At 71.5% G+C, this 57,102-nt stretch carries 46 protein-coding genes and 2 pseudogenes (1 of these 48 only partly in view); 25 read left to right on the top strand and 23 right to left on the bottom strand.

Translation table 11 applies throughout. From position 1 onward, the window contains the following. Window positions 1–641, top strand: the 3' portion of a protein-coding gene (locus AB0D34_RS38570) for a TetR/AcrR family transcriptional regulator (protein ID WP_362670657.1). It extends 22 nt beyond the left edge of the window; 641 of the gene's 663 nt are visible here — the last part of the coding sequence; the start codon falls outside the window, past its left edge; its stop codon occupies window positions 639–641. Between the two features lie 73 nt (window positions 642–714). Here the strand turns inward: AB0D34_RS38570 and AB0D34_RS38565 are convergent, their stop codons facing one another. Next, window positions 715–1,947 carry a glycoside hydrolase family 18 protein gene (locus AB0D34_RS38565; protein ID WP_362670655.1) on the bottom strand — a complete coding sequence of 411 codons (1,233 nt, stop codon included), beginning with the start codon at window positions 1,945–1,947 and terminating at the stop codon, window positions 715–717. Window positions 1,948–2,291: 344 nt separating this feature from the next. On the opposite strand from AB0D34_RS38565, the gene AB0D34_RS38560 reads away from it, so the two are divergent. Next, window positions 2,292–3,464 (top strand): acyl-CoA dehydrogenase, encoded by a 1,173-nt coding sequence (locus AB0D34_RS38560; RefSeq protein ID WP_362670653.1) that lies wholly within the window; start codon window positions 2,292–2,294, stop codon window positions 3,462–3,464. Here AB0D34_RS38560 and AB0D34_RS38555 read toward each other — a convergent pair. Beyond that, entirely contained in the window at window positions 3,427–3,678 is a 252-nt protein-coding gene (locus tag AB0D34_RS38555) for a hypothetical protein (RefSeq protein ID WP_362670651.1), read from the bottom strand. The two genes, AB0D34_RS38560 and AB0D34_RS38555, sit on opposite strands and share 38 nt — an antisense overlap. 141 nt (window positions 3,679–3,819) lie before the next feature. On the opposite strand from AB0D34_RS38555, the pseudogene AB0D34_RS38550 reads away from it, so the two are divergent. Continuing rightward, window positions 3,820–4,794, top strand: a pseudogene (locus tag AB0D34_RS38550) (hypothetical protein); the annotation flags it as partial. Then, window positions 4,790–4,909 (top strand): annotated as a pseudogene (locus AB0D34_RS38545) (phosphotransferase family protein); the annotation flags it as partial. The pseudogenes AB0D34_RS38550 and AB0D34_RS38545, both read left to right, overlap by 5 nt. Before the next feature lie 10 nt (window positions 4,910–4,919). Here AB0D34_RS38545 and AB0D34_RS38540 read toward each other — a convergent pair. Then, on the bottom strand, window positions 4,920–5,351 hold the full coding sequence (locus tag AB0D34_RS38540; RefSeq protein ID WP_362670649.1) for a hypothetical protein: 432 nt from the start codon (window positions 5,349–5,351) through the stop codon (window positions 4,920–4,922). A gap of 276 nt (window positions 5,352–5,627) precedes the next feature. Between AB0D34_RS38540 and AB0D34_RS38535 the strand changes: the two genes are divergently transcribed. The 4 genes from AB0D34_RS38535 (at window position 5,628) to fxsA (ending at window position 9,776) form a co-directional block, all read left to right on the top strand. Continuing rightward, window positions 5,628–6,068 carry an Lrp/AsnC family transcriptional regulator gene (locus tag AB0D34_RS38535; protein WP_189419067.1) on the top strand — a complete coding sequence of 147 codons (441 nt, stop codon included), beginning with the start codon at window positions 5,628–5,630 and terminating at the stop codon, window positions 6,066–6,068. Between the two features lie 146 nt (window positions 6,069–6,214). After that, window positions 6,215–7,801 carry an amidohydrolase gene (locus AB0D34_RS38530; protein WP_362670647.1) on the top strand — a complete coding sequence of 529 codons (1,587 nt, stop codon included), beginning with the start codon at window positions 6,215–6,217 and terminating at the stop codon, window positions 7,799–7,801. A 547-nt stretch (window positions 7,802–8,348) separates the two neighbouring features. After that, complete coding sequence (locus tag AB0D34_RS38525) at window positions 8,349–9,143, top strand: polyprenol monophosphomannose synthase (protein ID WP_362670646.1); 795 nt, start codon at window positions 8,349–8,351, stop codon at window positions 9,141–9,143. A 72-nt stretch (window positions 9,144–9,215) separates the two neighbouring features. Continuing rightward, complete coding sequence (fxsA, locus tag AB0D34_RS38520; protein ID WP_362670644.1) at window positions 9,216–9,776, top strand: FxsA family membrane protein; 561 nt, start codon at window positions 9,216–9,218, stop codon at window positions 9,774–9,776. A 126-nt stretch (window positions 9,777–9,902) separates the two neighbouring features. On the opposite strand, the gene AB0D34_RS38515 is transcribed toward fxsA, so the two are convergent. The 4 genes from AB0D34_RS38515 to AB0D34_RS38500 form a co-directional block, all read right to left on the bottom strand. Beyond that, window positions 9,903–10,277, bottom strand: coding sequence for an RNA polymerase-binding protein RbpA (locus AB0D34_RS38515; protein WP_003977404.1), 375 nt, complete (start codon window positions 10,275–10,277; stop codon window positions 9,903–9,905). 269 nt (window positions 10,278–10,546) lie between these two features. Beyond that, window positions 10,547–11,902 carry an MFS transporter gene (locus AB0D34_RS38510; RefSeq protein ID WP_362670642.1) on the bottom strand — a complete coding sequence of 452 codons (1,356 nt, stop codon included), beginning with the start codon at window positions 11,900–11,902 and terminating at the stop codon, window positions 10,547–10,549. Between the two features lie 65 nt (window positions 11,903–11,967). Continuing rightward, window positions 11,968–12,735 carry a glycerophosphodiester phosphodiesterase gene (locus AB0D34_RS38505; RefSeq protein ID WP_362670639.1) on the bottom strand — a complete coding sequence of 256 codons (768 nt, stop codon included), beginning with the start codon at window positions 12,733–12,735 and terminating at the stop codon, window positions 11,968–11,970. Further along, complete coding sequence (locus tag AB0D34_RS38500; RefSeq protein WP_362670637.1) at window positions 12,732–13,421, bottom strand: hypothetical protein; 690 nt, start codon at window positions 13,419–13,421, stop codon at window positions 12,732–12,734. The genes AB0D34_RS38505 and AB0D34_RS38500 overlap by 4 nt, the downstream gene beginning before the upstream one ends. Before the next feature lie 64 nt (window positions 13,422–13,485). Between AB0D34_RS38500 and AB0D34_RS38495 the strand changes: the two genes are divergently transcribed. After that, window positions 13,486–14,985: a PLP-dependent aminotransferase family protein gene (locus AB0D34_RS38495; RefSeq protein ID WP_362670635.1), complete on the top strand. Its 1,500-nt coding sequence runs from the start codon at window positions 13,486–13,488 to the stop codon at window positions 14,983–14,985. Between the two features lie 98 nt (window positions 14,986–15,083). Here the strand turns inward: AB0D34_RS38495 and AB0D34_RS38490 are convergent, their stop codons facing one another. Then, window positions 15,084–16,640, bottom strand: coding sequence for a hypothetical protein (locus tag AB0D34_RS38490; RefSeq protein WP_362670633.1), 1,557 nt, complete (start codon window positions 16,638–16,640; stop codon window positions 15,084–15,086). Between the two features lie 40 nt (window positions 16,641–16,680). Continuing rightward, window positions 16,681–16,875: a hypothetical protein gene (locus AB0D34_RS38485; RefSeq protein ID WP_007380617.1), complete on the bottom strand. Its 195-nt coding sequence runs from the start codon at window positions 16,873–16,875 to the stop codon at window positions 16,681–16,683. Window positions 16,876–17,090: 215 nt separating this feature from the next. Here AB0D34_RS38485 and AB0D34_RS38480 point away from each other — a divergent pair, with 215 nt between their 5' ends. The 5 genes from AB0D34_RS38480 (at window position 17,091) to AB0D34_RS38460 (ending at window position 22,590) form a co-directional block, all read left to right on the top strand. Continuing rightward, window positions 17,091–17,483 carry an ankyrin repeat domain-containing protein gene (locus tag AB0D34_RS38480; RefSeq protein WP_362670630.1) on the top strand — a complete coding sequence of 131 codons (393 nt, stop codon included), beginning with the start codon at window positions 17,091–17,093 and terminating at the stop codon, window positions 17,481–17,483. Between the two features lie 300 nt (window positions 17,484–17,783). Beyond that, complete coding sequence (locus AB0D34_RS38475) at window positions 17,784–19,202, top strand: HEAT repeat domain-containing protein (RefSeq protein ID WP_362670627.1); 1,419 nt, start codon at window positions 17,784–17,786, stop codon at window positions 19,200–19,202. Window positions 19,203–19,390: 188 nt separating this feature from the next. Beyond that, a complete protein-coding gene (locus AB0D34_RS38470) occupies window positions 19,391–20,524 on the top strand; it encodes a glycosyltransferase family 1 protein (RefSeq protein ID WP_362670625.1) in 1,134 nt (377 codons plus the stop codon). Beyond that, the gene (locus AB0D34_RS38465) at window positions 20,521–21,693 is read left to right on the top strand and encodes a glycosyltransferase (protein WP_362670623.1); all 1,173 of its coding nucleotides are present in this window, start codon (window positions 20,521–20,523) and stop codon (window positions 21,691–21,693) included. Before AB0D34_RS38470 ends, AB0D34_RS38465 begins: the two co-directional genes overlap by 4 nt. A gap of 45 nt (window positions 21,694–21,738) precedes the next feature. After that, a complete protein-coding gene (locus tag AB0D34_RS38460; protein ID WP_362670620.1) occupies window positions 21,739–22,590 on the top strand; it encodes an SGNH/GDSL hydrolase family protein in 852 nt (283 codons plus the stop codon). A 6-nt stretch (window positions 22,591–22,596) separates the two neighbouring features. Here AB0D34_RS38460 and AB0D34_RS38455 read toward each other — a convergent pair whose 3' ends face one another. The 5 genes from AB0D34_RS38455 to AB0D34_RS38435 are packed head-to-tail and all read right to left on the bottom strand — an operon-like array spanning window position 22,597 to window position 26,998. Next, window positions 22,597–23,466 (bottom strand): biotin-dependent carboxyltransferase family protein, encoded by an 870-nt coding sequence (locus tag AB0D34_RS38455; RefSeq protein ID WP_362670618.1) that lies wholly within the window; start codon window positions 23,464–23,466, stop codon window positions 22,597–22,599. Next, window positions 23,463–24,074, bottom strand: coding sequence for a 5-oxoprolinase subunit PxpB (gene pxpB / locus AB0D34_RS38450; RefSeq protein ID WP_362670616.1), 612 nt, complete (start codon window positions 24,072–24,074; stop codon window positions 23,463–23,465). Before pxpB ends, AB0D34_RS38455 begins: the two co-directional genes overlap by 4 nt. Continuing rightward, window positions 24,071–24,829: a 5-oxoprolinase subunit PxpA gene (locus AB0D34_RS38445; protein ID WP_362670615.1), complete on the bottom strand. Its 759-nt coding sequence runs from the start codon at window positions 24,827–24,829 to the stop codon at window positions 24,071–24,073. Before AB0D34_RS38445 ends, pxpB begins: the two co-directional genes overlap by 4 nt. A gap of 28 nt (window positions 24,830–24,857) precedes the next feature. Next, window positions 24,858–25,673, bottom strand: a complete 816-nt coding sequence (locus tag AB0D34_RS38440) for a putative hydro-lyase (RefSeq protein ID WP_362670757.1) — start codon at window positions 25,671–25,673, stop codon at window positions 24,858–24,860. Window positions 25,674–25,702: 29 nt separating this feature from the next. Next, window positions 25,703–26,998 (bottom strand): MFS transporter, encoded by a 1,296-nt coding sequence (locus AB0D34_RS38435; protein WP_362670613.1) that lies wholly within the window; start codon window positions 26,996–26,998, stop codon window positions 25,703–25,705. A 130-nt stretch (window positions 26,999–27,128) separates the two neighbouring features. On the opposite strand from AB0D34_RS38435, the gene AB0D34_RS38430 reads away from it, so the two are divergent. The 4 genes from AB0D34_RS38430 (at window position 27,129) to AB0D34_RS38415 (ending at window position 35,160) form a co-directional block, all read left to right on the top strand. Beyond that, on the top strand, window positions 27,129–27,824 hold the full coding sequence (locus AB0D34_RS38430; RefSeq protein WP_362670610.1) for a GntR family transcriptional regulator: 696 nt from the start codon (window positions 27,129–27,131) through the stop codon (window positions 27,822–27,824). A 134-nt stretch (window positions 27,825–27,958) separates the two neighbouring features. After that, window positions 27,959–29,488, top strand: a complete 1,530-nt coding sequence (locus AB0D34_RS38425) for a hypothetical protein (protein ID WP_362670608.1) — start codon at window positions 27,959–27,961, stop codon at window positions 29,486–29,488. Window positions 29,489–29,549: 61 nt separating this feature from the next. Next, a complete protein-coding gene (locus tag AB0D34_RS38420) occupies window positions 29,550–30,428 on the top strand; it encodes a hypothetical protein (RefSeq protein WP_362670606.1) in 879 nt (292 codons plus the stop codon). 37 nt (window positions 30,429–30,465) lie between these two features. Then, on the top strand, window positions 30,466–35,160 hold the full coding sequence (locus AB0D34_RS38415; RefSeq protein ID WP_362670603.1) for a hypothetical protein: 4,695 nt from the start codon (window positions 30,466–30,468) through the stop codon (window positions 35,158–35,160). 125 nt (window positions 35,161–35,285) lie between these two features. Here the strand turns inward: AB0D34_RS38415 and AB0D34_RS38410 are convergent, their stop codons facing one another. Next, entirely contained in the window at window positions 35,286–35,825 is a 540-nt protein-coding gene (locus tag AB0D34_RS38410) for a hypothetical protein (protein ID WP_362670600.1), read from the bottom strand. Window positions 35,826–36,255: 430 nt separating this feature from the next. On the opposite strand from AB0D34_RS38410, the gene AB0D34_RS38405 reads away from it, so the two are divergent. The 4 genes from AB0D34_RS38405 to AB0D34_RS38390 all read left to right on the top strand — a co-directional run bounded on the left by AB0D34_RS38405 (window position 36,256) and on the right by AB0D34_RS38390 (window position 41,188). Beyond that, window positions 36,256–39,297, top strand: coding sequence for a nitrate- and nitrite sensing domain-containing protein (locus AB0D34_RS38405; protein ID WP_362670598.1), 3,042 nt, complete (start codon window positions 36,256–36,258; stop codon window positions 39,295–39,297). Next, window positions 39,294–39,716, top strand: a complete 423-nt coding sequence (locus AB0D34_RS38400; protein WP_030321671.1) for a roadblock/LC7 domain-containing protein — start codon at window positions 39,294–39,296, stop codon at window positions 39,714–39,716. The genes AB0D34_RS38405 and AB0D34_RS38400 overlap by 4 nt, the downstream gene beginning before the upstream one ends. Window positions 39,717–39,725: 9 nt before the next feature. After that, a complete protein-coding gene (locus AB0D34_RS38395) occupies window positions 39,726–40,121 on the top strand; it encodes a DUF742 domain-containing protein (RefSeq protein ID WP_362670595.1) in 396 nt (131 codons plus the stop codon). A 461-nt stretch (window positions 40,122–40,582) separates the two neighbouring features. Then, window positions 40,583–41,188, top strand: a complete 606-nt coding sequence (locus tag AB0D34_RS38390) for an ATP/GTP-binding protein (protein WP_362670755.1) — start codon at window positions 40,583–40,585, stop codon at window positions 41,186–41,188. 69 nt (window positions 41,189–41,257) lie between these two features. Here AB0D34_RS38390 and glpK read toward each other — a convergent pair whose 3' ends face one another. From glpK to AB0D34_RS38365, 5 genes are all read right to left on the bottom strand, one after another. Then, on the bottom strand, window positions 41,258–42,769 hold the full coding sequence (glpK, locus tag AB0D34_RS38385; protein WP_362670593.1) for a glycerol kinase GlpK: 1,512 nt from the start codon (window positions 42,767–42,769) through the stop codon (window positions 41,258–41,260). Between the two features lie 112 nt (window positions 42,770–42,881). Next, window positions 42,882–43,607 carry an MIP/aquaporin family protein gene (locus AB0D34_RS38380; protein ID WP_362670590.1) on the bottom strand — a complete coding sequence of 242 codons (726 nt, stop codon included), beginning with the start codon at window positions 43,605–43,607 and terminating at the stop codon, window positions 42,882–42,884. Between the two features lie 843 nt (window positions 43,608–44,450). Next, the gene (locus AB0D34_RS38375) at window positions 44,451–46,103 is read right to left on the bottom strand and encodes a GGDEF domain-containing protein (protein ID WP_362670587.1); all 1,653 of its coding nucleotides are present in this window, start codon (window positions 46,101–46,103) and stop codon (window positions 44,451–44,453) included. 105 nt (window positions 46,104–46,208) lie between these two features. After that, entirely contained in the window at window positions 46,209–47,399 is a 1,191-nt protein-coding gene (locus AB0D34_RS38370) for a lipid-transfer protein (protein ID WP_362670585.1), read from the bottom strand. Beyond that, complete coding sequence (locus AB0D34_RS38365) at window positions 47,396–47,821, bottom strand: zinc ribbon domain-containing protein (protein ID WP_362670752.1); 426 nt, start codon at window positions 47,819–47,821, stop codon at window positions 47,396–47,398. The genes AB0D34_RS38370 and AB0D34_RS38365 overlap by 4 nt, the downstream gene beginning before the upstream one ends. A gap of 135 nt (window positions 47,822–47,956) precedes the next feature. Between AB0D34_RS38365 and AB0D34_RS38360 the strand changes: the two genes are divergently transcribed. Then, the gene (locus AB0D34_RS38360) at window positions 47,957–48,493 is read left to right on the top strand and encodes an NUDIX domain-containing protein (RefSeq protein ID WP_362670582.1); all 537 of its coding nucleotides are present in this window, start codon (window positions 47,957–47,959) and stop codon (window positions 48,491–48,493) included. 3 nt (window positions 48,494–48,496) lie between these two features. Here the strand turns inward: AB0D34_RS38360 and AB0D34_RS38355 are convergent, their stop codons facing one another. Next, window positions 48,497–50,863 (bottom strand): TIM-barrel domain-containing protein, encoded by a 2,367-nt coding sequence (locus tag AB0D34_RS38355; RefSeq protein ID WP_362670580.1) that lies wholly within the window; start codon window positions 50,861–50,863, stop codon window positions 48,497–48,499. A gap of 212 nt (window positions 50,864–51,075) precedes the next feature. Between AB0D34_RS38355 and AB0D34_RS38350 the strand changes: the two genes are divergently transcribed. Beyond that, window positions 51,076–53,052: an acetoacetate--CoA ligase gene (locus tag AB0D34_RS38350; protein WP_362670578.1), complete on the top strand. Its 1,977-nt coding sequence runs from the start codon at window positions 51,076–51,078 to the stop codon at window positions 53,050–53,052. A 426-nt stretch (window positions 53,053–53,478) separates the two neighbouring features. Then, window positions 53,479–54,372 carry a hypothetical protein gene (locus AB0D34_RS38345; RefSeq protein WP_362670576.1) on the top strand — a complete coding sequence of 298 codons (894 nt, stop codon included), beginning with the start codon at window positions 53,479–53,481 and terminating at the stop codon, window positions 54,370–54,372. Window positions 54,373–54,442: 70 nt separating this feature from the next. Here AB0D34_RS38345 and ptsP read toward each other — a convergent pair whose 3' ends face one another. Together ptsP and AB0D34_RS38335 are read right to left on the bottom strand one after the other, a co-directional pair. Beyond that, window positions 54,443–56,113, bottom strand: a complete 1,671-nt coding sequence (gene ptsP / locus AB0D34_RS38340; RefSeq protein WP_362670574.1) for a phosphoenolpyruvate--protein phosphotransferase — start codon at window positions 56,111–56,113, stop codon at window positions 54,443–54,445. Between the two features lie 82 nt (window positions 56,114–56,195). Then, window positions 56,196–56,645, bottom strand: coding sequence for a PTS glucose transporter subunit IIA (locus tag AB0D34_RS38335; protein ID WP_362670571.1), 450 nt, complete (start codon window positions 56,643–56,645; stop codon window positions 56,196–56,198). Window positions 56,646–57,102: the final 457 nt, after the last annotated feature.

Below are 57,102 nucleotides of genomic sequence, written 5' to 3'. Positions count from 1 at the left end.
AAGCCGCCCGGCCGCGCGCTCGCGGCACCGAGCGCTCGGTCGCGCGCCGCGCCGAACTCATCTCCATCGGGCGGAAGTTGTTCGCGGACACGTCCTACGACGCGCTCTCCATGGACGACATCGCCCGCCAGGCGCATGTCGCCAAGGGGCTGATCTACTACTACTTCCAGTCCAAGCGGGGCTACTACCTGGCGATCATCCAGGACTCCGTCGCCGACCTGGTCACCTACGCGGCGAGCGGCCTCGAACTGGGGCAGGTGGACCGCGTCCACCGCACCCTCGACAGCTATCTGCGCTACGCCGAGCACAACCAGGCCGCCTACCGCACGGTCGTCAGCGGCGGCGTCGGTTTCGACGCCGAGGTGCACGCCATCCGGGACGGGGTGCGCGAGGCGATAGTCGCCACGATCTCCGAAGGCGCCTACGGCCGCACCGACATCTCCCCCGTGGCCCGCATGGGCCTGCTCGCCTGGGTGTGCAGCGTCGAGGGTGCCACCCTCGACTGGATCGACGGCCCGTCCCAGCTCTCCCGCGACACCATGCGCGACCTCCTGGTGAAGGCCCTCGGCGGCTCGATGCGCGCCATCGCCGAGATGGACTCCGACTACCCGACCCCGGCTCCGGCCCGCCGGGACGACTGACACCGCCGGCGAGTTGCCGACGAGTTGGGGCGGAGGCTCGTGGTCCCCCGCCCCAAGTCCCTGCCGGGCTCGGCTAGTTGATCGCCTTGATCAGCTCACCGCCCGAGGTGTCCCCGCTCAGCTCCCAGAAGAAGGTGCCGCCCAGGCCCTGCTGGTTCTTGTACGTCATCTTCGTCGCGATGGTCGCGGGGGTGTCGTAACTCCACCAGTTGTTGCCGCACTTGGCGTACGCCGTGCCGCCGACGGTCCCCGTCGCCGGGCACTTGCTCTTGAGCACCTTGTAGTCGTCGATGCCCTGCTCGTAGGTGCCCGCCGCCGGGCCCGTCGCGGTGCCGCCGGGCGCCGACTGGGTGACACCGGTCCAGCCGCGGCCGTAGAAGCCGATGCCGAGCAGCAGCTTGGAGGCCGGGATGCCGAGGCCCTTGAGCTTGGCGATGGTCGCCGAGGTGTAGTAGCCCGCCCTCGGGATGCCGGAGTAGGAGTTCAGCGCCGAGTGCGGGGCCGTCGGTCCTGACGCGTCCCAGGCGCCGAAGTAGTCGTACGTCATCGGGTTGTACCAGTTGACGTACTGGGCCGCGCCCGCGTAGTTCGCCGCGTCGATCTTGCCGCCGGCCGTGGCGTCCGCGGTGATCGCGGCGGTGACCAGCGAGCCGCTTCCGAACTTCGAACGGAGCGCCGCCATCAGGTTCTTGAACGCCTCCCTGCCGCTGGTGTCACAGGTGTTGCCGCAGGCGTTCGGGTACTCCCAGTCGATGTCGATGCCGTCGAAGACGTCGGCCCACTGGGAGTTCTCGACCAGGTCGTAGCAGGACTGGGCGAACGCGGCGGGGTTGCGGGCGGCCTCGCCGAACCCGCTCGACCAGGTCCAGCCGCCGAACGACCAGAGGACTTTCAGGCCCGGGTGCTTCTTCTTCAGCTCACGCAGCTGGTTGAAGTTGCCCCGCAGCGGCTGGTCCCAGGTGTCGGCGACGCCGTCCACGGACTCGGCCGCGTTGTAGGTCCGGTCGGTGGCCGCGTAGGCGTCGCCCATCGCGCACTTGCCGCCGGTGACGTTGCCGAAGGCGTAGTTGATGTGGGTCAGCTTCGCCGCCGAGCCGGAGGTCTCGATGTTCTTGACGTAGTACTTGCGGTCGTAGGTGGCCCATTCGGTGAAGTAGCCGACGACCTTGGAGCCGGCGGCCCTCGGTGTCCGCTCGGGGGCGGCTGCGGTGGCGCTGCTCGCGCCCGCCAGCAGGCCCGCGCCGAGGACCGCGCAACACACGGCGGAGAGCAGCGCCCGGAAGCGGGCGCGCTGAGGAAGGTGCATCGGTGTCTCCTCGTGGAGGGAGAGGGGAACGCCAGCCGATTGGCATGAACGCGGTAAGGCGGTGTCGGAACAGTAAGAGGACTAGACCACTGCGTCAATGGTTCGGACCAATTCGGCGCCCATTCCGGGCCGGTTGCCGGTGGGCCGGTATATCTTGAAGTAAGCGGTCGTTAACCAGTGACCAGGTGCCTCCGATCGGGCATACTCACAGGGCGCAGCCGCTGGTCAGCAGCTTCCGTGACCCGGGAGACGCGAGCAGCGGCCGGCGCCCAGTGAGACCCGGCGGAGCCGCCCCACCCCACGGCGTGCGTCCGCCAGCGCCCTACAGGGAGGAGAGCGTCGCCATGCCCGACCGCGCCCCGCAGCCGGTGGACCGGCAACTGCCCACGGACGAGGCCCGGGACCTGATCTCGCTCGTCCGCGACATCGCGCAGCACGAGATCGTCCCGAGGGCGGCCGAGGAGGAGGACGCCGGGCACTTCCCGCGCGAGGTCTTCACCCTGCTCTCCCGCACCGGCCTGCTCGGCCTGCCCTACGACTCCGAGCACGGCGGCGCAGACCAGCCGTACGAGGTCTATCTCCAGGTCCTCGAAGAACTCGCCGCCGCCCGCCTGACCGTCGGCCTCGGCGTCAGCGTGCACACCCTCGCCTGTTACGCGCTCGCGACCTACGGCACCAAGGAACAGCAGGTCGAGCACCTGCCCGCGATGCTCGGCGGCGGACTGCTCGGCGCCTACTGCCTCTCCGAACCGTCCTCCGGCTCGGACGCGGCCTCGCTGCGCACCAGAGCGGTCCGGGACGGCGACCACTGGGTGATCACCGGGACGAAGGCCTGGATCACCCACGGCGGAGTGGCCGACTTCTACACCGTCATGGCGCGCACCGGCGAGGAGGGCCCGCGCGGGATCACCGCGTTCCTGGTGCCGGCCGACGCGGACGGCGTGAGCGCGGCCGCGCCGGAGAAGAAGATGGGCATGAAGGGCTCGCCCACCGCCCAGGTCCACTTCGACGGGGTGCGCGTGCCGGACGGCCGGCGCATCGGTGACGAGGGGCAGGGCTTCGCGATCGCCCTGTCCGCCCTCGACTCGGGGCGGCTCGGTATCGCGGCCTGTGCGATCGGGCTGGCCCAGGCGGCCCTCGACGAGGCGGTCGGATACGCGACCGGGCGACAGCAGTTCGGGCGGCCCATCGCCGACTTCCAGGGGCTGCGCTTCATGCTCGCCGACATGGCGACCCAGATCGAGGCGGGTCGGGCGCTGTACCTCGCGGCGGCGCGGCTGCGGGACGCCGGTCGGCCCTTCGCCAAGCAGGCGGCCATGGCCAAACTGCACTGCACCGACACCGCGATGAAGGTCACCACCGACGCGGTCCAGGTCCTCGGCGGGTACGGCTACACCGCGGACTTCCCGGCCGAGCGGTACATGCGCGAGGCCAAGGTCCTGCAGATCGTGGAGGGCACCAACCAGATCCAGCGGATGGTCATCGCCCGTCACCTGGCGGGGCCGGAGACCCGCTGAACTGCCCTGGCCTGACCTGCGGTGCCGCGAGTCGGACCCACTCCGCGTCGTGGCGCCCCGGCAGGGTGCGGCCGCCGTTGGCCCAGGTGCGCATCAGATCGCGGTAGATGGGCGGGTCCTGGGGCGGTGGCGGCGGGGCCGGCAGCACGGGTGGAGCGACCAACGGAACCGATTCTGCGAACGGCGCGTGTGCCGGTGCATAGGTGTAGGTCATGGCTGGGCAACGGGGAGAGGGACGGTCGGGTCACGGCCCGCGCAATCGCGCGTGAGTTCGCGGACGTCCGGCCGGACATCTGGTCACCCGCACCGGCCTGACGTACCGTCAGCTCTCCGCAGGCAGGCAGGCAGGCCGGCCGTGACCGACGACCGCCCCGTACCGCTCGACGAGTACCCCGTGCACCAGGTGCCCCTGTCCATGAAGTACGTGGCGACCGGGGACCGCAACGCCTACGACCGCTGCATCTTCCACGTCCTCGACCACGACGGACACGCCCTGCTGATCCTCGGCCTCGGGGTGTACCCCAACCTCGGCGTGATCGACGCGTACGCGACCCTCCGCCTCGGCGACACCCTGCACACGGTGCGCGCCTCGGACGCCCTGCGGGCCGACGCCCGGACCGACCTGGCCGTCGGCCCGCTGCGCATTCACGTCGAACGCCCGCTGCGCGACTTCGTGCTGAGCTGCCGGACGGCGTCGGACGACCCGGACGGGCTGTCGTACGAGATCAACTGGACGGCCGACTTCCCGGCCCTCTGGGAGCCGCACCACCTCCAGCGGCGGGGCGGCCGGCTCACCCTGGAGGGCAGGCGGTTCGTGCAGGCCGGGCACTGCGACGGCTGGGATCCGGGCGGGCGGTCGCGAGATCCGGGTGCGGGGCTGGACCGGGACCCGCGACCGCAGCTGGGGTGTGCGGCCGGTGCCGGGGGAGGAGGGTGGCCGCTTCGCGGAGGAGCACCCGACCGAGGGCTTCCACTGGATCTGGTGTCCGGTCCGCTTCGACGACCGCTTCCTCATGGTGATCGTCCAGGAGGACGCCGACGGCCACCGCTCGCTCAACGACGCGTTCCTGGTCCGCCCCGGCCACCGCGACCACCAACTCGGCCGGCCGCAACCGGAGATCACCTACCGCTCCCCGGCACCCGCCACCCCGAACGAGCCCTCGTACACCTCGGCGACATTCGCAAGCCCATGGAGCTGGAGGTGGAGGTCCTCACCTCCTCACCGCTCGCGCTCGGGGCCGGTTACCCGCCGGCCGACGACTGGCAGCACGGCACCTGGCAGGGCCGCGACTGGACCGACCGCCGCACCTACGTTGTACGCCGCCCTGCGCATCGCCTACCGCCAGGCGCACTTCGGGGAAGTGGCCGTACCGGCGGACCCGGACACACTGATCCTGCACCACGGCAGCGTGCGGGCCATGGTGCAGGGCAGCTACTGGGACTGAAGGAGAGGGCTCAGGCGGCCTGACGGCGCATCACCGGCACGCGCATGGGGCGCGAACCCGGGCCACCCACGTGCGAGAACGGCTGGGTCCGCCAGTCGAGTCCCTGGGGGAGCGTCAACAGCAGGGCCGTGTCCTGCTCCTGGGGCTCCGCCGACTCGTCCGCAGACCGGGCCTCGGAAGCCCTGCGGCCCGTACCGGCGCAGACCGTGAGGCCGAAGGGGTTCCACGGAGAGGCGCACAGCGCGTGCTCCGGCAGCACCTCCTCGTCCGCCAGCAGGGCGATGGACTGCGTGCAGTCCGGGCAGATCACCCGGTACATCTCGAAGGTGTCGTACGCGTCGAACTCGTCGTCGAGAGCGTCGGGTTCGACACCCTCCGGCTCGGACTCGACGACCGTCAGGCGCTTGGGCGCGGTACGACCAGGGCGCTTAAGACTCTGCATTGGGTTCTCCCCCTCGGGCTGGGCCGTGAAGGCACTGCGGCCTCGACCACAGCAAGCACTTCCCGTCCCGTCATGGCGGTAATCACGAGAACATCACGGAGGACTTCACGGGGGTGTGGCCTTCGTCACATGCCGCTTGCAGGTGCCCGTGGCGGTCGCTTTGTCCCCTCGGGCGGCCCACAGATACCCCTGTAACCACTGGCCACATCACGAACCGGGCATGACCTGGGCCGCTCAGGTATCCGAGGAGATCGGGCGCACTGTAGGTTCTGCGCCATGGAGGAGCTGGACCGACAAATCGTGCAGCTGCTCGTCAAGGACGGGCGGATGAGTTACACGGACCTGGGCAAGGCCACGGGCCTGTCCACGTCGGCCGTGCACCAGAGGGTGCGACGGCTGGAGCAGCGGGGTGTCATCCGCGGGTACGCCGCGGTGGTCGACCCCGAGGCGGTGGGCCTGCCCATGACCGCGTTCATCTCGGTGAAACCGTTCGACCCCAGCGCCCCCGACGACATCGCGGACCGCCTGTCCGGCGTCCCCGAGATCGAGGCCTGCCACAGCGTCGCGGGCGATGAGAACTACATCCTCAAGGTGCGGGTGGCGACTCCACATGAGCTGGAGGAGCTGCTGGCCCGTCTGAGGTCGTTGGCGGGCGTCTCCACTCGCACGACGGTGGTCCTGTCGACTCCCTACGAGGCCCGCCCACCCCGCATCTGATCCCACAGGGACTGCACCCACCCGAGGGGCGCGGGGCTGTGTCGATAGGCGGCTCCGCCACGCGGGCGCGACAAGCCACGACGGACCGGAACCCGCAAGACAACCCGCACCCCCGTGGCGAAATGCCCCCTGAAACACTGTCCCTCATGAGCCAACAGCAGACCGTCCTCCTCCGCCGCGGCGAGATCCACAGCCCCGCCGACCCCTTCGCCACCGCGATGGTCGTCGAACGTGGACAGGTGGCCTGGGTCGGCTCAGAAGGCGCCGCAGACGCATTCGCGGACGGCGTCGACGAGATCGTGGACCTGGACGGCGCTCTGGTCACCCCCGCGTTCACCGACGCACATGTGCACACCACCGCCACCGGCCTCGCCCTCACCGGCCTCGACCTCTCCGGCGCCCCCTCCCTGGACGCCGCCCTGAACCTCGTACGAGAGTTCGCGGCCGCCCACCCGAACGACCCTGTCCTCCTCGGCCACGGCTGGGACGCCTCCCGCTGGACCGCCGACCGCCCGCCCACGCGCGCGGAACTCGACGAAGCCACCGGTGGCCGCCCCCTCTACCTGAGCCGCATCGACGTCCACTCGGCGGTGGCGACGACCGCCCTGCTCGACATGACGTCCCTCGGAGCAGTGGACGGCCCCCTGACGGCCGACGCCCACCACGCCGTCCGCTCCAAGGCGCTCGCCTCCGTCTCCCCGGCCCAGCGCAAGGAAGCGCAACGCGCCGCGCTCGCCCACGCCGCCTCCCTCGGCATCGGCACCGTTCACGAATGCGCAGGCCCCGAGATCTCCTCCGAGGACGACTTCACCGGCCTGCTCGGGCTCGCCGCGCAGGAAGCCGGCCCACGGGTCGTCGGCTACTGGGCCGAACAGAACGTCGACAAGGCGCGCGAGCTCGGCGCGGTCGGCGCCGCCGGAGACCTCTTCGTGGACGGCGCCCTCGGCTCGCACACCGCCTGCCTGCACGAGCCGTACGCCGACGCCGGGCACACCGGCATCGCCTACCTGGACGCCGCGGCCGTGGCGGCCCATGTCACCGCCTGCACCGAGGCGGGCCTCCAGGCGGGCTTCCACGCGATCGGCGACGCGGCCGTGACCGCCGTGGTCGAGGGCGTCCGCGCGGCAGCGGAGAAGCTCGGACTCGCCCGCGTCCGCGCCGCCCGGCACCGCGTCGAGCACGCCGAGCTGCTCACCCCCGAGGCGATCGCCGCCTTCGCCGAGCTCGGGCTCACCGCCTCCGTCCAGCCCGCCTTCGACGCCCTGTGGGGCGGCGAGGACGGCATGTACGTCCAGCGCCTCGGCGGGGACCGGGCGGGCCGTCTGAACCCCTTCGCGGCGCTCCTGCGCGCCGGTGTCCCCCTCGCCTTCGGCTCCGACAGCCCGGTCACCCCGCTCGACCCCTGGGGCACGGTCCGTGCCGCCGCCTTCCACCACACCCGCGAGCACCGCGTGTCCGTGCGCGCCGCCTTCACCGCCCACACCCGCGGCGGCTGGCGGGCGATCGGCCGCGACGACGCGGGCGTCCTGGTGCCCGGCGCCCCCGCGGACTACGCCGTGTGGCGCACCGACGAACTGGTCGTCCAGGCCCCCGACGACCGGGTCGCCCGCTGGTCCACCGACCCCCGCTCCGGCACTCCCGGTCTGCCCGATCTGACGCCGGGCCGTGACCTGCCCGTCTGTCTGCGCACCGTGGTCGGCGGACGGACGGTCTTCGCAGGGCCGGTCGAGTGATCTCCGGGGGTGGCGCGGCCCCGATCGGCCGCCGCCGCCCTGTCGCGCGACCTGCGCATCCTCCGCGCTGACCAGGGCATTGACGGCAGACGCCCAGGTCAAACAACTGTTGACAGCCGACGGCAGGGGGCCGGTAGGTTCGGCCGGGTCCACCACCGGACGCCCGACCGGGGAACCTCCGCCGAGTCGTCGCAGCGCCGCTGGGTCAGGGACGGTGTGCCGCACCGGAACACCGCCACTGGGAGCCAGGCTCAGCGCTCGCGCCACGGCGAGGGAACGTTCCGTCCGGCCGGGGAGGTGTGACCCGGGTGGGGCCCGGGCGCTCAGTAGACAACGGCTTTAGGTCGACCCGCAGCCAGCGGGCCCCAGGTCGGCCCGAAGGGCGCCGGGCCCCCATCCGCAGCTACCGCCACGACCTTACAAGGGCGAAAATCGGACTCTTACCCCGCTCTTGTGGAAACGACACCAGCATACGAACGCCTTGTCACGTCATCGCAGGCCGAGCCCACTATGGTGGACGCCTGAGCAATGACTCGAAGGGGCAGCAGTGAACGACGGCGACGGGACCCTGACGGCACAGGGGAGGCGGTTCGGCCCGCTCGGCACGGCGTTGGTGATCATCCCGACCTACAACGAGGCGGAGAACATCAAGGCCATCGTCGGCCGGGTACGCAAGGCCGTCCCGGAGGCGCACGTCCTCGTGGCCGACGACAACAGCCCCGACGGCACCGGCAAGTTCGCCGACGAGCTGGCGGTCGACGACGACCACGTCCAGGTCCTGCACCGCAAGGGCAAGGAGGGTCTCGGCGCCGCTTATCTCGCGGGCTTCCGCTGGGGCCTGGAGCACGGCTACGGCGTCCTGGTCGAGATGGACGCCGACGGCTCCCACCAGCCCGAGGAACTGCCCCGCCTGCTGACCGCCCTCAAGAGCGCCGACCTGGTCCTCGGCTCCCGCTGGGTGCCCGGCGGCCGTGTCGTGAACTGGCCCAAGTCCCGCGAGTTCATCTCCCGCGGCGGAAGCCTCTACTCGCGCGTCGCCCTCGACCTGCCCCTGCGTGACATCACCGGCGGCTACCGCGCGTTCCGCCGCGAGACCCTCGAAGGTCTCGGCCTCGACGACGTCGCCTCCCAGGGCTACTGCTTCCAGGTCGACCTGGCCCGCCGCGCGGTCAAGGCCGGCTACCAGGTCGTCGAGGTGCCGATCACCTTCGTCGAGCGCGAACACGGCGACTCCAAGATGAGCCGCGACATCCTGGTGGAGGCCCTGTGGCGGGTCACCACGTGGGGTGTGGGGGAGCGGGTCGGCAGGATCACAGCGCGGGGAAAGCGCCCACAGTCGTAGGCGTACGACCTCACAGCCGCGGTTGATCAGCCCCTTATCCCGTGCTGAGCCGCGCCCAGGCACACTGGACGCATGACGACAGGCGCTCCGACCCCCACATACCCCGTCCGGCCCCGCCGTTCCCGTATGCGCACCTTCCTGCCGCTGGGCGTCGCCGCCTGGCTGGTGCTGGAGATCTGGCTGCTGACCGTGGTCGCGGGCGCGGCGAGCGGTTTCGCGGTGTTCCTTCTGCTGGTCGCCGGCTTCGTGCTCGGCTCGGTGGTGATCAAGCGGGCCGGCCGCCGTGCCTTCCAGAACCTGAACGAGGCGCTCCAGCGGGGCGGCGCCCCGTCGAGCTCCGGCAGCGGCGGCAACGGCCTGATGATGCTGGGCGGCCTGCTCCTGATGATCCCCGGTCTGATCTCGGACGCGGCGGGCCTGCTTCTGCTGCTCCCGCCGGTCCAGAAGGCCATCGGCCGCTACGCCGAGCGCACCTTCGACCGCAAGCTCCGCGCCGCCGCCCCGGGCACCCTGGGGGACGCGTTCCAGCAGGCTCGTATGCACCGGCCTGACGGCAAGGTGGTCCAGGGCGAGGTCATCCGCGAGGACCGCCCCGAACCGCGGGACACTCCGAAGCCGCCGCTCACGGGCTGAACCCCCGTCCGGGCGCGGACAGCGTCAGGGCCCGGACGGCGCGAAACCGCGGGCGCCGTACGTCGACTTCACGTACGGCGCCCGCGGTTACCTATTGCGCTGTTTTCCGGCTCAGTCCCGCAAGGACTACGCCGACTTGCGGCTGTCCCGGGGATGAACAGCGATGTTCATCGCCCCGGAGCGCAGAACCGCCAGACGCTCCTCGAGGACCTCTTCGAGTTCCTCACGGGTGCGTCGCTCCATCAGCATGTCCCAATGCGTACGCGCGGGCTTGGCCTTCTTCTCTTCAGGGCCGTCGCCGTCCACCAGGAGTGCCTGGGCCCCGCAGACCTTGCACTCCCACTCCGGCGGGATCTCCGCCTCGACCGAGAAGGGCATCTCGAAGCGATGTCCCTTCTCGCATGCGTACTCCACGGCCTGGCGCGGGGCCAGGTCGATGCCGCGGTCCGTCTCGTAGCTGGTCACCACGAGGCGCGTGCCGCGAAGAGCTCGCTCACTCATGAATCGTGCCTCCCGGGCTTGTCGCCCACAGGACAGGTGTCGCTGTCGTCGTCATACCGGTCAACGTCCGGTCGGCGGTAAAGATTCCCGTTCCGGGTCCCGTCCCGGGCAAATGCGTCGCCGTCGTAGCCGCCCCTTGTTGTACCCACCAGCGCCCGGTTTGTCACATCTGCTAGCAGATGTGACCCAGCGTTTCGGCATCTTTGACGCGCAGTAACGGTACGCCTGGCAGGCCAAACGCGTACACTACAGCGCTTTCGCGTTGAACGCTAAATCCTTTCGGGTACCGGATTGCCCGCGTCGCTGATCGCCCGCCGCACCGGAACCCTTGCGAGCAGGGCGAATCCGATGACGAAGAAGGCCACCAGGGAGATGATCGCGTCCCGATAACTTCCGGTTACCTGGTAGGTGATCCCGAACAGCAGCGGGCCCAGCCAGCTCATGCCACGGTCGCTCATCTCGTACGCCGAGAAGTACTCGGCCTCCTTGCCGGGCGGGACGAGGTGGGAGAAGAGGGAGCGCGACAGGGCCTGGCTGCCGCCGAGCACGAGCCCGATGCCGGCGGCCAGGACGAAGAACCACACGGGGGCACCGGCGGGCAGGAAGTACCCGGCCCCCAGGACCACCGCCCAGGCCACCAGCGAGCCGAGGATCGTGCGCTTGGCCCCGTACGTCCGGGCGATCCGGCCGAGGGCCAGCGCCCCCGCCACCGCCAGCACCTGTACCAGAAGCACGGCCGCGATCAGCGTGGACTGCCCGAGGTCCAGTTCCTCGGAGCCGTAGATCGACGCCTGGGAGATCACGGTCTGGATGCCGTCGTTGTAGACGAGGTACGCGAGCAGGAAGGCGAGGGTGAGCGGGTGGCGGCGCATGTCGCGGACGGTGGCCGCGAGCTGCCGGAAGCCGGGGGCGGTGGGTTCTTGGTCGTCCCTCCCAGAGGAGCGGCGGTCGCGCAGCCGTCGTAGCGGAATCAGTGCGAAGGCGCCCCACCACAGACCGGCCGAGGCCAGACAGATGCGGACCGCGGCGCTCTCGGAGAGGCCGAAGGAGTCGTGGCCCATGTAGAGCACGAGGTTCGCGACCAGGACCAGGGCGCCCGCCGCGTAACCGAAGGCCCAGCCCTTGGACGAGACCGCGTCGCGCTCCTCGGGCGGGGCGATCTGCGGAAGGTAGGAGTTGTAGAGCATCGTGCCGACGGCCGCCGCGGCGTTCGCGACGACCAGCAGGACCCCGCCGAGGAGATACCGCTCGCCGCCCAGGAAGAACATGCCGGTCGTCGCGGCGGCTCCGGTGTACGCGGCCGCGGCCAGCAGGGGCTTCTTGCGGCCGGTGCGGTCGGCGGCGACACCCACCAGAGGCATCACCAGCACGGCCACGACCACCGACAGGGACACCGAGTACGCGAAGAAGGAACCGGCGCGCACCGGGATGCCCAGGGGATGGACGTACCCGTCGGAGTCCGCCGCGTTCTTGGCGACCGAGGTCAGATAGGGGCCCAGGAACACGGTGAGCACGCTCGTCGAGTAGACGGAGCACGCCCAGTCGTAGAAGTACCAGCCGCGCTGCTCGCGCCGCCGGTCGGCGGCCTCGTCCGCCGAGCCCGCCCGCACGGTGTCGGTGCCCACCCGTGCCCTCGCTTCCCCGTGAAGTGCCGTGCGTAGGCCGGGGGGACGGGCGGGTCGGTCGTGGGTCAGACCCAGACGCCCCGGTCCTCCATGACCTTGCGCAGTGTGTCGATGTGATCGGTCATGATGCCATCGACTCCCAGGTCCAGAAGCCGGTGCATGCGATCGGCCTCGTTGACGGTCCACACGTGCACCTGGAGCCCGCGCGCGTGAGCAACGCGTACGAAGCGGTGGTCGACCACCTGGATGCCGGACTGGACCTCGGGCACCTGGGCGGCGACGGCCGAGCGGCGCAGTGCCGCGGGCACTCCCCAGGAGCGCAGCCGCAGGTTGAGGACGCCTCTTGTGCCGTACGACGTCGCCAGGCGCGGCCCGGCCAGCCGCTGGGCGCGCACGACCCGTGCCTCGGAGAAGGAGCCGACACAGATGCGGTCCCAGGTGTTGGTGCGCTCGATGAGGTCCAGCAGCGGCTGGAGGGCCGGCTCGGCCTTGATGTCGACGTTCCAGCGGGCTCCGGGGAAGGTCTCCAGGAGCTCCTCGAAGAGCGGCACCGGCTCCTGGCCCGCCACGCGCGCGTGCCGTACGTCCGTCCAGGGCAGGTCCGCTATCCGGCCGGCTCCGTCGGTCACCCGGTCCAGTGTCGTGTCATGGAAGGCGACGAGCTTGCCGTCCGCCGTGGCGTGGACGTCGGTCTCCAGGTAGCGGTAGCCCGCCTCGACCGCCCGCCGGAACTGGAACGCGGTGTTCTCCAGGCCGTCCGCCGCCCCGCCCCGGTGGGCGAAGGGGATGGCGCCGGGATGGTCGAGGTAGGGGTGGCGTATCCGCGAGGTCACGGACGCAGTATCGCTCCCTGCGGTTGCCCGGTGGCAACGACCGTGCTGCCGTCGGATGCCGGGCGGACGGCGAACACCCGCAGGAAGAGCTGGGCGAGCGGGCCGATGGCCAGGGCGTAGAGGATGGTGCCGACGCCGATCGTGCCGCCGAGGACGAAGCCCGTGACCACGACGGCCACTTCGACCGCGGTCCGCATCAGCCGGATCGAGCGTCCCGTCCGCCGGTGCAGACCGGTCATCAGGCCGTCCCTGGGGCCCGGTCCGAAGTCGGCGGCGATGTAGAGGCCGGTGGCCACACCGTTGAGCACGATCCCGGCGAGGAGCAGAGGGATCTGCGCGGCGAGACCGTGCACCGTCGGCACCGCCGCGAGGGTGGCGTCCATGGCGATGCCGACCACGAAGACATTGGAGACCGTGCCGAGTCCCGGCCGCTGGCGCAACGGGATCCACAGGAGCAGCACCGCCGCGCCCACGACGATCGACACGACGCCGATGGACAGGCCCGTCAGCTCGGCCAGCCCTTGGTGCAGCACTCCCCAGGGCTCAAGGCCCAGGCCCGCCTCGACGAGCAGCGCCGAGCTGGCCCCGTACAGAGCGAGTCCGACGTACAGCTGGATCAACCGTCGCCCGAGACGGCTCTTCGTGGACAAGGTGGGTCCCCCTGTGGTGGTAGTGGCCTGACGCATGACACCCTGTGGCCATGGATGGCATGCCATCCATGGCCAATTCGGGGAAGGTGGACTGATTTCAGTGGCGCAGTGGACCTCGGCGATGGGTGCCGCGCAGCTCGCCCGGCTGCTCAACTCCCAGCAGGACCGCCCGGCGGGCCCCGGCACCCGCCGCCCGCCGGCCTACCGCGCGCTCGCCGACGGCATCCGCCTGCTGGTCCTGGAGGGCCGCGTTCCGGTGGCCGCCCGGCTGCCCGCCGAACGCGAGCTGGCCCTCTCCCTCTCCGTCAGCCGTACGACCGTCGCGGCGGCCTACGAGGCCCTGCGCGCCGAGGGATTCCTGGAGTCCCGGCGCGGCGCGGGCAGTTGGACGGCCGTACCGGCCGGCAACCCGCTCCCCGCGCGTGGCCTCGAACCCCTCCCGCCCGAGGCCCTCGGTTCCATGATCGACCTGGGCACCGCCGCCCTGCCCGCCCCCGAACCGTGGCTGACGCGCGCGGTGCAGGGCGCCCTGGAGGAACTGCCGCCGTACGCCCACACGCACGGCGACTATCCGGCGGGTCTTCCGGCGCTGCGCGCGATGATCGCCGAGCGGTACACCGCCCGCGGCATCCCGACGATGCCGGAGCAGATCATGGTGACGACGGGGGCCATGGGCGCGATCGACGCGATCTGCCACCTCTTCGGCGGCCGGGGCGAACGCATCGCGGTGGAGTCGCCGTCCTACGCGAACATCCTTCAGCTGATGCGGGAGGCGGGCGCCCGGCTCGTGCCCGTCGCGATGGCGGAGGGGCTGACCGGCTGGGACCTCGACCGATGGCGTCAGGTGCTGCGGGACGCGGCGCCGCGGATCGCCTATGTCGTCGCCGACTTCCACAATCCGACCGGCGCGCTGGCCGGTGAGGACCAGCGGCGGCAGTTGGTGGAGGCGGCGCGGTCCGCGGGGACCGTGCTGGTGGCCGACGAGACGATGAGCGAGCTGTGGCTGGACGAGGACGTCTCGATGCCGCGTCCGGTGTGCGCCTTCGACCCGGCCGGCTCCACCGTGGTCACCGTCGGCTCGGCCAGCAAGGCGTTCTGGGCGGGTATGCGGATCGGGTGGGTCCGCGCGGCACCGGACGTGATCCGCAGTCTGGTCGCCGCGCGCGCCTACGCCGATCTCGGTACCCCTGTACTGGAGCAGCTGGCGGTGAACTGGCTGTTCAGCACCGGGGGCTGGGAGCAGGCCGTGGAGTTGCGGCGGGTCCAGGCTCGGGACAACCGGGACGCGCTGGTGACGGCTCTGCGCAAGGAACTGCCGACGTGGGGGTTCGAGGTGCCCAGGGGTGGGCTGACGCTGTGGGTCCGGGTCGGGGGCTTGTCCGGTTCGCGGCTGGCGGAAGCGGGGGAGCGGGTGGGAGTGCGGGTGCCGTCGGGGCCGCGGTTCGGGGTCGACGGGGCGTTCGAGGGATATGTGCGCCTGCCGTTCACGGTCGGTGGCGCGGTGGCCGAGGAGGCGGCGGCCAGGTTGGCCGCGGCGGCGCGGATCGTGGAGAGCGGTGGGTCAGGCGGCGGGGAGTCCCCTCGAACCTTCGTTGCGTGAAGCGCCTTTAGGGGCGCGGGGCTCTGTCGATGTGCGGCTTCGCCGCGTGGGCGCGATCAGCCCCCACGCACCGGCAGCTGCTCGACAACCGCCCGGAGTTACGGCGCGTCGGCGACTACCGCCTCCGCCGGCACGTCCTCCACAGGAGTGGTCCGCGCCGGCAACAACGCCAGCACCGCCTGCCGATCCACCTCACTCGTCGCGTCGTCGTACGGATCCGGAGTCGCCGGCACCTGAATCCGATGCACCGGGCCCGTACCCAGGCGGGCGTACCCACGACCGGCAGGCACCTGCGCCACCGGCGTCGTGTGCGGCGGCGCCCCCAGCACCGCCTCCAACTGCTCCGGCGTCGCAGACCCCAGCACGACACGCGCGCGTGTGTGCTGCCGCACCGGCTCGCTCAACGCCTCCGAACTGTCGAACTGTTCGGCCACCACCACCGTGACGTTCGCCGCACGCCCGTGCCGCAGGGGGACCTGGAGCAGGGACTGCGGATCCTTGCGGCCGTCCGCGGCGGCCAGGTGGGCGAAGGCGCTCGGACGGTCGAGGAGGATCCACAGCGGGCGCTTGGTGTCGTCCGGCGGCGGCTGGCCGGCCTGCCGGGCCCGGTTGGTCGCGATGAGACGGCGCTCCGTCTCGGTCGCCGCCCATTCGAGGCTCGCCAGCGCACCCGCCAGCCCGCACTCCACCGCGAGGACGCCGTCCCGCCCGGTCAGGCACGCGTACTCGCCGGTGCCGCCGCCCTCGACGATGACGACATCGCCGTACTGAAGGGCCTGGAGCGCGATCGAACGCAGCAGGGTCGAGGTGCCGCTGCCCGGCTGGCCCATGACCAGGAGGTGCGGTTCGGTGGAGCGGATGCCGGTGCGCCAGACGACCGGCGGGACGTCGCGCTGCTCGTCGCCGTAGCCGAGCGGGAGCGTGCGCTGGACCTGGGTGGGGTCGGTGAAGCCGAGCACCGTCTCGCCCGGGGCGGTGACGAAGCGCTGGGCGGTGATGTCGGTGGGCAGCGGGGCGAGGACGGTGACCGTGAGCTCGTTGCCCTCCTCGTCCCAGGTGAAGTGGTACTCCCGGCCGCGGCCCGACTTGGCGTGCAGCAACTGTTCGATGCGGGCCCGGGACTCGGCCTCGCCGTCGGTGAAGTACGCCGGGTAGCGGATCAGCAGGTGGGTGATGCGGCCGCTGCCGTCGAAGTCGTACGCGGGGAAGGCCTTCTCCCACTCGCCGCCGTGCGTGTAGAGCGGGTCCGGGTCCTCGGCGGCCGAGAAGTACGGGACGAGCGCGTCGTACAGCGACCTCAGACGCTGTGTCTGCGACTCGTCGGGGCCTTCCGGTTCCGGCTGACTGCGGTCCCGGCCGTGCCACGCTGCCGCCGCCATCACGGAGATGACGGCGAGCAGCGGGCCGTACGGAACGAGCGCCACGACCAGGACCACCGTGGCCACCAGGAAGAGCAGTGGCCCGCGCTTGTCCTTGGGGGTCTCGGCCCACCTGCGCCGCGCGGCCGCGGCCAGGCGGCCGAAGCCCCGGGTGATCGTGATCAACGGGTGGAGGACGTCGGTGGCGCTGTCGGCCGCCGTCCGGGCCAGCTCCCGGCTCCGGGCGATCTGCGCGCTGCCTGTGCTCAGGATGCGGGGGAGGGGGCGGCGGGCCACGGCTGTCTCCTGAAGGTGCGTACGGACGGAAGGGGCGGCGTCAGAACTTGATGCCGCCGAGGAGGCTCGCCAGGCTCTCGCCACCGGCCTTGATGCTCGGGGCGATGGCCGTGCTGGCCAGGTAGAAGCCGAACAACGCCGAGATCAGGGCGTGCGAGGCCTTGAGCCCGTCCTTGCGGAAGAAGATGAAGACGACGATGCCGAGCAGTACGACACCCGAGATGGAGAGGATCATTTCGTGCTCCTGGTTCGTGGGGACAGTCACCATGAGTACTTCCAGGATCACAGCATGTATCCATACGACAAAAGGTGCAAATGGGTGAAATTCTTTTGATTTCACTGGGTTGGCAGAGTCGTGTGATCTTTACCTCCGGCACTTCGGGTCATGTGCCGCGCGAGCCAGTACCCTTGCGATTCACCTGAACGGTTGCATGAGAGGCGGACCGGCCGATGACTGAAGCCCCCGACCCCGAGGTCGTGGAGCTGGCGACCAAGATCTTCGATCTGGCCCGGCAGGGACAGACCGAGGCGCTCGTGGCGTACGTCGACGCGGGTGTCCCGGCCGGCCTCACCAACGACCGCGGGGACTCCCTCGTGATGCTCGCCGCCTATCACGGGCACGCGGACGCGGTACGTGCGCTGGTGGCCCGTGGGGCGGCTGCGGGCGGAGTCAACGACCGGGGTCAGACACCGCTCGCCGGGGCTGTCTTCAAGGGCTCCGCGGACGTCATCAAGGCTCTGCTGGAGGGCGGCGCCGACCCCTCCGAGGGCACCCCCTCGGCCGTCGACACGGCCCGGATGTTCGGCAGGGCCGAACTGCTCGACTTGTTCGGCGCACACTGATCCGTCTGTTCTGACCAGCGAAAACAAGGAAAACGGGGGAGGCGGTACAGGGCCGCCGAAATTTCGGTCGCGGCAGATGTAAGTGCCGAGTCATCATGACGTCGTGGTTCACGGACGGGATGGCTGGGCAGGTGATGCCGCACCGCGTGGACCGTGAAACGGTCCGCATGGGCCACCGACGAGAGGCAGAGGAAGATGGCTTGCAGCAAGCAGGAAACGGCGGGCGCCCCGACGTGTTGTCACGCGGCCAGGTAATGCACGTCCCCGGTTGCGTCGACGCTTGATGTGAGGCTGTTTCCCATGTTCGATCCGGTCATAGCGCCCAGCGGTACGCTGCTCGGCCTGCTTCAGCGGGGCCGCGGCGACGGCACGCTGCACGCGCTCACCGCCCCGCGCGCCGAGGCGCTCGCGGCCCTGAACCACTGCGTGCTGCGCGATCCCCGCCACGACTGGCAGGTGGAGAACCGCTCCCTTTACTACGCCCGTCTCTACCTCGACCTCAACGGCGAGCTGGACGAGATCGAGGCGCACCTCTTCGAGGTGGACGACGTCTTCGACACCGAGGAGTCACGCACGGGCCTCGCCCTCGCCGTCCTCGGCCACCTCGCCTCCTATGGCAGGCGCGACGCGCTCGAACTGCTGCGGAGGTACGCCGCCTCAGGCTCCAACTGGGCCTGGGCGCTGGACGAACTGGCGCTGCGCGACGATGACGCGGGCCTGCGTTCCCTGGCCGCGCCCGTACTCGCGCGGTTCGCGACCGATCCGGAGGGCGAGGCCGAGCTGGCCGCCGCCGTCCGTGACGCCTTCGAGCCGAGGCCATGGCGGCTGTGGGCCGACGATCCCCGCGAATCGGTCTCCACCCGTGTGCGTGCCGCTCAGGAGGCCGGCTGTTTCGACCGCTGGCAACGCCAGATGCGACCCGCCGGGCCCCGACCGGGGTGGAGCGTGCAGGCCGTCTTCGAGTGGGCACAGCAAGGGGTCGAGCGGGGGGCCGCGCTGCATGTGCCCGCTGCCCGCTGCCTGACCGCCGTCGCAGGCCCCGAGGACCGGCCCGACATCCTCGCGGCCGCCAAGGACGGCACCGACGGGGCCCGCTGCACCGCCCTGCGCTATCTCGCCGACAGCAATGATCCCGAGGCCTTCGACCTGATCGAGGCGGCCGTCGTCACCGGCTCGACAGCCGTCGTGGAGGCCGCGCTCGACTCGTTCGAACGCATGCGCAGTATCGCCGCCGTCGACCGGGCCCGCGGCTGGGCCCGACGGCCCGATCCGTTGGGCGCCGCCGCCGGACGCATGCTCGCCTGCCTGGGCGGCGTCCAGGACCGGGACCTGGTGCTCGCGGCCCTCCGGGAGGCCGTACGGGGTGAGGGCCCCGACGCGCCGACCCTGTGGACCCTCGTCGACGGCACCGGACGGCTGGGCATCGCCTGCGCCGCCCCCGTGCTGCGCCATATCTACCGGGAGACGGCGTCCTCCCATCTCCGCGGCCGCGCCGCCCACGCGCTCGCCGCCACCGACCCCTCCTTCGCCACCGGATTCGCCGTCGAGTGCCTCTGGGACTGCGAGGAGACCACTCGCGAGATCGCCGCCCGGCACGCCGAGACCGGTGACGCCCGGGTCGTGGAACGACTGCGCAGGCTCGCCGCCGATCCGGCCGAGGAGACCGAGGTGCAGACCGTGGTGCGCAGCCGCATCGGACCGGACACGGCCGCCATGTGAAACCGGCCCCGGAGGTGAACCGGTGGGCACCGTCACGCCCGCCGGATGAACTCGGGGTGACCCCCGGGTCAGGTATGCGTGGACGCGGCCTGACCTGCCCGGGTGTGCAGCGGAACGCTCACGGGACGTTCCTCGTTCGGAAAGATCCACGTTGACGTGGCCACGTCCGGCGCGGCGACAACAGCCGTATGCGTGTCGTCATAGTGACCGAATCCTTTCCCCCCGATGTGAACGGCGTGGCCCACTGCGCGCTCCAGACCGCCCGGCACCTCGTAGATCGCGGTCACCTTCCGCTCGTCGTCGCGCCGGCCACCGCGTCCGGCCCCGGGCCCGGCGTGGACGCCCTCGCGCCGTGCCCCGTCGTCCGTGTCCCCTCCCTCCCGCTCCCGGGCTACCCCCAGGTCCGCGTCGCCCTCCCCAGTCGGCGCGTGGCCGCGGCGATCGTCGAGCACCGTGCCGACGTCGTCCACCTGGCCAGCCCCTTCGTCCTCGGCGTCCGTGGCATGGCCGCCGCCGCCCGGCTCGGTGTCCCCGCCGTGGCCGTCTACCAGACCGACCTCGCCGGATACGCCCGCACCTACGTGCACGCGGGCGAGGCCGCCGCCTGGCGCCGCATCCGCTCCGTCCACGCCGCCGCCGACCTCACCCTCGCCCCGTCCAGCGCGTCCCTGCACGACCTGGAGGCGCACGGTGTGCCCCGGGTCAAGCTGTGGCCGCGCGGGGTGGACACCGTCCGCTTCCGCCCCGAACTGCGCGATGAAGCACTGCGCCGCGAACTCGCCCCGAACGGCGAGATGATCGTCGGATACGTCGGCCGTCTCGCCCCCGAGAAGCACATCGAGCTGCTCGCCGACGCCTGCCGTCTGGAGGGCGTCAAGGTCGTCGTGGTCGGCGACGGGCCGAGCCTGCCGCATCTCCAGCAGGTCCTGCCCGGCGCGGTCTTCCTGGGCCGCCGCATGGGTGACGAACTGGCCCGGATCTTCGCCTCCTTCGACGTCTTCGCGCACACGGGCCCCTTCGAGACCTTCTGCCAGACCGTCCAGGAGGCCATGGCCAGCGGTGTGCCCGTCGTCGCGCCCGCCGCCGGCGGACCGCTGGACCTGGTCGTCCACGGGCGCACCGGGTTCCTGGTCCCGCCGCGCGACCCGGCCGCCGTACGGGACGCCGTGCGGTCCCTCGCCGCCGACCCCGAGATGCGTGCCTCGTTCGGCGCCGCCGCGCGGGCCATGGTCGAGGGACGCACCTGGGCGGCCGTGGGCGACCAGCTGATCGGCCACTACGCCGCCGTGCTCGCGGGCCGGAAGACGGCGGTGGCGGCATGAGCGGACAGTCGCTGCGGATCGTCCGCCTCGCCAACTTCGTCGCCCCCGCCTCGGGCGGTCTGCGCACCGCCCTGCGCGAGCTCGGCAAGGGCTACCAGGCCGCCGGGCACGAGTCCGTGCTCATCGTGCCCGGCGACCGGGCGAGCGACCGGCAGACCGAGCAGGGACGGATCATCACCCTGCCCGGCCCACTGCTGCCCGGCACCGGTGGCTACCGGGTCCTCGCCGACAAGCGGCGCGTGGCCCGGCTCCTGGAGGAGCTCGCACCCGACCGCCTGGAGGTCTCCGACCGTACGACCCTCAGGTGGACCGGCAAATGGGCCCGTCGTGCCCGCGTCCCCGCCGTGATGGTCTCCCACGAGACCGCCGACGGTGTCCTGCGCACCTGGGGCCTGTCGGCGACGGCGGCCCGGCGTGCCGCCGACGCCCTCAACGTCCGTACGGCGCACACGTACGCGCGCGTGGTGTGCACCACCGAGTTCGCCGAGCGGGAGTTCGTGCGGATCGGCGCGCGCAATGTCGTACGGGCCCCGCTGGGCGTCAATCTGGTCGAGCGGCGCCCGGCACTGCGTGACGCGGGACTCAGGGCGCGGTACGCGCGCGAGGACGAGACGCTCCTCGTGACGTGCACCCGGCTGTCCGTCGAGAAGCGGCCCAGCACGGCCCTGGACGCTCTGGAGTCCCTGGTACGACGAGGTCGACGGGCCGTGCTCGTGGTGGCTGGGGACGGGCCACTGCGGCCGCGTCTCGAACAGCGGGCAAGGGAGCGCGGGCTGCCGGTCACCTTCCTCGGGCACGTCTCCGAACGGGGGCTGCTCGGTGCGCTCCAGGCCTCCGCCGACGTGTGCCTGGCCCCTGGGCCGGCCGAGACCTTCGGGCTCGCCGCGCTGGAGGCCATGGCGTGCGGCACGCCGGTCGTGGTGAGCGCCTCCTCCGCGCTGCCGGAGGTCATCGGATCAGCCGGAGCCGTCGCCGCCGACCGCGGGGAGGCCTTCGCGGACGCCGTGGACGTGCTGCTGGAACGCCCCGAGCACGAGCGCCGCGAGACCGCACGCGCGCGTGCCGAGTGCTTCGGGTGGGACACGGCGGTCCGGGCGTTCCTCGCCGCGCACGACGCGGAGGTCTTCGTACGGCGTTCCGTGCGTTCCGTGCACGGAGGCGTGGCATGAGCGGGGCCATGCCGTGAACGGACGTGTCATGAGCGGGGACGTGTCATGAGAGGCCCGCGTTTCGTCGCTCTCGGTGACTCGCTCACCGAGGGCGTGGGGGACCCCGTCGGGGACGGGTGGCGTGGCTGGGCCGCGCTGCTCGCCGACGGGCTCTCCACGGGGGACGTGGACTTCACCAACCTCGCGGTGAGCGGGGCGCAGACGAGGGATGTGCTGGAGCGCCAGCTGCCCGTGGGGCTCGCCCTGCGACCGGATGTCGTCTCCGTCGTCGTCGGCGTCAACGACACCCTGCGCTGCACCTTCGACATCCATGCCGTGGCCGCACGGCTCGACACGGTCTATGCCGCCTTCCGCGCACAGGGCGCGGTGCTGCTCACGGCGTGTCTGCCCGACCCGGGCACGATGCTCGGGCTGCCCGGTGCGTTGGCGCGTCCGCTGGCTCGGCGGCAGCGGGCGGTCAACGCCGTGGTGCACGCGCTGTCCGAGCGGTACGGGGCGGTGCATCTGCATGCCGCCGAGGGGAGTTGGACCACCGAGCGGGCGATGTGGAGCTCGGACCGGTTGCATCCCAGTGAGCGGGGGCATCGGCAGTTGGCGGTGCGGTTTCATGCCCTGCTGGCGGAGCAGGGGGTGACGGTCGGCGCCGCTCCCTCGGTCGAGCCGGAGTTTCCTGTGCCCACCAGGTCGGCGAGTCTGTGGTGGCTGGCCACGGCGGGGACGGGATGGGTGGTGCGGCGCTGTACCGATCTGCTGCCCCAGCTCGTGACGCTGGCCGTTGCCGAGATGCGGCATCGGGCTCGAGGGACGAGTGGGCGGTTGGATCTGCGGACCGCGCATGCGGTGTCCGCGGCGCTGGCTGCGTTGTCCGTGTCGGAGCAACGGCCCGAGGCGGCCTGAGTGCGTTTACCGCCTGCCTACCTCTGTGAAGCGCACCGGAGTTCCTGGTACCGCCTGAGCTGCTGCCGGAAGGTCTGTCTCGCGGATCACTCCGATCACCGGGTAGCCGCCGGTCGTCGGGTGGTCGGCCAGGAAGACCACCGGTCTGCCGTCGGGCGGTACCTGGACCGCGCCCAGGACCATGCCCTCGCTGGGGAGTTCGCCCATCAGGGCGCGTTCCAGGGCCGGGCCCTCCGTGCGCAGGCCGATGCGGTTGCTTGCTGATGAGACCCGGAATGTGCGGGTCGTGAAGCGGCGTACCGCTTCCGGTGTGAACCAGTCGTCACGCGGGCCCAGCATGACGCGCAGGATCAGCTCCGCGGGGGGCGCGGGCTGCGGGGCCGCGTCCACGCGCGTGTGGAGTGGTGTCGGCGTGCCCAGGGGGAGTACCGCACCGTCGGTGAGGGGGGTCGGGCCCAGGCCTGACAGGAGGTCCGTGGAGCGGCTGCCCAGGACCGACTCCACGATGACGCCGCCGGAGACGCCCACATAGCTCCGTACCCCTGACAGAGCCGTTCCGATGTTCAGGAGCGCCCCTGCCGGTACGCGTACCGGCGCGCTCCAGGCTGCCGGTCGGCCGTCGACCGTCACCGGGCAGGGAGCGCCGGTCACGGCCACGGTGATGGTCGAACGCGGGCGCAGCGCGCAGCCGTTGAGCGTGGTCTCCAGGACGGCTGCCTCGGGGCGGTTGCCGACCAGCCGGTTGGCGAGGGCCGCCGCGGGGCCGTCGAGGGCGCCCGAGCGGGGTACGCCGAGGTGGGCGTGGCCGGGTCGGCCCTGGTCCTGGATGGTGGTCAGTGCTCCGGACCGTACGACGGAGAGGGCGCGGTCGGTCATGCCGTCCTCACGAAACGCACCCGGGTTCCCGGTGACAGGAGGGCGGCCGGCACCCGCGCGTGGTCCCACAGAACGGCGTCCGTGGTGCCGATGAGCTGCCAGCCGCCCGGTGACGAGCGCGGATAGACGCCCGTGTACGGGCCCGCGAGCGCGACCGAGCCCGCCGGGACCGCCGTACGAGGGGTGGCCCGGCGGGGGACGTTGTAGCGGGCGGGCAGGCCGGTGAGATAGCCGAAGCCGGGGGCGAATCCGCAGAAGGCGACCGTGAACTCGGTTCCGGCGTGGACGCGGGCCACCTCCTCGGGGGAGACGCCCCAGAGCGCGGCCACGTCGGCCAGGTCCGGGCCGTCGTAGCGCACCGGGAGTTCGATCGCGGCACGCGCGCGTGCGGGAGCGGGCGGCACCTCGGCGGCCGTGAGTTCGGCGGCCAGGCGTGCCGGGTCGGCGAGGCCGTCGAGGAGGACCGTACGGGCCGCGGGGACGATCTCGCGGACCGACAGCGAGCCCTCCGCGCGGCGGCGCACCAGCTCGGCGTGGAGTGCCTGGGCCTCGTCGCCCGAGGCCACCTCGACGAGCAGGGCGTCGTCCCCGACCGGCAGGGTCCTCATACGAAGGCCTCCATCCGGACGCCGGCGGTCTCCAGCCGCTCACGGACCCGGCGGGCCAGTTCCACCGCGCCCGGAGTGTCGCCGTGCAGGCAGAGGGAGCGGGCCTCGACCTCGATGCGGGCGCCGGAGCGGGTGACGACCGTGTGGTCCCGGGCCAGGCCCAGCGAGCGTTCGACGACCGAGTCGGGATCGGTGACCACCGCGCCCTCCTGGCCGCGTGGCACCAGTGTGCCCTCGTTGGTGTAGGCGCGGTCCGCGAAGGCCTCCGTGACTCCGGGCAGGCCGGCCTTCCCGGCCGCTTCCAGGAGGCGGGAGCCGGGCAGGCCGAGGACCGGCAGGGCGGCGTCCGCGAGGCGCACACCGTCGACGACCGCGGCGGCCTGCTCCTCGTCGTGCACGACCCGGTTGTAGAGCGCGCCATGCGGTTTGACGTAGGACACGCGTGTGCCCGCCGCTCGTGCGAAGACCTCCAGGGCGCCGATCTGGTAGGCCACCTCGGCCGTCAGCTCGGCGGACGGCACGTCCATCGCGCGCCGCCCGAACCCGGCCAGGTCCCGGTAGGACACCTGGGCGCCGATCCGTACCCCGCGCGCGGCCGCCAGGTCGCACACCCGCCGCATGGTGACCGCGTCCCCGGCGTGGAACCCGCAGGCCACGTTGGCGCTGGTGACCACGGACAGCAGCTGCTCGTCGTCGGTCAGTCGCCAGCGGCCGAAGCCCTCGCCGAGGTCGGCGTTCAGATCGATCGAGGTCATGGACGTCTCGTGTCTCCTTCCAGGGCTCTCAGGCCACTCGGTACTGCTCGTCGCGGGCGTCCGTCAGGAACATCTGGCCCGGTGCGTGGGTGATGGCGAACGGCGGGCGGGAAGCCATCACCGCGGCCTGCGGGGTCACCCCGCAGGCCCAGAACACCGGGATGTCGTCCGGTTCGGCGTCCACCGGATCGCCGAAGTCGGGTCGGCCGAGGTCGTCGATGCCGAGCCCCGAGGGATCCCCGCAGTGCACAGGGCTGCCGTGCACGGCCGGGAGCAGGCTGCTCTCCCGCAGGGCGGCTGCCAGGTGCTGCGGCGGCACCGGGCGCATGGACACGACCATCGGGCCGTGCAGCCGGCCCGCGGGACGGCACTGTCGACTGGTCACATACATAGGAACGTTCCGGCCCTGCTGAATGTGCCGGATCGGCACACCCGCCTCGGAAAGTGCCCACTCGAAGGTGAAGCTGCAACCGATCAGGAACGACACCAGGTCGTCGCGCCAGTGGGCGCGCACGTCCGTCGGCTCGTCCACCAGCTCGCCGCTCTCCCACACCCGGTAGCGCGGCAGGTCGGTGCGCAGATCGGCGCCGTCCGCGAGGACGGTGGTCCAGTCCCCGGCGTCCGTGACGTCGAGGACCGGGCAGGGCTTGGGATTGCGCTGGCAGAACAGCAGCATGTCGTACGCCCAGTCGGCGGGCACCGAGATCAGGTTGACCTGGGTGTGGCCGGCCGCGACTCCGGCGGTGGGGCCGGTCAGGCCCGCGCGGAAGCGGGTGCGGGCCTGCGCGGGGCTCCACGCGTGCGCGTGCTCGTCGACGAGGGTCAGGGGGCGGTCCTCGGCCATGAGGTTCGGCGTGCGGTCTTCCGTACGGTTCACGCGAGTTCCTTCCCACGCGTTTCGGGCAGTCCGAGCAGGGCCAGTGCGGCGATGGCGTAGCCGATGGCACCGAAGACCAGCGCCCCGCCCGTGCCCCAGCTGTCGGCCAGGAAGCCGACGGTGGTCGGGAAGACCGCGCCGATCGCGCGGCCCGCGTTGTACGTGAAGCCCTGGCCGGAGCCGCGCACCGCCGTCGGGTACAGCTCACTCAAATATGACCCGAAGCCGCTGAAGATCGCCGACATGCAGAACCCGAGGGGGAAGCCGAGCACCAGGAGCAGGGTGTTGGCGCCGTCCGGGATGTTGCCGTACGCCACGATGCAGACGGCCGAGAGCAGGGCGAAGAGCCAGATGTTGCGGCGGCGGCCCAGACGGTCGGTGAGGTAGCCGCCGGTCAGATAGCCGAGAAAGGCGCCGGAGATCAGGAACGTCAGATAGCCGCCGGTGCCGACGACCGACAGGCCGCGGTCGGTCTTCAGGTAGGTCGGCACCCAGGTGGCGAGCGTGTAGTAGCCGCCCTGGACGCCGGTGGACAGCAGGCCCGCGAAGATCGTCGTACGCAGCAGGTCCGGTTTGAAGATCGCCGTGAAGGAGCCCTTCCCGGCGCTCTTCTCGCGGACCGCCACCGCCTCGGGGGCGTCCTGGACCCGGCGTCGCATCCAGACGACGAGCAGCGCGGGCAGCGCGCCGGTCCAGAACATCACGCGCCAGGCCGTGCCGTCGTCGAAGGCCGAGAAGACCAGCGTGTACATGATCGCCGCCAGGGCCCAGCCCACGGCCCACGAGCTCTGGATCGCGCCCAGGGTGCGGCCCCGGTGCTTCGAACTCGCGTACTCGGCGACCAGGATCGCGCCGACCGCCCACTCGCCTCCGAAGCCGAGGCCCTGGAGGGCGCGGAAGACCAGCAGCGACTCGAAGTTGGGTGCGAAACCGCACGCCACGGTGAAGACCGCGTAGGTGATCACGGTGATCATCAGTGCCCGGACCCGGCCGGCCCGGTCGGCCAGCACTCCCGCGAGGGCTCCGCCGATGCCGGAGGCCAGCAGGGTGACGGTGGTGAAGAGCCCGGTCTGGCCGCTGTCCAGGCCGAAGTACGCGGCCAGCGCGACCATGCTCAGCGGGAGCGTGAAGTAGTCGTAGGAATCGAGGGCGTAGCCGCCGAACGCGCCGGCGAAGGCGCGCCGGCCGCGCGGGCCGAGCGCTCGGAACCAACCCAAGGTCCCGTCTTCAGCGGGGGATTGGGTCGCGGTGGGGTCGTCGGACAGGGCCTGTGGGGGCGGGGTCGTGCTCATGGGCACCTCGCAGTGGGAGGACGGAGGGTGCGGAGCTGAGCCGTGCGGTGTTCAGTAACGTAGAGGATCGTTGAACGATCCTTCAATACCCCTGTTGTTTCGTTCTCGTGTCTGCTGTTGAATTCCGGGCATGGCAGAGCAACTGAGCGGACTTGCCGACGATCGCGCCCTCCTGGGCCGCACCAGCACGGCCGAGCGGGTCTCGGACATCCTCAGGAGCCGCATCGCCGAGGGCTACTTCCCGCCGGGCACCCGGCTGTCCGAGGACAGCATCGGAGGCGCGCTCGGGGTCTCCCGCAACACCCTCCGCGAGGCATTCAGGCTGCTCACCCATGAACGCCTGCTGGTTCACGAGCTGAACCGGGGCGTCTTCGTGCGGGTCCTGGCCGTCGAGGACGTCGAGGACATCTACCGCACGCGCGCGCTGGTCGAGTGTGCCGTCGTACGAGGCCTCGGCGAACCGCCGTACGCCCTGGACGCGCTCGCCGACGCGGTCGAGGAGGGCCGGCGGGCGGTGCGCGAAGGTGACTGGAAAACGCTGGGGACGGCCAACATCCACTTCCACCGGGAACTCGTCGCCCTGGCGGGCAGCGACCGCACCGACGAACTGATGCGCAGCGTCTTCGCCGAACTCCGCCTGGCCTTCCATGTCGTGGACGACCCGCGTCGGCTGCACGAGCCGTATCTGGCGCGAAACCAGCAGATCCTCGGCGCGCTTCAGGCGGGCGACCGGGAGGAGGCGGAAAGGCTGCTCGCCGTGTACCTCTCGGACTCTTTGCGGCGAGTAGTCGAGGTGTACAGGCGAAGAGTGGGTGAGGACGCTTAGGGGCGCGGGGAACTGCGCGACAAAGCCCCCACCGGCGGGCAGCCGACGAAACAACCGGTAGTCGCCCGTCCAACCGCCGGAGGCGACCCGCGGCGTTTGGGGAGTTGTCAGACCGAGGACCTAGTCTGTGCACCGTGACTTCGCCTGCGACGACGGACAGCGTTCCGCCCCAGTTCAGCGCGGGGCCGCGCCCCGCACCGGGCCCGGCCGCCGACGAGGGACTGGCGCGGCGGCTGCGCGCGCTCGCATGCACCGCGCCCCTGCACGACCTCGACACCCGCAAGGCCAACCTCGCGGGTGAGTACTCGGTGTACGGCATGGCGGAGGTGGCCCTCTCCGCCATCGACCTGGTCACCCTGAACATGGACTTCGACACGGGCGCCGACCACGACCAGATCGTCGCCCGCCTCATCCCGCGCATCGCCGCCCAGGCCCCGCAGCGGCCCGTCGCCGAGCACGAGCGCGTGGCCCGCTGGGTCCTGGAGAACCTGATCAACGTCGGCAGCGTCGACCGCGGTTTCCGGGCGGTCTACGGCACGTTCGCGCCGGACGGGACCTATGTCCGGCGCGACTACGACTTCAAGCTGATCGAGGAGGTCCCAGGCCCCGGCGGATCGGTGTACCTCCGTACGACCGACGAGGCGGTCAACGTCCTCGTCGGCGCCCTGGACACCGACGTCACCAGCGCCCAGATCGCCGCCGAGGTCAAGCTGGAGGTGCTGATCAGCCGCGGGCGTCTCGCCGACGCCCAACTCGCCGCCGAGCAGGCCCGGTACCGGACCGTGCAGTACTCCGAGACCCTGCGCAGGGCGCTGGACGCGACCCGGCGCAATGTCCGGGCCGTCGACTGGCTCAACTCCGTGCCCGACATGATCGCCGAGGCCCTCGACCACGTCGCCGACCGGTACCGCCACGAGAACGCGATCCTCACCAACATCCGCAAGGCGCGGGACGAGTCCGAGGACCCCGAGCAGAAGCGGCGGGCCGCCGAGCTCGTCGACATCGTCAAGGACTGCATCCGACGCCACACCCAGCTCCAGTCACGACTCCTGGAGGCGGGACCGCTGTTCCGCGCCGAACAGGACCGGCAGGCCTTCGCCACCCCGATGACGACATCGGGGACAGATCTGTACGGCCACCTCTTCGCGCCGGTGCTGCCCCTGCCGTTGGAGCAGGCCACCCGGGTCACCGACGCGTTCTTCGCGCGCGGGACCGGACTGCGCACACCGGTGTCGGTACGGGTCGGCGATCTCGTCGACATACTGCTGACGCCGCCCATGGAGCGGGAGCACCTGGGCGCGGAGATGCCGGAGCCGGACCTCATCGCCACGCCGGACGACAGCAGGTTCAGCGAGGAGCAGCTGGCGTCCGCGAAGGAGCTGCTGGACCTGCCTGCGGACGCGCCGCGGCGGCTCTCGGGGCTGCTCGCGGAGGCCCGCAGGGCCGGTGGCTTCGATCTGGCGTACCTGGTGGTCCTGCTGGCGATCCACGCGGCCAGCCCCGCCGTCGGCACCGCCTACCGGCAGGGCGAGGAGAAGCTGCTCTTCGCCGTGGACGACGGGACGGAACTGGACGATCCGGACTTCGGTGGCGCCGACCTCATCGTCGGCACCGCCCTTCTGGACGCCGTGGGGATGGCGGCGGACCGGACGGAAGCAGCATGAGTGAGGTCGGGCCGGGCGCAAGCAGCATGAGTGAGCGAGAACGTGACAAGGAGCCACAGCCGTGAGTGAGCATGTCGAGTGGAGCGACGTGGAGGCCCCGACCCCGTCGGCGCCCGCCGCCGTCACCCCCGCCGACGCCGCCGACGCCGCTCGGCTCGTCGCCTTCGGACTGCAGCCCAAACTGCAGCCCGCGCGGGACCAGGAGTACACGGAGCTGCTGCGGCGCTACCGGGAGGATCCGCCGTTCGCCCGGCTCGCCGACGCCGTCGCCGCCGGACTCGGACTGGTCGTCCTCGAAGTGTCGCCGCGCACGGGGATGGCGGTGACCGCCGCCGAGGACTCCGTGTTCGCCGTCCGGATGGGGGACTACGCGCGTCGTACGTCCGCCGACGGCGGCGACCGGTTCCTGCACGGCCTCGCCCATCTCGCCGTGGCCGCCATGGCGTTCCCCCGACCCGAGGACCTCGCCGACGACGGATACATCGGGCGCGTCTCGGTCAACGGTGTCGACGCCTTCGTACGCCAGGCCTGCCGACGTCTGGAGGAGCGGGCCGAGGAGGTCGGCGAGAACACCGACCCGGCCACGGACGCTCCTGGCCTGGAGGCGGCCTGGCGGATCTGGGCGAGACGCAGCGCCGCCGGGGCGACCAAGGACGCGCGCCGGCTCGCCGGGTCCACGACCGGCATCGTGGGCAAGGCCGCCGCCTTCCTCACCGACTCCGGATTCCTGCAGCGCACCGGGGACGACAACGGCGGTACCTACCGGACCACGGCTCGTTACCAGCTCCAGGTGCGGGACATGGCCGGAAGTGCCGCCATGGCCGAGCTGCTGGAGCTGGGTGTCGTCCCGGTCACTGACGGCACGCCGACGCTGCTGCCACCCGAGGACGGCGACGACCTGGAGCTGGCGGCCGATGCCGGGCTGCCGTTCCACTCCTGAACTTCCCTGATCTGCCGAAGACTTACGAGAGTCCGCCATGTACGAGCTGTCCCGGGTCCGCCTCTACTCCATCGGCCCAGCCGGTGCGCGCTACGCCGACACCGTGCTTGACCTGCGCGGCGTCGGCGCGGAAGTGCCCGACCCCGCGCCCACCCAGGCGGAGTTCTTCGAGGAGGAGCCCGTCGGGCCGCCGCGCCGGCCCGCGCCCGCCGGGGTCCTCTTCCTGGAGAACGGCGGCGGCAAGTCCGTCCTGCTCAAGCTGATCTTCTCGGTGATGCTGCCGGGCCACCGGAACACGCTCGGCGGCGCCAGCTCCGGTGTGCTGCGCAAGTTCCTGCTGGCGGACGACTGCGGGCACGTGGCCCTGGAGTGGCAGCACACCCTCACCGGTGAGTGTGTCGTCGTCGGCAAGGTCAGCGAGTGGCGCGGACGCCAGGTCTCCAACGACCCGCGGAAGTTCGCCGAGGCCTGGTACTCGTTCCGGCCCGGCCCCGGGCTCAGCCTCGACAACCTTCCCGTCGCCGAGTCCACCGCCGTACGGCCGCCCGCCGAGGGCCAGTCGGCCGCGCGGGGCCGTCGCCGCACCATGAAGGGCTTCCGGGACGCCATCACCGAGGCGGGCAAGGCGTATCCGCATCTGGAGGTGCACTGGGAGGAGATCCACGACCGGTGGATCGAGCACCTGGGCGACCTCGGCCTGGACCCCGAACTCTTCCGCTACCAGCGGGAGATGAACGCCGACGAGGGCGAGGCCGCCGGCCTCTTCGCGGTGAAGAAGGACTCGGACTTCACCGACCTGTTGCTGCGGGCCGTGACCGACACCCGCGACACCGACGGGCTCGCCGACCTGGTCAGCGGGTTCGGCAACAAGCTGGGGCGGCGCGCCGAACTCATCGCCGAACGGGACTTCACCGCCGGGTCGGTGGACCTGCTGGGCCGGATCGTCGAGGCCGCCGAGGCCCGCTCACGCGCGCGTGACATCCACGCGGGCGCCGAACGCCGTACGCGCACCCTGGCCCGGCGGCTGTCCGCGCGGGGCGTCCAGGAGCGGGTGCGGGCCGCGGACCTGGCCCAGCGGGTCACCGCTGCCGCCTACGCCGTCACCCACGCGGAGGCGGGCCGTGAACGCAGTGCCCTGATCGCCGCCGAACTCGCCTACCGGCACGCCTCCCTGGCCCTCACCGCCGCCGAGAAGTCCGCAGCCGCCCAGAAACGCGAGCTCGCCGACGCGCGCACCCTGCACTCCGCCTGGCAGGCCGCTGAGGCCGTACTGCGCCACCGCGCCGCCGCCGACCGGGTCGCGCGCGTGGCCGCCGCCATCCAGGAGGCCGAGCGGGACGCGGCCCCCGCGCTCGCCGCCCGCGCCAAGGCCGCCGTCGATCTCGTACGCGCCCTGCACGCGGCCGCAGAGAGCGCCGAGACCCTCGCCAACGAGGAGGAGGAGAGGTCCGCCGCTCTCCAGGAGGCCGGCGAGTCCGCGTATCGGGACTCCACCTCGGCCGCGACCGAGGCGCAGCGCGCCCGCAGCGAGGTGGGTCACCTGCGTCAGCGGCTGAGCGAGGTCGAGCAGGAGACCGCCGAAGCGGTTCGCGCGGGCTGGCTGGACGACAGCGCGCCCGACGCCGACCCCGCCCGCGCGGCCCTCGCCGCGAGCGACGCCGAGAAGACGGCGGTCGCCGCCTGGGACACCGCACGCGAGGCCTCGCACCGGGCGAGCGAGCACGCGCGCGAAGCGGCCTCCGCCGAGGCCCGCGCGGAACTCACGGCCGCCCGCGCGGAGGACGCGGCCACGGCGGCCGAGCGGTCCTACGAGTCCGAGCGCCGGCTCGCCGAGGGGCTCGCGGGGGAGGAGCGGCTCGCGGAGCTGCTGAGTCTGACCGGGGCCTCCGGGGGAGTACCGGGCCCCCGGGCAGGAACCGACGGCACGCAGACCAACGGGGCCACCGGGCGCAAGGGGGCCGGGAGCGGCGCCGATCCGCACGTCGGCTCCACGGGGGCTTTCGCCGACGGCGGTCTCACCCCCGAGGACCTCGACCGCTTCGCCGACGAACTGCGCGAACTGCTCGACGACTCGGTCTCCTCCGCCGAACGCCAGCTCTTCGAATTGCGTACGGCCGCTGCCGACGACTCCCGGATCCTCGGCGCGCTCGGTGACGGGGGCCTGCTGCCGCCGGGCCCCGACGTGCTGGCCACGGTCGAGTTCCTTGGCGAGCACGGCATCCCCGCGCTGCCCGGCTGGCGCTATCTCGCCCAGGCCGTCGACCCCGCCGACCACGCGCGCGTGCTGGCCGCCCGGCCCGAACTGGTCGACGGCGTGATCATCACCGACCCCGCCACGCACGCGCGTGCCCGCGAGGCCCTGAACGACGCGGCACTGCTCCCGCGCTCCGCGGTGGCCGTCGGTACGGCCGCCGCGCTGCTGGCGCCGACTCCGGCTCCCGACGCGGAGGGCGGCGACGTCTTCCTCGTACCGCCGAACCCGGCCATGCACGACGAGCACGCCGCCGACGAGGAACGTCAGGCGCTGCGCGCGCGGGCCGGTGAGCGGGACGAGGAGATCCGGTCGCTCGCGGCGCGGCTCGGCAAGGACCGCGAGCTGGCCGCCCGGCTTGCTTCGTGGCGCACCGGCTGCCCCTCCGGCAGGCTCGTCGAACTGGCGCAGGCCGCCCGGGACACACGGGCGTTCGCCGAGGAGTCGGAGGCCGAGCTGACCGAGGCACGCACCGTGCGGGCCGAGGCCGACGAAGCGGCCGCCGAGGCCGCGCAGACGCGGGACGAGCGCCAGGAGGCCGCCCAGAAGGCCCGGCGCGCCGCAGACGCCCTCGCCGGGCTCGCCTACCGGCTGCGCGAGCGGGCCGGCTGGCAGGTGAAGCTTCGTGAACTGGCCGACGAGGCCACCGAGTCGGAGGCACGCGCCCAGACCTGCCTGGAGCGCGCCCGCGCGGCCGACGAGGACCGGCGCGGTGCCCAGCGTGCCGCCGACGACGCCCGCCGCACCGCACGTGCGCTGCGTGCCGAGCGCGCGGAGATCGCGGGCGCCCCGGAGGACGTACCGGAAACGGACGCGGGGACGGGCGCCTCCACGACGTCCCTGCCCGCCCTGCGTGAGGCCTATCGGGCCGCCTCGCAGCTGTACGAGAAGGTCGGTGTCGGCGCGGATCTGCGGGCCGAGCAGGCCCGGGCGGAGAGCGACGAGAGCGGTGCCCTGGCCGACCTGGACCGGCTCAGCAACAAGGTCCGCACGCGCGCGGAGCAGCTGCTCCAGTCGCCCGCCGGCTCCGACGGGCCTTCCCGGCAGGCCGCCGCCGCTCGTGCGGAGGAGCTGGTGCAGCTTCTGGAGACCCGTATGTCGACCGCGAGCGAGCAACTCGGTCGGCTGCGCGGCGAGGCCGAGCGGCACGCGCCCGAGGACGGCGAGGCGCACACCGAACTGACGGAGGAGCTGGAGCCCCGCGACGCCGAGCACGCACAGGCGCTGCTGCGTACGGCCACCGCCGAACTCGCCTCCCGCACCGAGGCGTTGACACAGGCCCGGGAGGCGCACGCGGAGCTGCTCGGCTCCCACCGGGCCGCCGAGGACGCGGCGAGCAGCTTCGACGAGATCGCCGCGATGCTCCGCGACCTGCTGCGCGAGCACGTCTCGGACGAGGAGCAGGAGGAGTCGGAGCCGTATCCGGGCAGCACCGAGGAGGCCCGGCAGTCCGCCGCCGAGGCCCGCAGGTCGCTGCGCGGCTGCGCCGCCGACCTCTCGGCCGCGGAGTCCGCCGTGCGCGAGGCGAGTGACGTGCTCGTCCGGCACGCCAACTCCACGCGCTACGAACAGGTCCGCACGCCTGCCCGGCAGCAGATCCGCGAGCTGCCCGCGTCCGCGCTGCCCGACCACGCGCAGAAGTGGGCGGACGCCTTCGCGCCCCGACTCCGGGTGCTCACCGACGAGTTGTCACAGCTGGAGCGGAACCGGGACTCGATCGTGGACCGGCTGCGCGGGCTCGTCGAGTCCGCCCTGGCCACCCTCAGGTCCGCCCAGCGGCTGTCCCGGCTGCCCGAGGGGCTGGGGGAGTGGTCCGGGCAGGAGTTTCTCCGGATCCGCTTCGAGGAGCCCGACCAGGCCACGCTCACCGAGCGGCTCGGCGAGGTCATCGACGAGGCGACCCGGGCCGCGGTGAAGAAGAACTCCGACCTGCGGCGCGACGGAATGTCCCTGCTGCTGAGGGGAGTCGGCGCCGCGCTCCAGCCCAAGGGCGTCGCCGTCGAGATCCTCAAGCCGGACGCCGTACTGCGCGCCGAGCGCGTGCCCGTGGGACAGATGGGCGACGTGTTCTCCGGCGGACAGCTGCTCACCGCGGCCATCGCCCTGTACTGCACGATGGCGGCCCTGCGGTCCAACGACCGGGGCCGGGACAAGCACCGGCACGCCGGCACGCTCTTCCTGGACAACCCGATCGGCCGTGCCAACGCGACGTACCTGCTGGAACTCCAGCGCGCTGTGTCCGACGCCCTGGGCGTCCAACTCCTCTACACGACCGGCCTGTTCGACACGACAGCGCTGGCGGAGTTCCCCCTGGTCATCCGCCTGCGGAACGACGCAGACCTCAGGGCCGGCCTGAAGTACATCAGCGTGGAGGAACATCTCCGCCCGGGCCTGCCTCAACAGCCCCAGGCAGGCGAGGCGGGACACAGCGAGATCACGGCGACGCGTATGTTCAAACGCCCGGCACCGGTAGCCCCGTAAGGGGCGCGGGGCCGTGTCGATATGCGGCTCCGCCGCGCGGGCGCGATCAATCACAACGAGCCCGCGGTCGCCCGCGCTCCGTACCCCGGAATCCTTGGACGACGGTCGTTGTACCCGTTCTGGACTCAGGGGTGCGACAACTGCCCGGTGCCGCCGCCCTGGCGCCGTATCCGCTCCTGTGCCCGCGCAGCGACGCGCGCGGCCCGTCGCGCCTTGCGCCGCTCACGCCGGAGCGCACGCGCCGTGCTGCTCGGGGTCGACACCACGCCGTGGCGCTGGTTCCACACCTGACGGGTCACCCAGACGTCCAGCGCGCCCCATGTGGCCACCACTGTGCTGGCCACACTGCTCAGCACCATCGGGAACGCCAGCCAGGATCCGGCCAGAGTGCACAGGAACGCCACCATGGCCTGAAGCAGGGTCACGGCGATGATCAGCACCGCCCGCACCGCGGAGGTCCGCACCGGATCCGGCAGTCGGCGCCTGCGCGCGGGCTCCTCGACCCACAATGGCCGGTACGGCCCCTCCTGGACCGCGCCGTAGCCGCTCGGCGCGCCCGTCCTCGCCGGAGTGTCGTGAGCCGACGCCTCGGGGCGCCGCACCGCCGTCGCACGCGCCGGCCCACCGCCGCTGCCCGGCGCCTCCTGTCGTTCCGCCGTGCCCATCACCGTGTCACTCCCCACCGCCGGCAGACCTATCGTCCCGGTGTCCGTGGACCGGGCTTCAAGGTGGCTGCCCGGCTTGCGCTGGTTTACGCCGCCCAGTTGCAGATGCGGCTCCTGTGGCCGAATCCACCGCCATTTCCCGAAGAGAAGGACGAACAAGACCCCTTCAAGATTCCCTCCCCACGTCAAAGAAACGAAAAAATCCAGCCAACCACCCACCCTGGCCGATCGGTTCCGGTCGGGCGCGGACCGGCGGAACCCAGGAGGCAATCTCCCGTAATGGGAGGACAACTCCCCATGTCTGGATCTCGGAGCGGAAGTTCAGGTTCCGGGGGGAGCTTCGAGTTACGTGTGCGTCGGTAGTAGGCTCGCGCCGTTTGTTGACGTACATATGTACCCCCGGCCGGCGGGGGTCGAGCTGGGGGAGGCCATGCGCTTTCGCGGGAAGTCGATCCGCCGGAAGATCGTGGCGCTGCTTCTCGTGCCGCTGGTGTCCCTGATCGCGGTGTGGGGCTTCGCCACGGTGCTGACGGGACGTGAGGTCACCCGGTTGTTCCAGGTGTCGACCGTCACCGAGAAACTCGGCTACCCCGCCGAGGACACGGTCCGCGTGCTCCAGCAGGAACGACGCCAGAGCCTGATCTACCTCGCCGACCCACGTGCGTCGGACGCCCTGTCCGCGCTGCGCAGCACGCGGAACGCCTCCGACGAAGCCATCGCCAAGTTCCGCCAGAACGCGCACGATCCCGATGTCCGCGATGGTCTGGACGAGGACGACGACGAGCGCCTCACCGCCGTCCTGGACGCGTTCGACGGCATCGACGCGCTGCGCCGGGGCGTCGAGGACGGTACCGTCTCCCGCCTCCAGGCCTTCGACCAGTACAACCGGCTCGTCGACCCCAGCTACACCCTCCTCGCCACGCTCGACGGCGCCGACAGCGTGGAACTCGACAAGCAGGCCCGCGCCCTGGTGAACATCACCCGGGCCCGTGAAATGCTGTCCCGCGAGGACGCGTTGCTCAGCTCCGCCCTGGTGGTGGGGAAACTGGACCACGACGAGATCCGTGATGTGTCCGACCTCGTCGCCCAACGCACCCTGATGTACGACATCAGCCTGGCGGTACTGCCGACGGCGGAACGCGAGCGCTACGAGGGCTTCTGGAAGAACGCCGGCACCGCTCCACTGCGCTCCGCCGAGCAGGACGTCGTCGCCGCCGAGCCCGGCACCTTCAACAAAGTCAGCGCCAAGAGCTGGGACGCGACCGCGGGCGGTGCGCTCGACGAACTCGCCAAGCTCGACGACCAGGCCGGCGACCGCCTGCAGGACCGGGTCCGCCCGGACGCGATGGGGGTCATCGTCAAGGCAGCCTCCGTCGGCATCCTCGGACTGATCGCCCTGCTCTTCTCGCTCGTGCTGTCCGTGCGCGTCGGCCGTACCCTCATCCGTGACCTGAGGCAGCTGCGCCTGGAGGCCCACGAGGCCTCGGGCGTACGACTGCCCAGCGTGATGCGCCGCCTCTCGGTGGGCGAACAGGTCGACGTCGAGACCGAGGTCCCGCGCCTGGAGTACGACAAGAACGAGATGGGCGAGGTCGGCCAGGCCCTCAACACCCTCCAGCGCGCCGCCGTCGAAGCCGCCGTCAAGCAGGCCGAGTTGCGCGCCGGTGTCTCCGAGGTCTTCGTCAACCTCGCCCGGCGCAGCCAGGTCCTGCTCCACAAGCAGCTCACTCTGCTCGACACCATGGAGCGCCGCACCGAGGACACCGACGAACTCGCCGACCTGTTCCGCCTGGACCACCTGACCACCCGTATGCGCCGGCACGCCGAGGGCCTCGTGATCCTCTCCGGCGCCGCGCCCTCCCGGCAGTGGCGCAAACCCGTCCAGCTCATGGACGTCGTACGCGCCGCCGTCGCCGAGGTCGAGGACTACGAGCGCATCGAGGTCCGCAGGCTGCCCCGGGTGGCCGTGACCGGACCGGCCGTCGCGGACCTCACGCACCTCGTGGCCGAACTCCTGGAGAACGCCACCGTGTTCTCCCCGCCGCACACCGCCGTCCAGGTCCTGGGCGAGCGGGTCGCCAACGGCTTCACGCTGGAGATCCACGACCGCGGCCTCGGCATGGCCGCCGACTCGCTGCTCGACGCCAACCTCCGGCTCGCCGAGACACCGGAGTTCGAGCTGTCCGACACCGACCGGCTGGGCCTGTTCGTGGTCAGCCGGCTCGCCCAGCGGCAGAACGTCCGCGTCTCGCTCCAGCCTTCGCCCTACGGCGGCACCACGGCCGTGGTCTTCATCCCGGACGCGCTGCTGACCGACGACATCCCCGACACCAACGGCATCGGCTTCCGCCTCGACCGGCCCCAGCCGTCGAAGGAGGCCGAACTGGAGCAGGCGCAGCGGGTGTCGCTGACCCGTGGGCCGGCCCATCTGCCCGGTAGGCCTCCGGCGATCCTGAACGGCCCGGTCGAACTGGAGGCGCCCGTCGACCTGGACGCCCTGAACGACTTCCCGGATGTGCTCGACTCCGAGGACAGCGAGCGCGGCGGGCTGTTCCGTCCGCGCCGCTCACTGGCCCAGGCCGACGACGGGGCCACGGACATCGACGGGGCCGGCATCGGCGGCGACGGTCCGGACGCCCCCGTGTCGCTGCCGCTCCGCCGTACTCCCAAGCTGGTCAGCTCCCACGGACGCCCGGTCACCGACGAGCGTCCGGGCCGCGAGGACAGCGACGAGCCACCGGCGATCGGCCCGGGTACGTCCCGGACGCAGGCGACGCCCGCGGTGGGCCCGGTGCCCGCGCGCTCCGAACCCCCGACGCTGCCCAGCCGTCGCCGGGCCGCGGCCCTGCGCCGGGGCACCGGCGTGGCCGACCGTCTCGACGAGCTGACGCAGGCCCCGGCCTCTTCGGCGTCCCCGGCCTCTCCGGCGTCACCGAGCCGTGAACTCGGCGGGATGCCCGGCGCTCCCGCCCTGCCCCGGCGCACCCGGCGTGCCGAGATCGCGTCGAGCGGTACGGGTCCGGAGGACTCCGCCACCGGGGCCACCGGCAGGCCGGACACGCCCGCTCTCGGCGCCGGCGGCACCGCTCCTGGCGCCCTGGGGAGGGGTGGCCCGACCGACTCCGCCCCGGGTGGCGTCGTACGGCCCGGCTGGGGCGACTCCGCCCCTGGAGCGTCCGGCTCGGCCAGGCCGCCCCTGGGCGCCGCACCGGGGCCGCAGGACGCCGCTTCCGGCACCGCCCCGCTGCCCCGCCGGGTACGACAGGCCAACCTGGCCCCGCAGCTCAAGCAGAGCCCCGAGCGGCGCCCCCAGAACCAGGCTGAGCCCGCCGAACGGGACGCCGACGAGGTACGCAGCCGAATGGCCTCGCTCCAGCGCGGCTGGCAGCGTGGCCGCGAGGAGAACGCCGCAGGTGACGACACGCCAGGCGGCACAGCACCACAACGAACGACTAAGGGGGACGGTCGATGACCGCACCGAAGGCGACCGACAAGTCCGGCGAGCTGAACTGGCTCCTCGACGACCTGGTGGACCGTGTCGCGAGCATCCGCAAGGCCCTGGTGCTCTCCAGCGACGGCCTCCCGACCGGTGTGTCCCAGGACCTGACCCGCGAGGACAGCGAGCACCTCGCCGCCGTGGCGTCCGGGTTCCACAGCCTTGCCAAGGGTGTGGGCCGGCACTTCGAGGCGGGCAACGTCCGGCAGACCGTGGTCGAGCTGGACGACGCGTTCCTGTTCGTGACGGCCGCGGGCGACGGAAGCTGCCTTGCCGTCCTCTCCGACGCCGACTCGGACGTGGGCCTCGTCGCGTACGAGATGACGCTCCTGGTCAAGCGGGTCGGTGTACATCTCGGGGCCGCCCCGCGCACCGATCTGCCTCAGGGCGGGTAGTGAGATGGCATGAGCACAGACGGTCAGGGAAGAAGCCACTGGTTCGACGACGAGGCCGGACCGGTGGTCCGTCCGTACGCCATGACGCGCGGCCGCACCACAAGTGTCGGCCAGCACCGTCTCGACCTCATCGCGGTCGTCGTGGCCGAACCCCACACGGACGACCCCGACGGGGACCACTCGCTGTCCCCTGAGCACGTGGACATCGTCGATCTGTGCCGGGACACCCCGCAGTCGGTCGCCGAGCTGTCCTCCGAACTCGACCTGCCCATCGGGGTCGTACGGGTCCTCATAGGCGATCTCGTCGACTCGGAGTGGGTCCATGTGAACCGGCCGGTGCCGCCCGCCGAGCTCCCGGACGAGAGCATCCTGCGCGATGTGATCAACGGCCTCAGGGCCCTGTGACCACCCGTCCCGACCGTCCGGGGGCCGCTCCGTCAGTGCCGCGAGGCGCTCACGGACGGCGTCCGTGGGGATCGGCCACCGGTCCGCGGCAGGCGCCGATCCCCCTGCCGATATGATCTGACCGATCGTCGACGATCGTCCGCGGACAGCCGGCCACCAGCCCGCGGACACGGTGCCGAGCAGTGCGATCGGGGAGACGGACGTGACGACTGGCTGGCAGTTCCTTGCCGACAGAGGCGCCACCTTCACCGGCATCGTCGCGCGACCCCCCACGGCTGCCTGGCCACTCACAAGCGCTTGCCCACCAGTGCGGCGCGTCCGGTTACCCTACGGTGCTGGGACCACGGTCACCGAACTCGGCGGACGCCCGCCCTCGCGACGTGCTCGTCATCGAGCCCCCGGCGGCGGAGACCATGGCCCGCGGTCGCCTCAACACCCCCAGCAAGCAGGAGAAGAGACCAATGATCTTCGGGCGTTCTGAGCGCGGCAAGCCCCCGGTCGAGCCCGTCACGCTCAAGATCCTGGTGGCCGGCGGCTTCGGCGTGGGCAAGACCACGTTCGTGGGCGCGGTCAGCGAGATCAGGCCGCTGCGCACCGAGGAACTGCTCACCGAGGCGGGCCGGCCGGTCGACGACACCCGCGGTGTGGAAGGCAAGCGCACCACCACCGTCGCCATGGACTTCGGGCGCATCACCCTGCGCGAGGACCTGGTGCTGTACCTGTTCGGAACCCCCGGACAGGAACGGTTCTGGTTCATGTGGGACGAGCTGTCCGAGGGGGCCCTCGGAGCCGTCGTGCTCGCCGACACCCGTCGCCTGGAGGACTGCTTCGCCGCCGTCGACTACTTCGAGCGGCGCTCCATACCCTTCCTCGTCGGCGTCAACTGCTTCGAGGGAGCCATCCGTTACCCGGAGGAGGACGTACGGCAGGCCCTCGACCTCGACGCGGACGTACCGGTCGTGCTGTGCGACGCCCGGGACAAGCAGTCGGTCAAGGACGTTCTCGTCGGAGTCGTCCAGCACGCCATGGCGTACTCGGCGCGACGCCGTCAGACCGTCACCAGCTGAGGCGGGTGCGGCCCGTACCCCCGCCGACAGGGGTACGGGCCGCGGCTTCAGGGCGCCACGCGTGTGTGCCTAGTTCCCGCTGTCGTCCTCCCAGCCGAAGCTCTTCTCCACGGCCTTGCGCCAGTTGTGGTATTGACGGTCCCGGACGGACGCTTCCATGTCCGGCGTCCACTCGACGTCCTTCTGCCAGTGGGACTTCAGCTCGTCGAGGTCGTTCCACACGCCTGTGGCGAGCCCGGCCGCGTACGCGGCGCCCAGACACGTGGTCTCGGAGACCTTCGGCCGCACCACCGGTACGTCCAGCACATCCGCCTGGTGCTGCATGAGCAGGTTGTTCTTGGTCATGCCGCCGTCCACCTTCAGGGTGGTGATGTGCACCCCGGAGTCCTGGTACATGGCGTCCACGACCTCACGGGTCTGCCAGCTCGTCGCCTCCAGGACCGCCCGCGCGAGGTGCGCCTTCGTGACGTACCGCGTGAGCCCCGTGACGACACCACGCGCGTCGGACCGCCAATAGGGCGCGAACAGACCGGAGAAGGCGGGCACGATGTACGCGCCGCCGTTGTCGTCGACACTCGCCGCCAGGGACTCGATCTCGTCGGCGTTGCGGATGATGCCGAGTTGGTCGCGGAACCACTGGACGAGGGCGCCCGTTATGGCGATGGACCCCTCCAGACAGTAGACAGGCGCCTCACCGCCGATCTTGTAGCCCATGGTGGTCAGCAGCCCGCTCTTCGACGGGACCGGCCGGTTGCCTGTGTTGAGCAGCAGGAAGGAGCCGGTGCCGTACGTGTTCTTCGCCGTGCCCACGTCGTAGCAGGCCTGTCCGAACACCGCGGCCTGCTGGTCGCCCAGTGCCGACGCCACGGGCACACCCGCGAGTTGGCCCACGGCGGTGCCGTAGACCTCGGCAGAGGATTTGATCTCCGGTAGCACGGCGTCCGGCACGCTCATCGCGTCCAGGATGGACTGGTCCCACTGGAGGGTCTCCAGGTTCATCAGCATGGTGCGTCCGGCGTTCGTCACGTCGGTGACGTGCTGCCCGCCGTCCGTGCCGCCGGTGAGGTTCCAGATCAGCCAGGAGTCGATGGTGCCGAAGGCGATCTCGCCGTTCTCGGCACGCGCGCGTAGGCCCGGCACGTTGTCCAGCAGCCAGGCCGCCTTCGGCCCCGAGAAGTAGGTGGCCAGCGGCAGCCCGGTCTGCTCGCGGAACCGGTCCTGCCCGTCCGTGCCGCCGAGTTGGTTGGTCAGGGCCGCGGTGCGGGTGTCCTGCCACACGATCGCGTTGTGTACGGGTTTGCCCGTCGCGCGGTCCCAAAGGACCGTCGTCTCACGCTGGTTGGTGATACCGAGCGCGCTGAGCTGGTCGGCGCGCAGTCCGGCCTTGGCGATCGCCCCGGCGACCACGGCCTGCACCTTGGACCAGATCTCGGTGGCGTCGTGCTCCACCCAGCCGGGCTTGGGGAAGATCTGGCGGTGCTCGCGCTGGTCGACGGCCACGATCGCGCCGTCCTGGTTGAAGATGATGCAGCGGCTGGAGGTGGTGCCCTGGTCGATAGCGGCGACGAACTTGTCCGTCATGACGTCCCCTTCGTCAGTTCCTGCACGAGCTGCGTTTCACAAGGGCTGTGCTTCAGATGGCCGTGTCTCGGAAGGACGTGCTTCAGAAGGCTGTGCCTCAGAAGGCCGGGCTTCAGAAGGCTGCGTTGAAGATCACCCCGGACAGCGCTCCGCCGATCAGCGGTCCCACCACCGGGATCCACGCGTAACCCCAGTCCGAGGTGCCCTTGTTGGGGATCGGCAGCAGGGTGTGGACGATGCGCGGGCCCAGGTCACGGGCCGGGTTGATGGCGTATCCGGTGGGCCCGCCCAGCGACAGACCGATGCCGACCACCAGGAAGGCGACGACGAGCACCGCGGTACCGGACTCGCCGAGTCCCTTGGTGAGGCCGAAGGCCAGGATCGGCAGGACCAGGCCGATCGTCGCGATGATCTCGGTGATCAGGTTCGCCACGGGATTGCGGATCGCGGGCGCGGTGGAGAAGATCCCGAGCGTTGGCTGGGCGATCTCCTCCTCGGCGTTGACCTGGAACTGCGCGTAATAGGTCAGCCAGCACAGGACCGCCCCGAGCATGGCACCGACCATCTGCCCGGCGATGTACACGGGAACCTGGTCCCAGTCCCCGGTGTCGACGGCGATTCCGAGGGTCACGGCGGGGTTGAGGTGCCCGCCGGACAGCGGGGCGGCGGTGTACGCCCCCGCCAGTACGCCGAAGCCCCAGCCGAACGCGATGACGACCCAGCCGGCATCCTTCGCCTTGGAGTAGTTGAGTACGACGGCGGCGACGACGCCGGCGCCGAAGAGGATCAGAATCGCCGTACCGATGACCTCGCCGAGAAATACGTCTCCGTTGCTCATGGCGGCTCCTAGGCCCTGGCCCGGGACGTTCCCGCCCCGGTCCTCCGTGCAGGGTTGCGGTTCCCTTGGCGAACTGCCGAGGGCAGGGAGGATCCCGCGCCCCGCCCGGCGTCCGCGACGAGCGTGCCGTCGCAGCCGAATCGCCCGTGGGGGTATGAGCCTTGGCCTGTGGGGGGCCCGCGCGGCGTGGTGCCTGGATACGCCGAGAATGTACGGCGATGTCGACTGACACCGGAAGTGTTCACCGGGCCCCGGGGGGCGTCAAGGTCGCTGACGACAACGGTTGGGAAGGGACGACGGAACCGCGGGCCGTCGTACGAGGGCGTCCTCGATCGGCATGCGCGGGGCCGACCGGGCCGGCCCCGAAACACGCTCAGCTTCCCAGCCTCACCCCGGCTCCGACAGGCGCTCGGTGTGTTCCCGGCTCCGACAGGCGCTCGGTGTGTTCCCGGCTCCGGCACGCGCTCGGCGTGTTCCCGGTCTCGGCACGGGCTCAGCCTCGCCTCGGCTCCGACAGGCGCTCGGCGTGTTCCCGGCTCCGGCACGGGCTCGGCGTGTTCCCGGTCTCGGCACGGGCTCAGCCTCGCCTCGGCTCCGACAGGCGCTCGGCGTCTTCCCGGCTCCGGCACGCGCTCAGCCTCGCCCCCGCCGGGACACACGCTCAGCCCCTCCGCAGCCCCAGCCCCCGGCGCACGCTCGGCGTCTTCCCTGCCTCATCTAGGCTCCGACAGACGCTCAGCCCCTCCCAGCCCCGACACGCACTCACCGCCTTCCCCCCCGGCACGGGCTCAACCTCGTGCCGGCTCAGACACGCGCTCTGCTCGCCCCGGCCGAGACACACGCTCAGCCCCTCCCCGGCTCCGCCACCGCATACCCCGTGGAAGTGGCCTCCGTGCCCGCTCCGCGCCGGATCTCGTGCCCGGGCAGCCCCGCCCGCCCCACGACCCAACTCGCCCCGCTGAGCGCCTTCGCGGCCTTCTTCAGCGGTGCCAGACACGCGGCCGCCTCCCGGTGGTCCGCCACGCTCCCCGGCACGCACACCACGGTGGCCAGCGACAGCGTCACGGGCCGCCCGCCCGCTGTCCAGGGCGCGTCGAGCACCGAGGCGGCCAGCGGGGCCAGTTCCTCCGGGTCCGTCAGGACCAGGAAGTCGTCCCCGCCGATGTGCCCCACACGCGCGGTGTCGGCGGCCGCGTGCTGCAGCGCCCGGCCCACCGACCGGATCAGCTCGTCGCCCGCCGCGAACCCGGCCCCGTCGTTGACCTGTTTGAAGTGATCGACGTCCAGCCAGCTCAGGGCGAAGGTCCGCCCGGCCGCGACACACCGGTCCACCTCACCCGTGATCGCGTCCGAACCCGGCAGCCGCGTCAGCGGGTTGAGACCGGCCGCCTCCTCCACCCGGGTATCGCCCAGCGCCCGTACGAGATCAGCGAGCCGTACGACGCCCACGCAGCGGCCGTACCGGTCGACCACGGCCACGTCGTCCGACGTACGGTCCCGGGCGCCGACGGCGACCACGTCCAGGACCTCCCAGGCGGTGGCGTCGATCCCCACCGTCCGCGGCGGGTCACCGAGCTTGGCGGCGGGCCGGTCGGCATACAACGCGTGTCCGTAACGGCCCGACATCGACAGCAGGAACCGCGACCGGTGCACCGACCGGAACGGCACCCCGTTCCGGTCCACGAGCAGCACCCCCGACACGTCGGGAGACCCGGTCAGCAGCGCCCGCACCTGTCCCGCGGACGCGGTGGCCGGCAACAGCGCGGCGGGGCGCACGAACTCGCGTACCGACGGCCAGGACCGCGGTGGTGCCGCGTCACCGGGGGAGCGGGGCGGAACGTACACTTCCGCCGCGGGCAGCCGGGACGGCGGCGCGAACAGCGTGCCCTGCGCGAGCTGCGCGCCCGCAGACAGGGCCGCCGCGTACTGCAGTTCCGTCTCCACGCCCTCGACGCACAGCAGCGCCCCGAGCTCGTCGCACAGCGTCCGCGTCGCCCGTACCGCGGAAGGCCGCACCAGCAGCGACCCGTCGAGCTTCACGACGTCGGGCGACATGTCGACAAGCAGCCTCAGCGGTACGTCCCCGTCGCCGACCCCGTCCGCGCTGATCCGGAAGCCTTGTGCCCGCAACTCGGCGATCGCCTCCAGCAGTGCCTGATGCGGCACATGCGTGTACGGCGGACCCACGTCGATCGTGACCTCCCACGGCAGCCGCCCCACCTCGCGTACCGCGTGGTGCAGCGGAGTCAGCCCGCCCAGGTCGGCGAGGGTGCCCGCGAACACGTTGACGTGCAGCGGCAGCAGCGTCTCCCGGCGCGCGGCCGCCCGCACCGCCAACACGGTGAGCTGTCCGTCGAGTTCGGGGTCGCGGCGGGCCTCGGCCAGGATGTCGCCGGCCTCGGGACGGGCGAGCACCTCCAGCCCGGCCACGCCGCCGGTGGCCAGATTGACCACCGGTTGGAAGGCGAAGCGGAGAGTGTCCGTCCAGGAGCGCACGGGAGCATGATGGCGCCCTTCGTACCCGCCCAAGCCCAGTTCATGAGACGTTCACGCAGGATTCCGGGGCGCTCACGCAGCGTATGAGTAACCCCTTTCCCCGGATCACCTCACGGCTATCACCGCCGACCCGTGCCCGAACAGCCCCTGGTTCGCGGTGATCCCCAAGCGCGCGTGCGGAACCTGCCGGTCACCCGCGTCGCCTCGCAACTGCCAGGTCAGTTCGCAGACCTGGGCGATCGCCTGGGCGGGGACCGCCTCACCGAAAGAGGCGAGCCCGCCGCTCATGTTGACGGGTATGCGCCCGCCCGGGGCAGTCGCCCCCTCACGCAGGAGCTTCGCGCCCTCGCCCTCCCCGCACAGCCCCAGATCCTCGTACCACTGCAACTCCAGGGCGGTCGACAGATCGTACACCTCGGCCAGCGAGAGATCCTCCGGCCCGGCACCGGCCTCCTCGTAGGCCGCGCGCGCGATCGAGGCACGGAAGGTGTCGGCGGCGGGCTCGACCGCGACGGCCGAGTCCGTCGCGATGTCCGGCAGGTCCAGCACGGTGTTCGGATACGTCGGCGTCACTGTCGACACCGCCCTGATCCGCACCGGCTCGGCCCTGCCCCGTCGCCGCGCGAACTCCATGCTGGAGAGCACCAGCGCGGCCCCGCCGTCCGAGGTGGCGCAGATGTCCAGCAGCCGCAGCGGATCGGCCACCACGGCGGAGGCCGCGACCTCTTCCGCGGTGACCCGCTTCCGGTAGCGCGCGTAGGGGTTGAGTGCGCCCATGGCGGAGTTCTTCACCTTGACCTGCGCGAAGTCCTCCGGTGTGTCCCCGTGCAGGGCCATGCGCCTGCGCGCGTAGAGCCCGAAGTAGGTGGGGTTGGTCGCCCCGAGGACTCGGAACCGCAGCCAGTCCGGGTCGTCGGGCCGGTCGCCGCCCGCGGGCCGGAAGAACCCTTTGGGTGCCGAGTCGGCACCGACCACCAGCACCACGTCGGCCAGACCGGCGAGGATCTGCGCCCGCGCTGCGGCCACCGCCTGGGCTCCCGACGCGCACGCCGCGTACACGCTGGTGACACGGGCCCCCTGCCAGCCCAGCGCCTTCGCGAAGGTCGCCCCCGCCACATAGCCCGGATACCCGCCCCGCACGGTGTCGGCGCCGACGACCGAGCCGATGTCCCGCCACTCCAGACCGGCGTCGGCCAGCGCCGCGCGGGCCGCCGTCACGCCGTACTCGACGAAACCCCGCCCCCACTTGCCCCAGGGGTGCATGCCCACGCCGAGCACCGCCACGTCCCCCGTCACGCCGTCACCCCCGTCGGCCGCCAGTTCCACGTCGTCCAGACCGTCTCGTCGTCTTCATGGAGCACCCCGGGGACGACCTCCACCTCCGCGCCCACCGTCAGATCGGCGACGGCCACCCCCGGAGCCGCCTGCCCCAGCACCACCATCCGTTCGGCGGGCAGCTCCACAGCGATCAACGTGTACGGCTCCCACGGAAGTTCCGGATCGGTCACATAGGGTGACGGCGGTCGATACCGACCGTCCGTGTAGGACCAGACACGACCCCGGCGGGAAAGGGGAATCTCCGCCAGATCTCCACCGGCACATACCGGGTTGCGGCAATGGCCGTCCTCACGCGGGAAGTAGACCGAGGAACAGGCGGAGCACCGCGTGCCGAGAAGCGTGAACTCGTCTCCTTCGCCGGCGAACCACCCGACGACCACTGGTGTGCGCGTACGTGGCAAGACCCCTCCCCGGATTGGATCTGACGGTACGTCAGAAGTGTCGCACGGGCGGCCGCAAAGAGGCAGAGGACCCAACGGAACCGGACCCACCGATGATCGGATACAGTCCGCCGAGTGTCCGAAACCCAGCACTCCATCCCCAACTCCGCGCCCGGCTCCCACTGTTCGAGCTGTGGAGCGCCCTACGGAGAGGGCGTCGCGGGCTGGCCCCGCACCTGTCCCGTCTGCAACGCCGTGGCCTACCGCAACCCCCTGCCGGTCGCCGTCGCACTCCAGCCCGTGTACGACACCCAGGGCACCGCCCTGGTCGTCATCACCCGAACCATCGCTCCCGCGCGCGGAGGCATCGCACTGCCCGGCGGATTCATCGACCACCGCGAGGACTGGCGGCACGCCCTGGTCCGTGAGCTCAAGGAAGAGACCGGCATCGAGGCGGCGAGCCGCGACGTACGGCTCGTCGACGCGCTCAGCTCGACCGACGGGCACCTGCTGTTGTTCGGGGTGCTGCCGGAGCGTCCCGCCGACGGGCTCCCGCAGTCCGCCGCCACCGACGAGACGGAGGGCTGGCACCTCCTGCGCAGGCCGGAGGAGCTCGCCTTCCCCCTGCACACACTGGCCGCACGGGCCTGGTTCGAGGGCCGTTACGTCTGAGACTCAGCGCGCTCCGAGCCCGCGCAGCCGCACCGGGTGGGACGGCTCGCTCAGGCCGTCCTCACCCTCCCGCTGAACGACCACCTTCCGGCCCTCCCAGCGGGCGACGTAGCGTTCGATCTCCGGTTCGTCCCACCCGTCGCCCGCATGCTCGACGACCAGCCCACCTCCGCTCCGGCCCCGGGCGGGCGCCCACACCTCCAGTTCGAGACCGCCGTCCTCGCTGCGCACCGGGATGACGGCACCCGCGCGCGCGAGCACCGGAATCCTGGACAGGGGAGCGTCGACGAGCACCTGCCCCGGCCCCTCGTACACCCGCTCTGTCGCCGTGTCGTACCAGCGGCCCCGCGGCAGCTGGACCGCACGCCGGTCGCTGCCGGGATCGAGCACCGGTGCCACGAGCAGACAGTCACCCAGCAGGAAGGCGTCCTCGCAGTCCCGCAGGGCGCGGTCCTCCGGCGCGGACCACCACAAGGGGCGCACATAGGGGGCTCCGGTACGCCGGGCCAACTGCGCGAGCGTCCTGAAGTACGGCAGCAGCCGCCGACGTTCCAGGAGCGCCACGCGCGCGTGCTCCAGTACCTCGGGCCCGAACTCCCACGGCTCCCTGCGTCCCGCACGCAGACTCGCGTGCGTACGGAACAGCGGCAGAAACGCGCCGAGTTGGAACCAGCGCAGATACAGCTCGGGTGACGGGTTCCCGTCGAAGCCGCCCACATCGGGCCCGGAGTACGGCACCCCGCACAACCCGAGCCCCATGACCAGGGACAGTGAGGCGCGCAGACCGGGCCACCCGCTGGCCACGTCGCCGGACCAGGTGCCGCCGTAGCGCTGCATGCCGGCCCATCCGGAGCGCGAGAACAGGAAGGGCCGCTCTTCGGGCACCAGTTCACGCAGACCCTCGTAGCCGGCCTGGGCCATGCACAGCGCGTAGACGTTGTGGGCCTCTCGGTGGTCACCGCCCCGGCCTTCCAGGGCGTGCCTGGCCGATCGCGGCAGAGTGGACTCCCCGAAGGCGTTGAAGGAGGTGGGTTCGTTCATGTCGTGCCAGAAGCCCGCGAACCCCGCCTTGAGCCGCTCCTGATAGAGGCGACCCCACCACGCCCGCACACGCGCGTGCGTGAAGTCCGGAAAGACCGCCTCCCCGGGCCACACGACCCCTTCCACGAGCCGCCCGGACGCGTCCCGCACGAAGGCGTCCTCGGCCGTTCCGCTGTCGTGGACGGCGTTGCCGGGCGCGGCCTTGACGGCCGGGTTGACGATCGACACCAGCCGGATCCCGTCCCTGCCCAGTTCCTCGGCCAGTTGGGGGAGTTCGGGGAAGCGCTCCTGGTCGACCGTGAACACCTGGTGCTCGTCCAGGTGGTCTATGTCGAGATGGACGGCGTCGAGTGGCAGACCGTGCTCCCGGTACCGGGCGACGATCCGCCGCACCTCCTGCTCGCTGCCGAAGCCCCAGCGGGCGTGATGATGGCCGAGCGCCCACGACGGCGGCAAGGCGGGCGCACCCGTCAGCGAGGCCCAGGCGAGCAGCACGCGCGCGGGCGTGCCCACCATCACCCAGCAGCGCAGCGGGCCGCCGTCCATCCGCAGCTCACTCGTCCCCGCCCGGTCGTGCCCGGACCCGGCTCCCTCCTCGCCCTCCCTGAGGGTCACGGTGCCGTCCCACGACGTGTCGTGGAACACGAGGTGGGTGGCGGCGTCGGCCACCACCAGTTGCACCGGCATCGTGACGTACAGCGGATCGTCACCCGGCCCGAACGCCCGCCCGGGATCGGTGTTCCACAGCCGATACGTTCCGTCCCGCAGCCGCGGCCCCGACGCCCGTCCCCCCAGCCCGAAGAAGCGCGCGTCCGCACCGACCTCCGACCGCTGCATCCAGCGCGCCGCGCCGCCGTTCACCGGTTCCCACCACCGGGGCGGCAGATCCCGGCGCAGGGTCACCCCGCCGGGCGTACGCACCTCGACCGCGCCGTGCCGGGACACCACGACCGTCGCCCGCTCGGCCACGACCCGCCAGCCGCCGTCCTTGTCCGGCTCGAGCACCGCCCGGGGATCCGGCTCCGGGCAGCGGCCCACCAGCGCGTACGACGGCTCGGGCTCGGCATCGTCCCAGCCCCAGAAGACCGCCCCGTTCACCGCGACGACGATCCGCAGCTCGGAGCGGCTGAACCGGACGACACCTCCGCCGGGTCCCGGCTCGACATCCTGGACCGGACCCGGCACCCGCGCGCGCTCGGCCCCTCGCGCCGGCAGCCCGGTGGCGTCGATACGCCTCCTGCGCCATGCCGCGCGGACGGTCCGCAACCCTTGGGGCGCCCCCACGGAACCAACCGCCTTCACCGAACGCACCAGGTCACGACCGTTCATGCTGCTCACCCTGCCACTCACTGCCCCACGCGCGCGTGCCGTTCAACTGCCGTTCACCCGTGCCGGGACCACATCTTCACGACACGGACTATGTGGGCCGCACCCTGGCGTAGAAGTTGATCACATGGCATCGTCCCTGTCAGCCGCTCACGCGCACACCCCAGCCCGTGCGCGGGAGACGCACACGACGCGCACAGTCCGGGAGCCGCCCCATGCCGACCCTGAACCCTCAGCCGCTCTGGCAGCCAGATCCGCAGCGCATCGCCCGTTCCCAGGTCACCAGATTCCAGGCCTGGGCGGCCGAACACCACGGAGCCCCGGCCGAAGGCGGCTACGCGGCCCTCCACCGCTGGTCCGTGGACGAGCTGGAGACGTTCTGGAAAGCCGTCACCCAGTGGTTCGACGTACGGTTCTCGACGCCCTACGCGCGCGTGCTGGGCGACCGCTCGATGCCCGGCGCCGAATGGTTCCCGGGAGCCACCCTCAACTACGCCGAACACGCCCTGCGCGCGGCCGAGACCCGCGCGGACGACCAGGCCCTCCTGTACGTCGACGAGATCCATGAGCCGCGCCCGGTGACCTGGTCCGAGCTGCGGCGCCAGGTCGGCTCCCTGGCCGCCGAGCTGCGCGCCCTCGGTGTACAGCCGGGAGACCGCGTCAGCGGCTACCTCCCGAACATCCCGCAGGCCGTGGTCGCCCTCCTCGCCACCGCCGCCGTCGGTGCCGTCTGGACGTCCTGCGCCCCCGACTTCGGCGCCCGCAGCGTCCTGGACCGCTTCCAGCAGGTCGAACCGGTGGTCCTGTTCACCGTCGACGGCTACCGCTACGGCGGCAAGGAGCACGACCGCCGCGAGACGGTCGCCGAACTCCGCCGCGAACTGCCCTCCCTGCGTGCCGTCGTCCACATTCCGCTCCTGGGCACCGAGGCCCCCGAAGGCGCCCTGGAGTGGTCGGCCCTGACCAGCGCCGACACGGAGCCGGTATTCGAACAGGTCCCCTTCGCACACCCCCTGTGGGTCCTCTACTCCTCGGGTACGACCGGCCTGCCCAAGGCGATCGTCCAGTCCCAGGGCGGCATCCTCGTCGAGCACCTGAAGCAGCTCGGCCTGCACTGCGACCTCGGCCCCGAGGACCGTTTCTTCTGGTACACCTCCACGGGCTGGATGATGTGGAACTTCCTCGTCTCCGGCCTCCTCACCGGCACGACCGTCGTCCTGTACGACGGCAGCCCCGGCTACCCGGACACCGGCGCCCAGTGGCGGGTCGCCGAACGCACGGGCGCCACGCTCTACGGCACCTCGGCCGCGTACGTCATGGCCTGCCGCAAGGCAGACGTGCACCCCGCGCGCGACTTCGACCTCTCCAAGGTGCAGTGCGTGGCCACCACCGGCTCACCGCTCCCGCCCGACGGCTTCCGCTGGCTGCACGACGAGTTCGCGGAGAGCGGGGCGGACCTGTGGATCGCCTCCGTCAGCGGCGGCACGGATGTGTGCTCCTGCTTCGCGGGCGCCGTGCCGACCCTGCCCGTGTACATCGGGGAGCTCCAGGCAGCCGGCCTGGGCACCGACCTGCAGTCCTGGGACCCCAGCGGCGATCCCCTGATCGACGAAGTCGGTGAACTCGTCGTCACCAACCCGATGCCGTCGATGCCGATCCACTTCTGGAACGACCCCGACGGCAGCCGCTACCACGACAGTTACTTCGACACCTATCCCGGCGTATGGCGACACGGCGACTGGATCACCGTCACCTCACGCGGCTCGGTCGTCATCCACGGCCGCTCCGACTCGACGCTCAACCGGCAGGGTGTCCGCATGGGCTCGGCCGACATCTACGAGGCCGTGGAGCGGCTCCCCGAGATCAAGGAATCCCTGGTCATCGGCATCGAACAACCCGACGGCGGCTACTGGATGCCGCTGTTCGTGCATCTCGTCCCCGGGGCGGCCCTGGACCAGGCCCTCCTGGACCGCATCAAGCAGACCATCCGCGAGAACCTCTCGCCCCGCCACATCCCCGACGAGGTCATCGAGGTACCCGGAATCCCGCACACCCTGACCGGGAAGCGCATCGAGGTGCCGGTCAAGCGCCTCCTCCAGGGCACCCCGCTGGACAAGGCCGTCAACGCGGGCTCCATCGACAATCTCGACCTGCTGCACTTCTATGAGGACCTGGCCCGCAAACGCGCATGAGGGGGCAACCACCCGTAGGGGCCTCGGACTCACCGAGTACGTCGATGAAGTCCGAGGCCGACCGCGCCGCGTCGGCAGGCTCCACCTCGCCGATCGTGATCCACATGCGCGCTGCGGAGAAGCCCCGTCCCGCCCCCATACCGTCACCGCCTTGAAGCACCCCGGTCCACGACCAGACGGCGAACTCCCTGGTGCGACCGCACCGGCAGCACGAGGGCCTCGCGGCCGCCGAAAGACACCTTCGGAACACTCGCGGTCACCGCAACCATCGCCACCGACCCGGCGGGATGGGCCGCAGTCGGCGCTCCATCGCCCTGACCTGCGGAATCCAGCACCAGCTGATCCGGACACCCCCACCCGGACCGCGTTGTCAGTGCCGCCGGTTACTGTGAGTGAGCATTGATCGACTGCGCACAGGGGGAAATCATGGCGCACACCGACCACCAGACAATGCGACGCGTCCTGCGCCGCGAAATCGCGGGCACCATCGGCCTGCTCACCGACGAACACGACTTCCGCGCCATGCGGCGCTACCGAAGCTTCACCTTCGACGACCACGCGACCTACCTGAAACAGGTCGAAGCCCTCTTGAGGGCCCGCGCCGCACAAGGCAGCCACACCACCGTTGCCCTCTTCGACCCACTGGAGTACGCAGAGTTCTGCGAGGAGACGGGCCTGAACCCGGACATCCCGTCGAGCCGCACACGCTTCACGGCGGAACTCGCCACCACCGGACCGGCACTCCCTTATGAGGGCCAGCCCCTCACCGACCTGGTGCCGGCCCTCGTGGACGAAGCGGTCCGCCAAGCCACCTGGGAATACGCGACCACACTCCTCGCCCGCCTCGGCGCCTGTGGCTCCTGCGGGGAGGACATCGGCCGCGCGGCCTTCACCCGCGCCTCGAACCTCCTCGTCCGCATCCTCGACACCGCCCATCCAGGCGAACACCACCTCGTCTGCAGCATCACCGGTACCCCGGAAACCCTCGTCTCCGTCCTCCACTCCGACGAGAACACCGAGGGGGCCGTACGACTCGACGAGGCCGAGGCCCTCGAATTCACCACCGTCCTCGCACTCGGCATCGCCACCCAGTGCCCCGGCGGACTCGTCATGCGCACCACCACCCCAGGAATCACCGACCGCATCTACGGCTGGCGCCTGCGCGGCGACGGCCTCGAACCCCTCACTGCCGGAGAAGTCTTCGACGCCTACTGCACCGACATCGACAACGGCGACCTGATCTCCCCGGAATCGGACGTCGACTACTGCGTGCCGCCCGACCTCGGCCTGGAAGGACAGGCACCGCGCCACAACCACTGAACACGCGGAGGGCGCTCCACCCGCGGGTGGAGCGCCCTCTACGGAACCTCGGTCGGCCGACTCGGTCCGGCTACTCGCCCGACAGCACCGCCTGAGCCGCGTCGCGCGCCTCTTCGGCACTGTCGGCGGCCCGCGCGGCAGCGGCCGCACGCTCGCACTGCGCCAGCGTGTACTTCGCCAGCGCCGTCCGGACATAAGGAATGGACGCCGCACCCATGGAAAGAGAGGTGACCCCGAGACCGGTCAGCACACAGGCGAGCAGCGGGTCGGACGCGGCCTCGCCGCAGACACCACAGCTCTTGCCCTCGGCCTTCGCCGCCTCGGCGGACAGCGCGACCAGGTCGAGGAGCGCGGGCTGCCACGGATCCTGCAGCCGCGACACCGCACCCACCTGCCGGTCGGCTGCGAACGTGTACTGCGCGAGGTCGTTGGTCCCCAGGGACAGGAACTCGACCTCCTGAAGTATCGACCGCGCCCGCAGCGCGGCCGAGGGGATCTCCACCATCGCGCCGAACTTCGCCCGCAGTCCCGCCTCCCGGCACGCGTCGGCGAACGCCCTGGCATCGGCGCGGTCCGCCACCATCGGGGCCATGACCTCGAGGTAGACCGGCAGGCCCGCGGCGGCCTTCGCGAGCGCCGTCAGCTGCGTGCGCAGCACGTCCGGGTGGTCGAGCAGAGTCCGCAGCCCACGCACACCCAGCGCCGGGTTCGGTTCGTCTGACGGCGTCAGGAAGTCCAGCGGCTTGTCCGCGCCCGCGTCCAGCACACGGACCACGACGCGCCCCTCAGGGAACGCCTCGAGGACCTGACGGTAGGCCTCGACCTGCTTCTCCTCCGACGGAGCGTTCTTGCTGTCGTCGAGAAAGAGGAACTCGGTGCGGAAGAGACCGACACCCTCGGCCCCCGCCTCGACCGCGGCAGGTACGTCAGCCGGACCGCCGACGTTGGCCAGCAGCGGCACCTTGTGGCCGTCGGCGGTGGCACCCGGGCCGGTCGACGCGGCGAGCGCGGCCTTCCGCGCGGCGGCAGCGGCCTCCAGCTCGGCCTTCTTCTCGTCGCTCGGATTCACGAAGATGTCGCCGGTGCTGCCGTCGACAGCGATGACCGTGCCCTCGGCGAGCTCACCGGCACCCGGCAGTGCCACGACGGCCGGCACACCGAGCGCCCGCGCCAGAATCGCGCTGTGGCTGGTCGGCCCGCCCTCCTCGGTGACGAAACCCAGGACAAGTGTCGGGTCCAGCAGAGCGGTGTCGGCGGGGGCGAGATCACGCGCCACCAGAACATACGGCTCGTCGCTGTCCGGGACACCCGGCATCGGGACCCCGAGCAGACGAGCGACGATCCGATTCCGCACGTCGTCGAGGTCGGCCACCCGTCCGGCGAGGTATTCACCGGCGTTCGCCAGCAGCTCGCGGTACGCGGCAAACGCGTCGTACACGGCACGCTCGGCCGTGCTGCCGACGGCGATACGCCGGTCCACGTCCGCCATCAGCTCGGGGTCCTGAGCCATCATGGCCTGCGCCTCGAGCACTGCCTGGGCCTCGCCACCCGCCAGATTGCCGCGCGCCATCAGGTCGGCCGCCACAGCCTCCACGGCCTGGCGGGCGCGCCCCTGTTCGCGCTCCGCCTCCTCCGCCGCAATCTGCTTGGCAGGCGGCTCCAGCACCGCCGTTCCCATGTGCCGAACCTCGCCGATCGCCACACCGTGGCTCACGCCGACGCCTCGCAGCGTTGTCTCCATCTCACCCGTCTCCGATAGTGCGGCGGGTCCCGCCGCCGCGATGGTTGTCGTCACTACTTGCCGTCATACGACGGCACCGACGTCACTTCCAGAGGAAGAGACTGTCGCCGGCCTTCACGTCGCCGTCGTCACGGAGTTCGGAGAGGGCCTCGGCTGTGGCCTCCAGAGCCACGACCGGGCAGACCGCGGACTTGCCGGCGGCCTCGACGGCAGCCGGGTTCCAACGCACGACAGCCTGGCCCCGGGTGACGGTGTCGCCCTTGTTCACCAGCAGCTCGAAACCCTCGCCGTTGAGCTGCACAGTGTCGATGCCGAGGTGGACGAGTACGCCGTGCCCCTGCTCGTCCACGACGACGAACGCGTGCGGGTGAAGAGAGACGATCACTCCGTCGACGGGTGCGACGGCCTCGGACGGTTCACGTACGGGGTCGATCGCCGTACCAGGGCCGACCATGGCCCCGGAGAAGACCGGATCAGGCACGGCGGCCAGTCCGATGGCGCGTCCTGCCAGAGGGGACGTCACGGTGGTCATGGGAAGCCTCCCAGGGGTGGAGCTGCGTATATGGGCCGTCACTGCCTGTCTCGGACGGCTCTGTCCAGCAGCGTATGTCAGATGAAGTGAGGGTTCCGCATGGAAGATACCCGCTGGTGGTCTAGACCACCAGCCCAATGGATTTGCACCGCCTCCGAGGCCCCGTGTACAGTCGTACTCCTGCTTGAGGCCGAGCGACGCGATCGAGCGTCCGCGCCTGGCAGCAACCAAACTTGTCAGACCCTATCTCGGATCAACTTCTGCATGCCTGCAGGATGGTGGTCAGAGGGCCGGAAAAACACTGATAGAGTTTGAAACACCGAAGGGAAGCGCCTGGAGGAAAGCCCGAGAGGGTGAGTACGAAGGAAGCGTCCGTTCCTTGAGAACTCAACAGCGTGCCAAAAATCAACGCCAGATATGTTGATACCCCGTCTCCGGTCATTCGGCTGGGGCGAGG

It is taken from the genome of Streptomyces sp. NPDC048420, assembly GCF_040651535.1.
Taxonomy (GTDB): Bacteria; Actinomycetota; Actinomycetes; order Streptomycetales; family Streptomycetaceae; genus Streptomyces.
Note: the sequence above shows the minus strand (reverse complement) of the source record. Positions and strands in the feature narration are given on the sequence as shown.

What these genes read in the sequence shown, in the direction of transcription:
- AB0D34_RS38500 (WP_362670637.1), bottom strand. Translation starts at nt 13,421, where the DNA reads ATGCGTCAGGCCACTACCACCACAGGGGGACCCACCTTGTCCACGAAG.
- AB0D34_RS38390 (WP_362670755.1), top strand. Translation starts at nt 40,583, where the DNA reads ATGATCTTCGGGCGTTCTGAGCGCGGCAAGCCCCCGGTCGAGCCCGTC.
- AB0D34_RS38350 (WP_362670578.1), top strand. Translation starts at nt 51,076, where the DNA reads ATGCCGACCCTGAACCCTCAGCCGCTCTGGCAGCCAGATCCGCAGCGC.
- AB0D34_RS38465 (WP_362670623.1), top strand. Translation starts at nt 20,521, where the DNA reads ATGAGCGGACAGTCGCTGCGGATCGTCCGCCTCGCCAACTTCGTCGCC.
- AB0D34_RS38445 (WP_362670615.1), bottom strand. Translation starts at nt 24,829, where the DNA reads ATGACCTCGATCGATCTGAACGCCGACCTCGGCGAGGGCTTCGGCCGC.
- AB0D34_RS38435 (WP_362670613.1), bottom strand. Translation starts at nt 26,998, where the DNA reads ATGAGCACGACCCCGCCCCCACAGGCCCTGTCCGACGACCCCACCGCG.
- AB0D34_RS38410 (WP_362670600.1), bottom strand. Translation starts at nt 35,825, where the DNA reads ATGGGCACGGCGGAACGACAGGAGGCGCCGGGCAGCGGCGGTGGGCCG.
- AB0D34_RS38395 (WP_362670595.1), top strand. Translation starts at nt 39,726, where the DNA reads ATGAGCACAGACGGTCAGGGAAGAAGCCACTGGTTCGACGACGAGGCC.
- AB0D34_RS38405 (WP_362670598.1), top strand. Translation starts at nt 36,256, where the DNA reads ATGCGCTTTCGCGGGAAGTCGATCCGCCGGAAGATCGTGGCGCTGCTT.
- AB0D34_RS38530 (WP_362670647.1), top strand. Translation starts at nt 6,215, where the DNA reads ATGAGCCAACAGCAGACCGTCCTCCTCCGCCGCGGCGAGATCCACAGC.
- AB0D34_RS38565 (WP_362670655.1), bottom strand. Translation starts at nt 1,947, where the DNA reads ATGCACCTTCCTCAGCGCGCCCGCTTCCGGGCGCTGCTCTCCGCCGTG.
- AB0D34_RS38555 (WP_362670651.1), bottom strand. Translation starts at nt 3,678, where the DNA reads ATGACCTACACCTATGCACCGGCACACGCGCCGTTCGCAGAATCGGTT.
- pxpB (WP_362670616.1), bottom strand. Translation starts at nt 24,074, where the DNA reads ATGAGGACCCTGCCGGTCGGGGACGACGCCCTGCTCGTCGAGGTGGCC.
- AB0D34_RS38440 (WP_362670757.1), bottom strand. Translation starts at nt 25,673, where the DNA reads ATGGCCGAGGACCGCCCCCTGACCCTCGTCGACGAGCACGCGCACGCG.
- AB0D34_RS38415 (WP_362670603.1), top strand. Translation starts at nt 30,466, where the DNA reads ATGTACGAGCTGTCCCGGGTCCGCCTCTACTCCATCGGCCCAGCCGGT.
- glpK (WP_362670593.1), bottom strand. Translation starts at nt 42,769, where the DNA reads ATGACGGACAAGTTCGTCGCCGCTATCGACCAGGGCACCACCTCCAGC.
- AB0D34_RS38400 (WP_030321671.1), top strand. Translation starts at nt 39,294, where the DNA reads ATGACCGCACCGAAGGCGACCGACAAGTCCGGCGAGCTGAACTGGCTC.
- AB0D34_RS38515 (WP_003977404.1), bottom strand. Translation starts at nt 10,277, where the DNA reads ATGAGTGAGCGAGCTCTTCGCGGCACGCGCCTCGTGGTGACCAGCTAC.
- AB0D34_RS38355 (WP_362670580.1), bottom strand. Translation starts at nt 50,863, where the DNA reads ATGAACGGTCGTGACCTGGTGCGTTCGGTGAAGGCGGTTGGTTCCGTG.
- AB0D34_RS38460 (WP_362670620.1), top strand. Translation starts at nt 21,739, where the DNA reads ATGAGAGGCCCGCGTTTCGTCGCTCTCGGTGACTCGCTCACCGAGGGC.
- AB0D34_RS38535 (WP_189419067.1), top strand. Translation starts at nt 5,628, where the DNA reads ATGGAGGAGCTGGACCGACAAATCGTGCAGCTGCTCGTCAAGGACGGG.
- fxsA (WP_362670644.1), top strand. Translation starts at nt 9,216, where the DNA reads ATGACGACAGGCGCTCCGACCCCCACATACCCCGTCCGGCCCCGCCGT.
- ptsP (WP_362670574.1), bottom strand. Translation starts at nt 56,113, where the DNA reads ATGGAGACAACGCTGCGAGGCGTCGGCGTGAGCCACGGTGTGGCGATC.
- AB0D34_RS38430 (WP_362670610.1), top strand. Translation starts at nt 27,129, where the DNA reads ATGGCAGAGCAACTGAGCGGACTTGCCGACGATCGCGCCCTCCTGGGC.
- AB0D34_RS38455 (WP_362670618.1), bottom strand. Translation starts at nt 23,466, where the DNA reads ATGACCGACCGCGCCCTCTCCGTCGTACGGTCCGGAGCACTGACCACC.
- AB0D34_RS38470 (WP_362670625.1), top strand. Translation starts at nt 19,391, where the DNA reads ATGCGTGTCGTCATAGTGACCGAATCCTTTCCCCCCGATGTGAACGGC.
- AB0D34_RS38480 (WP_362670630.1), top strand. Translation starts at nt 17,091, where the DNA reads ATGACTGAAGCCCCCGACCCCGAGGTCGTGGAGCTGGCGACCAAGATC.
- AB0D34_RS38335 (WP_362670571.1), bottom strand. Translation starts at nt 56,645, where the DNA reads ATGACCACCGTGACGTCCCCTCTGGCAGGACGCGCCATCGGACTGGCC.
- AB0D34_RS38475 (WP_362670627.1), top strand. Translation starts at nt 17,784, where the DNA reads ATGTTCGATCCGGTCATAGCGCCCAGCGGTACGCTGCTCGGCCTGCTT.
- AB0D34_RS38485 (WP_007380617.1), bottom strand. Translation starts at nt 16,875, where the DNA reads ATGATCCTCTCCATCTCGGGTGTCGTACTGCTCGGCATCGTCGTCTTC.
- AB0D34_RS38345 (WP_362670576.1), top strand. Translation starts at nt 53,479, where the DNA reads ATGGCGCACACCGACCACCAGACAATGCGACGCGTCCTGCGCCGCGAA.
- AB0D34_RS38540 (WP_362670649.1), bottom strand. Translation starts at nt 5,351, where the DNA reads ATGCAGAGTCTTAAGCGCCCTGGTCGTACCGCGCCCAAGCGCCTGACG.
- AB0D34_RS38560 (WP_362670653.1), top strand. Translation starts at nt 2,292, where the DNA reads ATGCCCGACCGCGCCCCGCAGCCGGTGGACCGGCAACTGCCCACGGAC.
- AB0D34_RS38380 (WP_362670590.1), bottom strand. Translation starts at nt 43,607, where the DNA reads ATGAGCAACGGAGACGTATTTCTCGGCGAGGTCATCGGTACGGCGATT.